This window comes from Massilia timonae, assembly GCF_001866515.1.
GTDB lineage: Bacteria > Pseudomonadota > Gammaproteobacteria > Burkholderiales > Burkholderiaceae_D > Telluria > Telluria timonae.
The window spans coordinates 1967501-2025171 of the sequence record NZ_JRYB01000001.1; the positions used below are offsets into that span (position 1 = coordinate 1967501).

45 protein-coding genes and 2 rRNA genes (2 of these 47 running past the window's edge) are annotated in these 57671 nt (G+C 65.3%); 31 read left to right on the top strand and 16 right to left on the bottom strand.

The genetic code is table 11. From position 1 onward, the window contains the following. The 3 genes from LO55_RS08505 to LO55_RS08515 form a co-directional block, all read left to right on the top strand. Positions 1 to 1735: ribosomal RNA gene (locus LO55_RS08505) — 23S ribosomal RNA — on the top strand; it begins 1139 nt to the left of the window's first position. 153 nt (positions 1736 to 1888) lie between these two features. Beyond that, positions 1889 to 2001, top strand: a 5S ribosomal RNA gene (rrf, locus tag LO55_RS08510). Positions 2002 to 2165: 164 nt separating this feature from the next. Then, positions 2166 to 3215: a retropepsin-like aspartic protease gene (locus LO55_RS08515; RefSeq protein ID WP_083415258.1), complete on the top strand. Its 1050-nt coding sequence runs from the start codon at positions 2166 to 2168 to the stop codon at positions 3213 to 3215. Positions 3216 to 3222: 7 nt separating this feature from the next. Here the strand turns inward: LO55_RS08515 and LO55_RS08520 are convergent, their stop codons facing one another. Next, positions 3223 to 4665: a DHA2 family efflux MFS transporter permease subunit gene (locus LO55_RS08520; RefSeq protein ID WP_071361133.1), complete on the bottom strand. Its 1443-nt coding sequence runs from the start codon at positions 4663 to 4665 to the stop codon at positions 3223 to 3225. A gap of 117 nt (positions 4666 to 4782) precedes the next feature. Next, positions 4783 to 5346, bottom strand: coding sequence for an acyloxyacyl hydrolase (locus LO55_RS08525; RefSeq protein ID WP_005664670.1), 564 nt, complete (start codon positions 5344 to 5346; stop codon positions 4783 to 4785). Between the two features lie 202 nt (positions 5347 to 5548). Between LO55_RS08525 and LO55_RS08530 the strand changes: the two genes are divergently transcribed. Beyond that, positions 5549 to 6205 (top strand): suppressor of fused domain protein, encoded by a 657-nt coding sequence (locus LO55_RS08530; protein WP_071361134.1) that lies wholly within the window; start codon positions 5549 to 5551, stop codon positions 6203 to 6205. Here LO55_RS08530 and LO55_RS08535 read toward each other — a convergent pair. Beyond that, a complete protein-coding gene (locus tag LO55_RS08535) occupies positions 6202 to 7401 on the bottom strand; it encodes a M20 aminoacylase family protein (protein WP_071361135.1) in 1200 nt (399 codons plus the stop codon). The genes LO55_RS08530 and LO55_RS08535 overlap by 4 nt on opposite strands. A gap of 174 nt (positions 7402 to 7575) precedes the next feature. On the opposite strand from LO55_RS08535, the gene LO55_RS08540 reads away from it, so the two are divergent. From LO55_RS08540 to LO55_RS08555, 4 genes are all read left to right on the top strand, one after another. Further along, positions 7576 to 9678 carry a molybdopterin-containing oxidoreductase family protein gene (locus tag LO55_RS08540; protein WP_071361136.1) on the top strand — a complete coding sequence of 701 codons (2103 nt, stop codon included), beginning with the start codon at positions 7576 to 7578 and terminating at the stop codon, positions 9676 to 9678. 25 nt (positions 9679 to 9703) lie between these two features. Beyond that, complete coding sequence (locus LO55_RS08545; protein WP_071361137.1) at positions 9704 to 10780, top strand: aminopeptidase; 1077 nt, start codon at positions 9704 to 9706, stop codon at positions 10778 to 10780. 162 nt (positions 10781 to 10942) lie between these two features. Then, positions 10943 to 12634 (top strand): long-chain-fatty-acid--CoA ligase, encoded by a 1692-nt coding sequence (locus LO55_RS08550; RefSeq protein WP_071361138.1) that lies wholly within the window; start codon positions 10943 to 10945, stop codon positions 12632 to 12634. A gap of 85 nt (positions 12635 to 12719) precedes the next feature. Continuing rightward, on the top strand, positions 12720 to 14402 hold the full coding sequence (locus LO55_RS08555) for a long-chain-fatty-acid--CoA ligase (RefSeq protein ID WP_071361139.1): 1683 nt from the start codon (positions 12720 to 12722) through the stop codon (positions 14400 to 14402). A gap of 34 nt (positions 14403 to 14436) precedes the next feature. Here LO55_RS08555 and LO55_RS08560 read toward each other — a convergent pair whose 3' ends face one another. Beyond that, entirely contained in the window at positions 14437 to 14880 is a 444-nt protein-coding gene (locus LO55_RS08560) for an acyl-CoA thioesterase (RefSeq protein ID WP_071361140.1), read from the bottom strand. Positions 14881 to 14942: 62 nt separating this feature from the next. On the opposite strand from LO55_RS08560, the gene LO55_RS08565 reads away from it, so the two are divergent. After that, positions 14943 to 16820, top strand: coding sequence for an ABCB family ABC transporter ATP-binding protein/permease (locus LO55_RS08565; protein WP_071361141.1), 1878 nt, complete (start codon positions 14943 to 14945; stop codon positions 16818 to 16820). A gap of 4 nt (positions 16821 to 16824) precedes the next feature. On the opposite strand, the gene LO55_RS08570 is transcribed toward LO55_RS08565, so the two are convergent. Together LO55_RS08570 and LO55_RS08575 are read right to left on the bottom strand one after the other, a co-directional pair. Next, entirely contained in the window at positions 16825 to 18108 is a 1284-nt protein-coding gene (locus tag LO55_RS08570) for a metal-dependent hydrolase family protein (RefSeq protein WP_071361142.1), read from the bottom strand. 89 nt (positions 18109 to 18197) lie between these two features. Then, positions 18198 to 19466, bottom strand: coding sequence for a dicarboxylate/amino acid:cation symporter (locus tag LO55_RS08575; RefSeq protein WP_071361143.1), 1269 nt, complete (start codon positions 19464 to 19466; stop codon positions 18198 to 18200). 308 nt (positions 19467 to 19774) lie between these two features. On the opposite strand from LO55_RS08575, the gene pyrC reads away from it, so the two are divergent. From pyrC to LO55_RS08595, 4 genes are read left to right on the top strand one after another with little or no spacing between them, the layout of a single operon-like run. Further along, positions 19775 to 20824 carry a dihydroorotase gene (pyrC, locus tag LO55_RS08580; protein WP_071361144.1) on the top strand — a complete coding sequence of 350 codons (1050 nt, stop codon included), beginning with the start codon at positions 19775 to 19777 and terminating at the stop codon, positions 20822 to 20824. An 8-nt stretch (positions 20825 to 20832) separates the two neighbouring features. Continuing rightward, positions 20833 to 21624 (top strand): DUF3025 domain-containing protein, encoded by a 792-nt coding sequence (locus LO55_RS08585; protein ID WP_071361145.1) that lies wholly within the window; start codon positions 20833 to 20835, stop codon positions 21622 to 21624. A 14-nt stretch (positions 21625 to 21638) separates the two neighbouring features. Further along, on the top strand, positions 21639 to 22628 hold the full coding sequence (locus LO55_RS08590; RefSeq protein ID WP_071361146.1) for a Gfo/Idh/MocA family protein: 990 nt from the start codon (positions 21639 to 21641) through the stop codon (positions 22626 to 22628). A 10-nt stretch (positions 22629 to 22638) separates the two neighbouring features. After that, positions 22639 to 22995 carry a glyoxalase superfamily protein gene (locus LO55_RS08595; RefSeq protein ID WP_071361147.1) on the top strand — a complete coding sequence of 119 codons (357 nt, stop codon included), beginning with the start codon at positions 22639 to 22641 and terminating at the stop codon, positions 22993 to 22995. 12 nt (positions 22996 to 23007) lie between these two features. On the opposite strand, the gene LO55_RS08600 is transcribed toward LO55_RS08595, so the two are convergent. Continuing rightward, positions 23008 to 23754 (bottom strand): tetratricopeptide repeat protein, encoded by a 747-nt coding sequence (locus LO55_RS08600; RefSeq protein ID WP_071361148.1) that lies wholly within the window; start codon positions 23752 to 23754, stop codon positions 23008 to 23010. Positions 23755 to 23936: 182 nt separating this feature from the next. On the opposite strand from LO55_RS08600, the gene LO55_RS08605 reads away from it, so the two are divergent. Next, positions 23937 to 24674 (top strand): NYN domain-containing protein, encoded by a 738-nt coding sequence (locus LO55_RS08605; protein WP_071361149.1) that lies wholly within the window; start codon positions 23937 to 23939, stop codon positions 24672 to 24674. Between the two features lie 15 nt (positions 24675 to 24689). On the opposite strand, the gene LO55_RS08610 is transcribed toward LO55_RS08605, so the two are convergent. Together LO55_RS08610 and recG are read right to left on the bottom strand one after the other, a co-directional pair. Then, the gene (locus LO55_RS08610) at positions 24690 to 25073 is read right to left on the bottom strand and encodes a hypothetical protein (protein ID WP_229410110.1); all 384 of its coding nucleotides are present in this window, start codon (positions 25071 to 25073) and stop codon (positions 24690 to 24692) included. Positions 25074 to 25104: 31 nt separating this feature from the next. Next, positions 25105 to 27165, bottom strand: a complete 2061-nt coding sequence (recG, locus tag LO55_RS08615; RefSeq protein ID WP_005664700.1) for an ATP-dependent DNA helicase RecG — start codon at positions 27163 to 27165, stop codon at positions 25105 to 25107. A gap of 105 nt (positions 27166 to 27270) precedes the next feature. On the opposite strand from recG, the gene queA reads away from it, so the two are divergent. The 5 genes from queA to secF all read left to right on the top strand — a co-directional run bounded on the left by queA (position 27271) and on the right by secF (position 32919). Continuing rightward, complete coding sequence (queA, locus tag LO55_RS08620) at positions 27271 to 28293, top strand: tRNA preQ1(34) S-adenosylmethionine ribosyltransferase-isomerase QueA (RefSeq protein WP_071361151.1); 1023 nt, start codon at positions 27271 to 27273, stop codon at positions 28291 to 28293. 10 nt (positions 28294 to 28303) lie between these two features. Beyond that, the gene (gene tgt / locus LO55_RS08625; RefSeq protein WP_071361152.1) at positions 28304 to 29443 is read left to right on the top strand and encodes a tRNA guanosine(34) transglycosylase Tgt; all 1140 of its coding nucleotides are present in this window, start codon (positions 28304 to 28306) and stop codon (positions 29441 to 29443) included. 178 nt (positions 29444 to 29621) lie between these two features. Continuing rightward, positions 29622 to 29951, top strand: a complete 330-nt coding sequence (gene yajC, locus LO55_RS08630) for a preprotein translocase subunit YajC (RefSeq protein WP_005664704.1) — start codon at positions 29622 to 29624, stop codon at positions 29949 to 29951. A 55-nt stretch (positions 29952 to 30006) separates the two neighbouring features. Then, a complete protein-coding gene (gene secD, locus LO55_RS08635; RefSeq protein WP_071361153.1) occupies positions 30007 to 31881 on the top strand; it encodes a protein translocase subunit SecD in 1875 nt (624 codons plus the stop codon). 15 nt (positions 31882 to 31896) lie between these two features. After that, the gene (secF, locus tag LO55_RS08640; protein ID WP_071361154.1) at positions 31897 to 32919 is read left to right on the top strand and encodes a protein translocase subunit SecF; all 1023 of its coding nucleotides are present in this window, start codon (positions 31897 to 31899) and stop codon (positions 32917 to 32919) included. A 381-nt stretch (positions 32920 to 33300) separates the two neighbouring features. Here the strand turns inward: secF and LO55_RS08645 are convergent, their stop codons facing one another. From LO55_RS08645 to LO55_RS08665, 5 genes are all read right to left on the bottom strand, one after another. Then, positions 33301 to 35121, bottom strand: a complete 1821-nt coding sequence (locus tag LO55_RS08645; RefSeq protein ID WP_071361155.1) for a glycoside hydrolase family 15 protein — start codon at positions 35119 to 35121, stop codon at positions 33301 to 33303. Continuing rightward, a complete protein-coding gene (locus LO55_RS08650) occupies positions 35114 to 35911 on the bottom strand; it encodes a glucose 1-dehydrogenase (protein ID WP_071361156.1) in 798 nt (265 codons plus the stop codon). The genes LO55_RS08645 and LO55_RS08650 overlap by 8 nt, the downstream gene beginning before the upstream one ends. A gap of 264 nt (positions 35912 to 36175) precedes the next feature. After that, on the bottom strand, positions 36176 to 37009 hold the full coding sequence (locus tag LO55_RS08655; protein WP_005664712.1) for an HDOD domain-containing protein: 834 nt from the start codon (positions 37007 to 37009) through the stop codon (positions 36176 to 36178). 88 nt (positions 37010 to 37097) lie between these two features. Then, positions 37098 to 37379 (bottom strand): hypothetical protein, encoded by a 282-nt coding sequence (locus LO55_RS08660; protein ID WP_005664713.1) that lies wholly within the window; start codon positions 37377 to 37379, stop codon positions 37098 to 37100. Beyond that, positions 37376 to 37810 carry a MarR family winged helix-turn-helix transcriptional regulator gene (locus tag LO55_RS08665; RefSeq protein ID WP_229409737.1) on the bottom strand — a complete coding sequence of 145 codons (435 nt, stop codon included), beginning with the start codon at positions 37808 to 37810 and terminating at the stop codon, positions 37376 to 37378. The genes LO55_RS08660 and LO55_RS08665 overlap by 4 nt, the downstream gene beginning before the upstream one ends. Before the next feature lie 218 nt (positions 37811 to 38028). Between LO55_RS08665 and LO55_RS08670 the strand changes: the two genes are divergently transcribed. Beyond that, a complete protein-coding gene (locus LO55_RS08670; protein ID WP_005664717.1) occupies positions 38029 to 38967 on the top strand; it encodes a GlxA family transcriptional regulator in 939 nt (312 codons plus the stop codon). Positions 38968 to 39324: 357 nt separating this feature from the next. On the opposite strand, the gene LO55_RS08675 is transcribed toward LO55_RS08670, so the two are convergent. Next, a complete protein-coding gene (locus tag LO55_RS08675) occupies positions 39325 to 39768 on the bottom strand; it encodes a RidA family protein (RefSeq protein WP_071361157.1) in 444 nt (147 codons plus the stop codon). Between the two features lie 274 nt (positions 39769 to 40042). On the opposite strand from LO55_RS08675, the gene LO55_RS08680 reads away from it, so the two are divergent. The 9 genes from LO55_RS08680 to LO55_RS08720 all read left to right on the top strand — a co-directional run bounded on the left by LO55_RS08680 (position 40043) and on the right by LO55_RS08720 (position 54316). Next, the gene (locus LO55_RS08680; RefSeq protein WP_071361158.1) at positions 40043 to 41284 is read left to right on the top strand and encodes an acetylornithine/succinyldiaminopimelate transaminase; all 1242 of its coding nucleotides are present in this window, start codon (positions 40043 to 40045) and stop codon (positions 41282 to 41284) included. 115 nt (positions 41285 to 41399) lie between these two features. Next, positions 41400 to 42461: an arginine N-succinyltransferase gene (locus LO55_RS08685; RefSeq protein ID WP_071361159.1), complete on the top strand. Its 1062-nt coding sequence runs from the start codon at positions 41400 to 41402 to the stop codon at positions 42459 to 42461. Further along, positions 42452 to 43504, top strand: coding sequence for an arginine N-succinyltransferase (astA, locus tag LO55_RS08690; RefSeq protein WP_071361160.1), 1053 nt, complete (start codon positions 42452 to 42454; stop codon positions 43502 to 43504). Before LO55_RS08685 ends, astA begins: the two co-directional genes overlap by 10 nt. After that, positions 43497 to 44993, top strand: coding sequence for a succinylglutamate-semialdehyde dehydrogenase (gene astD / locus LO55_RS08695; protein ID WP_071361161.1), 1497 nt, complete (start codon positions 43497 to 43499; stop codon positions 44991 to 44993). The genes astA and astD overlap by 8 nt, the downstream gene beginning before the upstream one ends. A gap of 2 nt (positions 44994 to 44995) precedes the next feature. Next, entirely contained in the window at positions 44996 to 46336 is a 1341-nt protein-coding gene (astB, locus tag LO55_RS08700; protein WP_005664725.1) for an N-succinylarginine dihydrolase, read from the top strand. Positions 46337 to 46436: 100 nt separating this feature from the next. Continuing rightward, on the top strand, positions 46437 to 51128 hold the full coding sequence (locus LO55_RS08705; RefSeq protein WP_071361162.1) for an NAD-glutamate dehydrogenase domain-containing protein: 4692 nt from the start codon (positions 46437 to 46439) through the stop codon (positions 51126 to 51128). 3 nt (positions 51129 to 51131) lie between these two features. After that, positions 51132 to 52118 (top strand): succinylglutamate desuccinylase, encoded by a 987-nt coding sequence (locus LO55_RS08710; protein WP_071361163.1) that lies wholly within the window; start codon positions 51132 to 51134, stop codon positions 52116 to 52118. 101 nt (positions 52119 to 52219) lie between these two features. Then, positions 52220 to 53332, top strand: coding sequence for an NADH:flavin oxidoreductase/NADH oxidase (locus LO55_RS08715; protein ID WP_071361164.1), 1113 nt, complete (start codon positions 52220 to 52222; stop codon positions 53330 to 53332). 123 nt (positions 53333 to 53455) lie between these two features. Further along, on the top strand, positions 53456 to 54316 hold the full coding sequence (locus LO55_RS08720) for a head GIN domain-containing protein (RefSeq protein WP_071361165.1): 861 nt from the start codon (positions 53456 to 53458) through the stop codon (positions 54314 to 54316). On the opposite strand, the gene LO55_RS08725 is transcribed toward LO55_RS08720, so the two are convergent. Further along, positions 54317 to 55519, bottom strand: a complete 1203-nt coding sequence (locus LO55_RS08725) for a globin domain-containing protein (protein ID WP_071361166.1) — start codon at positions 55517 to 55519, stop codon at positions 54317 to 54319. Between the two features lie 259 nt (positions 55520 to 55778). Between LO55_RS08725 and LO55_RS08730 the strand changes: the two genes are divergently transcribed. Then, positions 55779 to 57260: an APC family permease gene (locus LO55_RS08730; RefSeq protein ID WP_071361167.1), complete on the top strand. Its 1482-nt coding sequence runs from the start codon at positions 55779 to 55781 to the stop codon at positions 57258 to 57260. Between the two features lies 1 nt (position 57261). Beyond that, positions 57262 to 57671 carry the 5' portion of a CatA-like O-acetyltransferase gene (locus LO55_RS08735; RefSeq protein WP_071361168.1) on the top strand. Its footprint extends 265 nt past the window's final position, so the window shows 410 of its 675 coding nt (coding positions 1-410); it begins with the start codon at positions 57262 to 57264; the stop codon falls past the right edge of the window.

The following is a 57671-nucleotide window of genomic DNA, read 5'->3' on the forward strand; positions in this document are numbered from 1 at the left end:
GTCACCGAAGCTGCGGATATCCGTAAGGATATGGTAGGAGAGCGTTCTGTAAGCCTGCGAAGGTGTCTTGTAAAGGATGCTGGAGGTATCAGAAGTGCGAATGCTGACATGAGTAGCGATAATGCGGGTGAAAAGCCCGCACGCCGTAAGCCCAAGGTTTCCTGTTCAACGTTCATCGGAGCAGGGTGAGTCGGCCCCTAAGGCGAGGCAGAGATGCGTAGCTGATGGGAAGCAGGTTAATATTCCTGCACCGTCGTATGATGCGATGGGGGGACGGATCGCGGAAGGTTGTCTGACTGTTGGAATAGTCAGTTTTTGACTCATAGAAGGTGCTTAGGCAAATCCGGGCACGTAATTCAAGGGGTCGAGACGAGCGCTCATGTAGCGCGAAGCAATCGGAAGTGGTTCCAAGAAAAGCCTCTAAGCTTCAGTCATACGAGACCGTACCGCAAACCGACACAGGTGGGCGAGATGAGTATTCTAAGGCGCTTGAGAGAACTCGGGAGAAGGAACTCGGCAAATTGGTACCGTAACTTCGGGATAAGGTACGCCCTAGTAGTTTGACCACTTTACTGTGGAAGGATGAACGGGTTGCAATAAAATGGTGGCTGCGACTGTTTAATAAAAACACAGCACTCTGCAAACACGAAAGTGGACGTATAGGGTGTGACGCCTGCCCGGTGCTGGAAGATTAAATGATGGGGTGCAAGCTCTTGATTGAAGTCCCAGTAAACGGCGGCCGTAACTATAACGGTCCTAAGGTAGCGAAATTCCTTGTCGGGTAAGTTCCGACCTGCACGAATGGCGTAACGATGGCCACACTGTCTCCTCCCGAGACTCAGCGAAGTTGAAATGTTTGTGATGATGCAATCTACCCGCGGCTAGACGGAAAGACCCCATGAACCTTTACTGTAGCTTTGCATTGGACTTTGAATCAATCTGTGTAGGATAGGTGGGAGGCTTTGAAGCGGGGACGCCAGTTCTCGTGGAGCCATCCTTGAAATACCACCCTGGTTCATTTGAGGTTCTAACCTTGGTCCGTTATCCGGATCGGGGACAGTGCATGGTAGGCAGTTTGACTGGGGCGGTCTCCTCCTAAAGTGTAACGGAGGAGTTCGAAGGTACGCTAGGTACGGTCGGACATCGTGCTAATAGTGCAATGGCATAAGCGTGCTTAACTGCGAGACCGACAAGTCGAGCAGGTACGAAAGTAGGACATAGTGATCCGGTGGTTCTGTATGGAAGGGCCATCGCTCAACGGATAAAAGGTACTCTGGGGATAACAGGCTGATTCCTCCCAAGAGTTCATATCGACGGGGGAGTTTGGCACCTCGATGTCGGCTCATCACATCCTGGGGCTGTAGCCGGTCCCAAGGGTATGGCTGTTCGCCATTTAAAGTGGTACGTGAGCTGGGTTTAAAACGTCGTGAGACAGTTTGGTCCCTATCTGCCGTGGGCGTTGGAAATTTGAAGGGGGCTGCTCCTAGTACGAGAGGACCGGAGTGGACGAACCTCTGGTGTACCGGTTGTCACGCCAGTGGCATTGCCGGGTAGCTAAGTTCGGAAGAGATAACCGCTGAAAGCATCTAAGCGGGAAACTTGCCTTGAGATGAGATTTCCCGGAGCCTTGAGCTCCTTGAAGGGTCGTTCGAGACCAGGACGTTGATAGGCTGGGTGTGGAAGTGCAGTAATGCATTAAGCTAACCAGTACTAATTGCCCGTACGGCTTGTCCCTATAACCTTGGTAGTCCAAGGTCGAGTACAACTGCTCGATACAAAGCTACAACCCAATAATACTTCTTCCAGATTCATGGCCACGCTGAACAAAGCGTAGGGTGGGCGGCTGTGCCGCCCACGCGTAACTCAAGCGTAGCCAGACAAGTCAAAGCCTGATGACCATAGCAAGTCGGTCCCACCCCTTCCCATCCCGAACAGGACCGTGAAACGACTTTGCGCCGATGATAGTGCTGCAACCAGTGTGAAAGTAGGTTATCGTCAGGCTAGTTATAAGAAAAACCCCACCAGGTGATCCTGGTGGGGTTTTTTGCTTTTGCGATCCAATTATCTGGTTTGCATAAAATCAACCCCAATCGGGTAATGTCTTCGCGCCGATCACTTACGTATGTCGGAGTATCTATACTGTGTCTTTCTTAGACTCATTATTGATGACGATGACCCACCTGTTTTCGACTTCGTATGCCCGCCTGGCCGGTCCGCTTTTGCTCGCGGCCCTGATGAGTTCCAGCCCTGCGCTTGCGCAATCGCTCCCTGCCGGCTGCGAGATGGGTGAACTGGCCACGGTGCCGCTCACGTTCACCGACGATCTGCGTCCCGTCATGAAGGCCAGTCTCAATGGCTTCCCCATTTCCGCCGTGGTGAACATCGGCTCGTCACAGCCGATCGTCCTCAACAAGAAGACCCTGGATCGTCTCGACATCAAGGTACGTCATGTCACCAGTACTCAGTTCCAGGAAAGCAGGAGCGGCACAACGGATTTCACCCCGCAAGGTGAAATCATTCCGTCCGGCCAATTCATCGTCAGGGAAGGCGTGACGACATTCGTCGACGACGCCTCTTTCGGTCGGACGAAGCTGATGGACAGCTGGTATCTGGTCGAGGATTTTTGGGACGACACTTTTGGCGCAAGGGTTGGCGCCGGCAATCTCTTGCTCACGGATCTCGAGGTCGCCCTGGATGAAGGCTATCTGAAACACTTCAACCCGCAAGGCTGCTTCAGGGAGCATCTCGCCTACTGGGACCCGGACGCCGTCGCCGTCCCCATCCGGGTAGACCTGTGGAAGCGCGATCCACGTCCGGTGTTCAGCGTGCTCATCAACGGCAAGGAGGTCTCGGCACTATTGTCGACCGCGACGCCGCATTCCTACCTTCCGGCAAGCGCCGCGGAGCGGCTGGGATTGACGCCCGCCGTATCCGGCGCGACCCGTGAGGAACCACTTCCCGGCCACGGCCAGGACAAGCCGGTGTGGAGCGTGCCAGTTGGGCAGATGTCGATCGGCGGACTCGAGGTCAAGGATTTCAATGTGCGCGTGATGGACTTGCCGTATTCAGGCGAGATCCTGATACTGGGCACCGACTTCCTGCACCGCCACCGGACCTATATCGCGATGAGCCAGCGGCAGGTGTACTTCTCCGCCGTCAAGAATCCGATCCTGAAACGCGGCTCGGTCGAAGTGATCTCGCAACCGGTGAAATAAGGCGCCGTCACTGCGCCGTCACCGTCACCGGCTCGGCCGTCGGCGCCACGCTCTGCCCACGGCTGATGCTGTCGCCATCGTTGCGGCGCAGGCGCCAGAACACGGCCGAGGAGAGCAAGGTCAGCACCGCCAGGACGGCGAAGCCATGATGCAGCGCCTGCGTCACCTGGCCCTGGTTGGTCTGCGACACGCCGCCCAGGAACCAGGCGGTGACGATCGACCCTGCAGCTAAGCCAAAGCTCATCGACAATTGCTGGAACGAGCTGGAGATCGTGCTGGCCATGCTGGTATCGGCCGGCTCGACGTCGGCATAGGCCAGTGTGTTCATGCTCGAGAACTGCAGCGAGTTGAAGAAACCCTGCATCAGGCCGATGCCGACGATCACCGCCAGCGGCGTGCCGGCATCCACCAGCGTGAACATCGCAATGGTCACGCCGATCATGATCGTATTCACCAGCAGCACCCGTCGATAGCCGAAGCGCGCCAGCAAGCCGGGCGCGAACACCTTCATGCCCATTGCCGCCAGCGCCGCCGGCATCATCAGCAAGCCCGACTGCCAGGCCGGCAGTCCCAGGCCCAGCTGGTACAGCAGCGGCAGCAGGAAGGGCAAGCCGCCGACGCCCAGACGGGTGACGAAGCCGCCCAGCACCGCGATGCGGAAGGTGCGCACCTTGAGCAAGGTCAGGCGCAGGAGCGGGAATTTGGTGCGGCAGGCATGCCAGGCATAGGCGCCCAGCAGGCCGAGCGCCAGCAGGAACAGCAGGCCGGCCGTCATGCCGTCGAGCGTATGCTCGCCAAACACTTCCAGCACCCACGATAACAGGGCGGTGCCGCTGCTGAACAGGATCAGGCCGAGGACGTCGAGCGGACGCCGCTGTTCGGAGCGGTAGTCAGGCATATGGCGCCAGACAAAATACAGCGCAGCCAGTCCGACCGGGATATTGACGAAGAAGATCACGCGCCACGAGGTCCAGTGCACGATCAGGCCGCCGATCGTCGGCCCCAATAGTGGTCCGATCAGGGCCGGGATGATGACGAAGTTCATCGCCCCCAGCAACTCGTTCTTGGGGAAGGTGCGCACGATCGACAGGCGGCCGATCGGGATCATCATGGCGCCCCCCAATCCTTGCAGCAGCCGGGCGCCGGTCATCATGTGGGCGCTCACTGACAGCCCGCACAGCACCGATGCGAAGGTGAACACGGCAATGGCCGTGAAGAACACGCGCCGGGTGCCGAAGCGGTCGGCCATCCAGCCGCTCAAGGGAATGCCGACCGCAAGGCCGAGGATGTAGCTGGTGACGACAGATTTCAGGCTCAGCGGGGTGACGCCGAGGCTGGCGGCAATGCTGGGAATGGCGGTATTGACAATGGTCGCATCGAGCTGCTCCATGAACAGGGCGGTCGCGACGAGCCAGGGAAGGTAGCGCTTGAGGGTGGGCGAAGGGGTCAATCGGGCCTCGTGAAAACGGCAGGCGGCAGTGGCCGCCAGAGGCACGATTGTGTCACAAACTGCAAGACGACCGCGCCATGGACCGGCCGCTGCCGGCCCATGCGCGCATCATGCACATCAGAAGCGGTAAGCCGCCTTGGCGATGAACCAGTTGGCGCCCGCGTTCGGGCTCTTGATGCTGGCGTTCGAGTAGTGCTGGTACTTCAGGCCGAAGTCCCATTTCTGGGTGGTGTAGCCGATGCCGATGTGGTCGCCGAACTGGAAGGCGGTCGACAGTTCCTTGTCTTCGTTCTTGTACAGGGTCGAGAACAGGTTGACGCCGATACCGATCTCGCCATACAGGCCGAGCTTGTTGTCATTCTGGTAGCGGAACACCGGGGTGAAGCCGATGACGCCGATGTTCTTGTTCTGGCCACGGACGTTCTCGTAGGAATTCAGGCGCCACAGGGCCAGGTTGCCTTCCCAGTAGCCCGACAGGTGACGGCCGTTGCCGGCGAACCAGCGCTTGTCCCAGTCGGACTGGACCGCAATGCGGTACATGCGCTGCTGCGGGTTGGTGCCGACTTCGAACGAGGCGGAATCGATGTAGCCATTGCCGACGGTGGACTGGGCCGAGGCGAACGGAGCGAACAGCGCGGCGCAGAGTGCAGCCAGCGCGCTGATTTTCTTGGTAGTGATCATGGTTATCCTTGGAAGGAAAAAGCGTCATTCTTATTTGATACGCTATTGTACAAGCGAGAACAATAGCGTGCTGGCGGCCACGCAACCATGCGACGAAGGTATCATAGACGCCCGCTGCGACATAACCACATCAACAATAATGGCCGAACCAATCGAACCCACCGAACCTACGATCGCTCCGTTATACCCGCTCGCCGCCCCCATGGCGCGCCAGCCCGAACCAGCGGTGTTGCCGCACGACCCGGTGGGCGAGCACATCGCCGCCCATCTCGGCAAGCCCGCCCTGTACTTCCACGAGACCCAAGCCGACGGCGTCCAGGTCGACATCCACGTGATCGGGCCGACCGACTCCTATCCCTATGTGCGCCTGGTGACGTCGGGCATGAGCAAGCAGCCGATGAACGTGCCGGAAGGCGCGCCGGCGTATGCCGAGCTCATGATGGCCCTGCCGGCGAACTGGCAGCTGGACGAAGCCGCGATGCAGGACGAGCGCTGGTACTGGCCGGTCGCCCTGCTGCGCCACCTGGCGCACTATCCGCACAAGGAGCGCACCTGGATCGGCCTCGGCCACTCTTTGCCGAACGGGAACCCGGCCAAGCCGTATATCGCCGGCATCGGCTTCTGCGGCGCCATCGTGCTGCCGCCCGCATCGAGCCCGGAACCGTTCCACTCGCTCACGGTCGACGGCAAGGACGTCTATTTCCACTGCGTCGTGCCGCTCTACAATGAAGAGCTGAACCTGGCGCGCCGCCGCGGCTTCCCCGAACTGATCGACAAGTTCAATGAGTACGACGTCACCGACGTGGTCGACCCGACGCGCAAGAACACGGCCCGAAAGAAATTCCTCGGGCTGTTCTAAGCTCCGGCCACCGGCAGGCTCATCTCCGCCAGCCGCACCCAGTAGCTGGCGCCGATCGGCAGCAGGTTGTCATTGAAGTCGTAGCTGGCATTGTGCAGCTGGCAAGGGCCGAGCCCATGGCCGCCGGCGCGGTGATCGCCTTCGCCATTGCCGATGAAGACATAGCAGCCCGGCTTGGCCTGCAGCATGAAGGCGAAGTCCTCGGCGCCCATGGTCGGTTCGACGTCGGCATTGACCTGGGCCGGGCCCGCCACCGCGCGCATCGCCTCGATCGCGAACGCGGTCTGTTCCGGATGGTTCACCAGCGGCGGGTAATTGCGCTTGAAACCGAAGTCGATGCTGGCGCCAAAGCCGGCCGCGATGCCATTCGCCATTTCTTGCATGCGGCGCTCGACCAGGTCGAGCACCTCGGTGGTGAAGGTGCGCACCGTGCCGACCAGTTCGGCTTCATCGGGGATGATATTGGTGGCGCTGCCGGCATGGATTTGCGTGATCGACAGCACCGCGGTGTGCAGCGGGTTCTTTTCGCGCGAGACGATGGTCTGCCAGGCTTGCGCGATCTGCACCGCCACCATCACCGGATCGATGCCGCGATGCGGCTGCGCCGCGTGCGCGCCCTTTCCGCGCACGGTCACGCGGAACTCGTTACTCGAGGCCATCATCGGGCCGGAGACCACGCCGAAATGGCCTTCCGGGATGCCTGGCCAATTGTGCATGCCATACACGGCGTCCATCGGGAAGCGCTCGAACAGGCCGTCGTCGATCATGCGCTTGGCGCCGCCGCCGCCTTCCTCGGCCGGCTGGAAGATCAGGTACACGGTGCCGTCGAAGTTGCGGTGCTGCGCCAGGTAGTGGGCGGCGCCGAGCAGCATCGCGGTGTGGCCGTCATGGCCGCAGGCGTGCATCTTGCCCGCGTGGGTCGAGGCATGCGCGAAGCCGTTCAATTCTTGCATGGGCAGCGCGTCCATGTCCGCGCGCAGGCCGATCGCGCGTTGCGAGGCGCCGTTCTTGATGATTCCGACCACGCCGGTCACACCCAGGCCGCGCACCACGGGGATGCCCCATGCGCCCAGGCGTTCGGCGACGATGTCGGCGGTGCGGTGTTCTTCGTAGCACAGCTCAGGGTGGGCATGCAGGTCACGTCGGATGGCCTGGATCTCTGCCTGAGACGCCAGGATAGGTTCCACTAGTTTCATCGTGTTCTCCTCGCTGTTTGCGAATGTGTTACCACGCTGTCCAGCCTTTGCATGGCATCGTTTTAACTATTGTAGCTTGCCTCAAACAGACTTGACAGAGGAGGGCGCGAAGCCCGCCGGAATCGTATAAAGTATTGGATTCACGCAGTTTTTTCACCGAAGTCCGATAAGAAAATGACCATTACCCACGTCCGTGCGACCTGCCCCCACGATTGTCCCGACACCTGCGCCATCCTCGTCAAAGTCGAAGACGGCGTCGCGAAAGAAGTGAAGGGCGATCCGGAGCATCCGACCACGGCCGGGGTGTTGTGCACCAAGGTGTCGCGCTACGTCGAGCGCACCTATCACCCGGACCGCGTGCTGTATCCGATGCGCCGCGTGGGACGCAAGGGAGAAGGAAAATTCGAACGCATCAGCTGGGACGAGGCGCTCGACGAAATCGCCACTCGCCTGAAGCCGATCGCCGCGCGCGACCCGCAAGCCATCCTGCCCTATAGCTATTGCGGCACCATGGGCCTGGTGCAGGGCGAATCGATGTCGCTGCGCTTCTTTAATAAACTGGGCGCCTCGCTGCTCGATCGCACCATCTGCGCCACCGCCGGCGCCACCGGTTACCGCTACACCATCGGCAGTTCGATCGGCACCGACCTGGAGGAATTCCAGGACGCCAAGCTGATCCTGATCTGGGGCGGCAACCCGATCGCATCCAACCTGCATTTCTGGATGCGCGCGCAAGAAGCCAAGCGCCGTGGCGCAACGCTGATCGCGATCGATCCCTATCGTTCCCTGACGGCCGAGAAGTGCCACCAGCACATCGCCCTGTTGCCAGGCACCGACGCGGCGCTGGCGCTGGGCATGATGCACGTCCTGATCACCGAAGACCTGCTCGACCACGACTATATCGAGCAACACACGCTCGGCTTCGAACCCCTGAAGGCGCGCGCCCTGGAGTGGACGCCGGAACGCACCGCCGACACCTGCGGCATCACGGTCGACGAAGTGGTCAACCTGGCGCGCCTGTACGGACAGACCGCGAAGCGCGGCGAAGCGGCGGCGATCCGCATCAACTATGGCATCCAGCGCGTGCGCGGCGGCGGCATGGCGGTGCGCAACATCGCCTGCCTGCCGGCGCTGGTGGGCGCCTGGCGCCTGCCGGCCGGCGGCATCCAGCTGTCGACCTCGGCGTCGTTCCCGACCAACCGCCAGGCCTTGCAGCGCCCGGATCTCTTGGCCGGCCGCACGCCGCGCACGATCAATATGACCACCATCGGCGACGACCTGCTCAGGGAAGCGTCGCCCGAGTTCGGCCCGAAGATCGAGGCCGTCATCGTCTACAACGCCAACCCGCTGGCGATCGCGCCCGATTCGCGCAAGGTGCAGCAGGGCTTCGAACGCGAAGACCTGTTCACCGTGGTGCTGGAACATTTTCATACCGATAGCGCCGACTATGCCGACATCCTGTTGCCGGCCACCACCCAGCTCGAGCACGTCGATGCGCACCTGGCCTATGGCCACCTGTACATGATGGCGAATAACGCCGCCATCGCTCCCGTCGGCGAATCGAAGCCGAACACCGAATTCTTCCGCCTGCTGGCGGCGCGCATGGGCTATGACGACCCGTGCTTCCAGGAGAGCGACGACGAGATCGCGGCCCAGGCCTTCAACAAGAACGATGCGCGCGCGATCCACTTCGACTGGGAGTCCCTCAAGCGCAGCGGCTGGAAGAAGCTGAACATGCCGGCCGCGCCGTTCGCCGAGGGCGGTTTCACGACCCCGTCCGGCAAGTGCGAGTTTTTCTCGGAGAGCATGCTGGCCGATGGGCTCGATCCGGTGCCCACGTATATTCCGCCTTACGAGTCTGTTGCTTCCAACCCTGTATTGGCCGAAAAGTACCCGCTGGCGATGATTTCTCCGCCGGCGCGGAACTTCCTCAACTCGACGTTTGTCAATGTAAAGAGCCTGCGCGCAACTGAGGGCGAACCGCACCTCGACATCCACCCGGACGACGCCGCGGCACGCGGCATCGCCCACGGCGACATGGCGCGCATTTTTAACGACCGCGGTTCGTTCATCGCCCGCGCACGCGTGACCGACAAGGCGCGTGCTGGATTGGTGGTGGGCTTGTCGATCTGGTGGAAGAAGCTCGCCAGCGACGGCAAGAACGCCAATGAAGTCACCAGCCAGCGTTTGACCGACATGGGCCGGGCGCCCACTTTCTACGACACCCTCGTGCAGGTCGAAAGAGCTGCACCCTTGACGCGAGATGAAACCATCTAGATTTTCCCAGGCCTTCAAGCCAGTCATGGTCGCGGCAGCCGCGGCCCTCATGTTGTCAAGCTGCTCATCCCTCTCCTACTACACCCAGGCCGCGCAAGGCCAGCTGCAATTGCTGACCAATGCGCGCCCGATCGACGACTGGATCGCCGATAGCAACACCAACGTCAAGCTGCGCCACCGCCTCGAATCGGCGCGCCAGATCCGCCGCTTCGCCATCCAGGAAATGAAGCTGCCCGACAACGGCAGCTACACCAACTACACCAATCTCGGCCGGCCCTACGTGTTGTGGAACGTGGTCGCCACGCCCGAGCTGTCGCTCAAGCCCATCCAGTGGTGCTTCCCGGTGGCCGGCTGCGTGAGCTATCGCGGCTACTACAGCAAGGCCGAGGCCCAGGCCTATGCCAGGCAATTGCGTGCGCAGGGCAACGACGTCGAGGTCGGGGGCGTGAGCGCCTACTCGACCCTGGGCTGGTTCAGCGATCCCCTGATGTCGACCTTCATCAATTATCCGGACGCCGAGCTGGCGCGCCTGATCTTCCATGAACTGGCGCACCAGGTGGTCTATGTGGCGGGCGATTCGCAGTTCAACGAATCCTTCGCCAGCGCGGTGGAGCAGGCCGGCGTGGAAGCCTGGCTCGAGCGCTTCGGCAATCCCCAGATGAGCGAAGCGTACGAGCGCTATAAAACCCGCAAGAGCGACTTCCTGGCGCTGCTGCTGCGCTATCGCGGCGAGCTGGAGCGTACGTACAAGAGCATGGAGCCCGACGGCGTCAAGCGCGCCGCCAAGGCGCGCCTGTTCCTGGCGCTGCAGGACGACTACCAGGTGCTCAAGGCAAACTGGGGCGGCTACGCCGGCTACGACCGTTTCTTCGCCGAGCCGCTGTCGAACGCCCACCTGGCCTCGGTGGCGACCTATAACGATTTCGTGCCGGCATTTCGCGTTTTGCTGCGCCGCGAGAAGTCGTGGCGCGGCTTCTACAAGACCGTCAACCAGCTGGCCAAGCTCGACAAGGAAGAGCGGCATCGCGTGCTCAAGCGCCTGGGCGCGACGGCCACGCCGGGCACGCTGGTGGTGCAGCGCACCATCGGCGCGTCGCCGTAGAGGACCGGTTCCAATCGCGGTAAAACCGCTTGCGCACAGGGGCGCTGCCCGATAGCATCACCATCAGCGATGGCAAACCTATAAGCCACGTGCGCAGGCGCGCCCGGCAAGCACCTCCGGCCGCCCGACCAGAACGATAAAAAATCGAGACAGAGGTGAGCGATGGACAAAATTTGGCTGCAGTCGTATCCCCCGGGCGTGCCTGCGGAGATTGATCCGGATCAATACCGCTCCTTGGTGCATTTGCTCGAAGAATCCTTCAGCAAATATGCGGACCGCAAAGCCTATGTGTGCATGGACAAGTTCCTCACCTACGGCGAACTCGATGCGTATTCGAAGCGGCTGGCCGCCTGGCTGCAGAGCCGCGGCCTGGCCCCTGGCGCGCGCGTGGCGATCATGATGCCGAACGTGCTGCAGTATCCGATCGCGCTGGCCGCCGTGCTGCGCGCCGGCTACACCGTCGTCAACGTCAACCCGCTGTACACCGCGCGCGAACTGGAGCACCAGATCGGCGACTCGGGCAGCGAAGCGATCATCGTGCTGGAAAACTTCGCCCACACCGTGCAGAAGGTGATGGGCAAGACCCCGCTGCGCCACGTGGTGGTGGCCAGCATGGGCGAGATGCTGGGCGGCGTGAAGGGCATGCTGGTCAACTTCGTGGTCCGCAACGTCAAGAAGATGGTGCCCGAATTCTCGCTGCCGAACATGGTCACCTTCAAGGAAGCGCTGGCCCAGGGCGAGCGCATGCCGTTCAAGCCGGCCGAACTCAGGATCGACGACGTCGCCTTCCTGCAGTACACAGGCGGCACCACCGGCGTCTCGAAAGGCGCCACGCTCACCCACCGCAACGTGATCGCCAACGTGCTGCAGACCGAGGCTTGGGCCGAGCCGTGCATGAAGCAGGCCGCGGGCGAGCAGGTCACGATCGTGTGCGCGCTGCCGCTGTACCACATCTTCGCGCTGACCGCCTGCGCGATGTGGGGCATGCGCATGGGCGCCCTGAACGTCCTGATCGTGAACCCGCGCGACATCCCGGCCTTCGTCAAGGAACTGGCAAAGTACCGCGTCAACATGCTGCCGGCCGTGAACACGCTGTACAACGCGCTGGCCAACAACCCCGACTTCGCCCACCTCGATTTCTCGGCGCTGCGCATGTGCAACGGCGGCGGCATGGCGGTGCAAAAGCCGGTGGCCGACAAGTGGCGCCAGATCACCGGCGTGGCCATCGTCGAAGGCTACGGCTTGTCCGAGACCTCGCCGGTGGCCACCTGCAACCGCGCCGACAGCACCGAATTCACCGGCACCATCGGCCTGCCGGTGCCGTCGACCGATATCGCGATCATCGACGACGAAGGCCGCCACATGGCGCCGGGAGAAATCGGCGAGATCGCCATCCGCGGCCCGCAGGTGATGACCGGCTACTGGAACCGTCCCGACGAAACCGCGAAGGTGATGACCGCCGATGGCTTCTTCCGCTCGGGCGACGTCGGCGTCATGGACGCCGGCGGCTACGTGAAGATCGTCGACCGCAAGAAAGACATGATCCTGGTCTCGGGCTTCAACGTCTATCCGAACGAGCTCGAAGGCGTGATCGCCGGCCATGCGGGCGTGCTCGAATGCGCCGTGGTCGGCGTGCCCGACGACCATTCGGGCGAGGCGGTCAAGGTATTCGTGGTAAAGAAAGACCCTGGCCTCACGGCCGAACAGCTGATGGACTACTGCAAGCAGCAGTTCACCGGCTACAAGCGACCGAAGTACATCGAATTCCGCGACGAGCTGCCGAAGACCAACGTCGGCAAGATCCTGAGGCGCGCGCTGAGGGACGAGAAAAAGCAGCCGGAGACGGTAACGTAAGCATTGTGACGGGACTACCCCGGCGAAAGCCGCCCCGTCGGGCGGCTTTCGCGTTTTATTGGAACCAACAAGGAAGGCAGGACAGATGGACAAATTTTGGCTCTCGTCGTACGAGAACGGCGTGGCGGCTCAGATCGATCCGACCCAGTACCGCTCGCTGACGCATTTGCTGGAGGAGGCGTTTCGCAAGTACGCCGACCGCAAGGCCTATGCCTGCATGGGCAAGTCCATCACGTTCGCGGAACTCGACGCCATGTCGCAACGCATGGCGGCCTGGCTGCAGGCGCGCGGGCTTCAAGCCGGCGCGCGCGTAGCGATCATGCTGCCCAATGTGCTGCAGTATCCGGTGGCGCTGGCCGCCGTGCTGCGCGCCGGCTACGTGGTCGTCAACGTCAACCCGCTGTACACGCCGCGCGAGCTGCAGCACCAACTGGTAGACTCGGGCGCCGAGGCGATCGTGGTGCTCGAGAACTTCGCCCACACGCTGGAGCAGGTGGTGCGCCAGACAGGGGTAAAGCATATCGTGCTGGCCACCATGGGCGACCTCCTGGGCGGCCTGAAAGGCTCGCTGGTCAACCTGGTGGTGCGCAAGGTCAAGAAGATGGTGCCGGCCTATTCGCTGCCGGGCGCGGTCGGTTTCAACAAGGTGCTGGCCGAAGGCGCGCGCGAGACGCTCAAGCCGGTGGCGATCGGCCACGACGACGTCGCCTTCCTGCAGTACACCGGGGGCACCACCGGCGTGTCGAAGGGCGCGGTGCTGCTGCACCGCCACGTGATCGCCAACGTGCTGCAGAACGAAGCCTGGTTCGGGCCGACCCTGGCCAAGCTGAAGGCAGGCGAACAGCCGCAGTTCGCCTGCGCGCTGCCGCTGTACCACATCTATGCGCTCACGGTCTGCGCGCTGCTGGGCCTGCGCATCGGCGGCATGAACCTGTTGATCCCGAACCCGCGCGACATCAAGGGCTTCGTGAAGGAGCTGGGCGGTTATCGCATCAACATCTTCCCGGCCGTGAACACGCTGTACAACGGCCTGCTCAACAACGACGATTTCGCCAAGCTCGATTTCTCGGGCCTGATGGTGTGCCCGGGCGGCGGCATGGCGGTGCAGAAGGCGGTGGCCGACAAGTGGCTCAAGACCACCGGCATCCCGATCGTCGAAGGTTACGGCCTGTCCGAGACCTCGCCGGTGGTGACCGCCAACCGCTGCGACATCACAGACTTCACCGGCACCATCGGCCTGCCACTGCCGTCGACCGAGCTGCGCATCCTGGACGAGGCGGGCAACGAAGTCCCGTTCGGCACCGCCGGCGAGATCGCCGTGCGCGGCCCGCAGGTGATGGCCGGCTACTGGCAGCGCGACGACGAGACGGCCAAGGTCATGACCGCCGACGGCTTCTTCAAGACCGGCGACATCGGCATCATGGACGACAAGGGCTATACCCGCATCGTCGACCGCAAGAAGGACATGATCCTGGTCTCGGGCTTCAACGTCTACCCGAACGAAGTGGAGGGCGTGGTGGCCGCGCACCCGGGCGTGCTGGAAGTGGCCTGCGTGGGCGTGCCGGACCAGAACTCGGGCGAGGCCGTGAAGCTGTACGTGGTGAAGAAGGACGCCGATCTCACCACCGAACAGCTCAAGGAGTTCTGCAAGGAGCAGCTGACCGGCTACAAGCGGCCCAAGTTCATCGAGTTCCGCCAGACCCTGCCTAAGACGAACGTCGGCAAGATCCTGCGGCGCGAACTGCGCGACGAAAAGAAGACCGCCTGATGCCGAAGGCCGCCGATCCGGCGGCCTTTTTTATTTAGCGGTGCGCCACCAGCGATTCGAGCGGCGGCAGCTGGCGCGGCTTGCGGTCCGGGCCGGTGGCGACATAGGTCAGCGTCGCCTCGGTCACCTTGACCACCTCGGCCGCCAGGCGGTTGCGCTCGGCGTACACCTCGACGAAGACGGTGACCGAGGTATTGCCGACCTTGGTGATGTCGGCGTAGAACGACAGCAGGTCGCCCACGAACACCGGGTTCTTGAACAGGAAGGAGTTGACGGCGATGGTCGCCACGCGGCCGTTGGCGCGGCGGGTGGCCGGCAGCGAGCCGGCCAGGTCGACCTGGGCCATGATCCAGCCGCCGAACACGTCGCCATACACATTGGCGTCGGATGGGGCGGGCATGACGCGCAGTTCCGGCATCTTGCCTGCGGGGAGGCGGACCGTGGTGGGCGTGGTGACAGTGTTTTCGGGCGTGGTCATCGTGAATTCTCGGTAAAAGCTACAATCGACCCGAATTGAACCATAAATCCCGAAGCCCCGTCATGCGCCGCAATTCCGCTCCACTCCCGCCCGATACCAAAGCTGGTCCCCGCAACGACTGGGCCACCCTCAAAACGCTGTTCCCCTACCTGTGGGTCTATAAATGGCGGGTGATGGCCGCCATGGCCGCGCTGGTCGGCGCCAAGATGGCCAACGTCGGCGTGCCGCTGGTGCTCAAGAAGATCATCGACGGCCTGGCGATCGACCCGGCCCACCCGCATGCGCTGCTCGTGTTGCCGCTCGGGCTGCTGGTCGGCTACGGCCTGCTGCGCCTGTCGATGACGGTGTTCACCGAGCTGCGCGAATTCCTGTTCGCGCGCGTGACCCAGCGCGCGGTGCGCACGATCGCGCTCAAGGTGTTCCGCCACCTGCACGCGCTGTCGCTGCGCTTCCACCTGAACCGCCAGACCGGCGGCATGACGCGCGACATCGAGCGCGGCACGCGCGGCGTCAATTCACTGATCTCGTATTCGCTGTTTAACATCTTGCCGACCCTGGTCGAGATCACGCTGGTGCTGGTCTACCTGGTGTTCAACTACGATATCTGGTTCACCATCATCACGGCGGTGGCGCTGGCGTCCTACATCACCTTCACGGTGGTCGTGACCGAGTGGCGCACGCACTTCCGGCGCACGATGAACGAGCTCGAATCGAAGGCGTCCACCAAGGCGATCGACTCGCTGCTCAACTACGAGACGGTCAAGTACTTCGGCAACGAGGACTACGAGGCGCGGCGTTACGACGAAGGCCTCAAGAACTACGAGAACGCCGGGGTGCGCTCGCAGACTTCGCTGTCCTTCCTGAACACCGGACAGTCGCTGATCATCGCAACCGCCGTCACGCTGATCCTGTGGCGCGCGACCGAGGGCGTCATTGCCGGCACCATGAGCCTGGGCGACCTGGTGCTGGTCAATACCTTCATGATCCAGCTCTACCTGCCGCTCAACTTCCTGGGCGTGATCTACCGCGAGATCAAGCAAAGCCTGGCCGACATGGAACGCCTGTTCGGCCTGCTGGACCAGAACCGCGAAGTGGCCGACAGTCCCAAGGCCCAGCCATTGGTGACGAAGGGCGCCGAGGTCGCGTTCTCGCACGTCGAGTTCAGCTACGAGAGCAAACGGCAGATCCTGTTCGACGTCGACTTCACGATTCCCGCCGGGACCACGACCGCGGTGGTGGGCCATAGCGGCTCGGGCAAGTCGACCCTGTCGCGGCTGCTGTTTCGCTTCTACGACGTGAACGGCGGCGCGATCCGCATCGACGGCCAGGACCTGCGCGACATCACCCAGGAATCGCTGCGCGCCGCGATCGGCATCGTGCCGCAGGACACGGTGCTGTTCAACGACACGATCGAATACAACATCGCCTACGGCCGGCCCGGCGCCAGCCGCGAGGACATCGTGGCGGCCGCGCGCGCGGCCTCGATCCACGACTTCATCGAGAGCCTGCCGGACGGCTACGGGAGCATGGTGGGCGAGCGCGGCCTGAAACTGTCGGGCGGCGAAAAGCAGCGGGTGGCGATCGCGCGCACCTTGCTCAAGGACCCGGCGATCCTGATCTTCGACGAGGCCACGTCGGCGCTCGATTCACGCTCGGAGCAGGCGATCCAGGCGCAGCTGAAGGAGATCGCGAAGAACCGCACGACCCTGGTGATCGCGCACCGCCTGTCGACGATCGCCGATGCGCAGCAGATCATCGTGCTCGACCACGGCAGGATCGTCGAGCGCGGCACGCATTATTCACTGCTGGCGGAGCAGGGCCTGTATGCGCAGATGTGGGAGCGGCAGCTGGCGCGGCCCGACGAGGACGTGGCCTCGCCGCCGCTGGAAATGGCGGAAGGCATGGACGGCGCGCCATCCATGCCGAAGGCGCGTTCCTGACGGCTCAGGGCTGCTTGTACACCACGCCGTCCTTCATCACAAATTTGACCTGCTCGAGCACCTTCACGTCCTTGAGCGGGTCGCCCTCGACCGCGATGATGTCGGCCGCGAAGCCCGCGTCGACCGCGCCCAGGCGCTTCGGCTGGTCGAGCAGGGTGGCCGCGTTCACGGTGGCCGAGCGGATCGCGTCGATCGGCGTCATGCCCGCTTCGACCATGTAGCCGAACTCCCTGGCGTTCTCGCCGTGCGGGAACACGCCGGCATCGGTGCCGAAGGCAATCTTCACGCCGGCCTTGTAGGCACGGCCGAAGGTGGCTTGCAGCTGCGGGCCGATCGCGGCCGCCTTCGGGCGCACCAGCGCCGAATAGTAATTCGGATCCTTGGCCTTGTCGGCCACGTAGCGGCCGGCCGAGATGGTCGGCACGTACCAGCCGCCGCCCTTCTTGAACAGGGCGATGACCTCGTCGTCCATCAGGGTGCCGTGCTCGATCGAGTCGACGCCGACGCGCAGCGCGCGCTTCATGCCTTCGGCGCCGTGGGCGTGGGCCGCGACGCGGAATCCGTAGTCCTTCGCGGTGCTCACCACGGCGCGCAGCTCGTCCTCGGTGTACTGCGAGTTGTGGCCGCTGGCGGCCTGGCTCAGCACGCCGCCGGTGGCGGTCACCTTGATCAGGTCGGCGCCGTCCTTGTAGCGGGTGCGCACCGCCTGGCGCGCTTCCTCGGGGCTGTTCAATACACCTTCGACCGGGCCGGGCGTGCCGATCTTCTCGGACAGGAAATGCGACAGATTGTTGGTCGGGTCGGCGTGGCCGCCGGTGGTGGCCAGCGATTTACCGGCGGTGAACATGCGCGGGCCCGGCACTTCGCCGGCGGCGATGGCGCGCTTGAGCGAGATGTTCAGGTTGTCGGCGGCGCCCAGGTCGCGCACCGTGGTGAAGCCGGCCATCAGGGTGCGCTCGGCGTACTTCACCGAACGATAGGCCATGTCGGCCGGATTGGCGGCCAGGCGGTCGCGGTAGGCGTCGACCGCGGGCTGGGTTTCGCTGGTCAGGTGCACGTGCATGTCGATCAGGCCCGGCAGGCAGCTGTGGCGCGACAGGTCGATATTGCCCGCAGCCTGCGTCATCGGCCCCACCGACACGATGCTGCCGTTCTCGATCACGATGCTGACGCGCTCGCGCCAGGCGCCTTTCTGGACGTCCAGCAGCCGGCCGCAGTCGACCGTCTGGGTGGCGGCGTGCGCGCTGTTCAGGGCCAGCAGCATGCCGGCGGCAACCATCTGTTTCATCTCTCGCTCCCTCTTTTCATTATTGACGCATAAAAAAAGGCCCTCCATCGCTGGAAGGCCCTGGTGCTACAAGCAGCCGTTCGCCACGCTTATCGCAGCGGTGAGACGGCCGGTTCCTTGTTCGGTTCTCCCAGGTCGCCCTCCCACTTGGCGACGACGGCGGTGGCGATGCCGTTGCCGATCACGTTGGTGGCCGAGCGCGCCATGTCCAGGAAGTGGTCGATCGCCAGCAGCAGCAAGAGGCCCGCTTCCGGGATGTCGAACTGGTTCAGGGTGGCCGCGATCACGACCAGCGAGGCGCGCGGCACGCCGGCCATGCCCTTCGAGGTCAGCATCAGCACCAGCATCATGGTGATCTGGGTGCCCAGCGACAGCTCGATGCCGTAGGCCTGGGCGATGAAGACGGCGGCGAAGGTGCAGTACATCATCGAGCCATCCAGGTTGAACGAATAGCCGATCGGCAGCACGAACGAGGCCAGGCGGTTCTTGACGCCGAAGCGCTCCAGGCTTTCCAGGGTGCGCGGGAAGGCGGCTTCGGACGATGCGGTCGAGAAGGCCAGCACGGTCGGGCCGCGCAGCTCCGAGATCAGGCGCAGGATGCGCGGGCCGATCACGGCCATGCCGATGCCGATCAGGACGATCCACAGCAGCGCGATGCCGAAGTAGAACTGGGCCATGAAGATGCCATAGGTCGACAGCACGCCCAGGCCGCTCTTGGCGATGATGCCGGCCACCGCCGCGAACACCGCGATCGGGGCGAAGTTCATCACGTAGCCGGTCAGCTTGAGCATCACGTGGGCGACGCCGTCGATGGCGTCGATCAGCGGCGTGGCGCGCGCGCCGACGGCGGCGGCGGCGGTGCCGAAGAACAGCGAGAACACCACGATCTGCAGGATCTCGTTCTTGGCCATGCCGTCGACGATCGAGGTCGGGATCAGGTGGGTGATGAAGTCCTTCATCGTCAGGCTGCCGCTGGTGATGCCCGACGTGGCGTCGACCGGCGGCATCATGCCCGCCGCGTGCAGCGCGTCGCCCGGACGGAAGATGTTCACCAGGATCAGACCGAGCGACAGCGAGATGACCGAGGCGATCATGAACCAGCCCAGCGCCTTGACGCCGATGCGGCCGACTTCCTTGGCGTCGCCCATCTTGGCGATGCCGACCACCAGGGTCGCGAACACCAGCGGCGCGATGATCATCTTGATCAGGCGGAGGAACATCGTGGTAATCAGCGACATCGTGTCGGAGAAGCTCGTCGCGCCCGCCGTATCCGTGTTGGCGTTGACCAGGTAGCCGACCACGATGCCGACCACCAGGGCGATCATGATGAAGGTAGTCAGGCGGTTTCGATTGTTCATAAAGCTTCCTGTCGTGTGGACCTGTGCAGGGCCGGCAACGGCGGATGGCTGTCGCTGGCGGATTGTTCGGGCAGTGACCGGTTTTCGAGGACCGAAGGCCGGGTGATTCTGAAGATTATGGCAAGTTCCGCAGTATCCTAGGCACTGTTAGTGCTGTCAAGCATGCTTACAAGGTTGACGCAACGGCACTCCGGCTACCCCGCCGGCATGCCTGGCCGGTCAATACAGGCGCCGTTCCGAGGTGCGTTAAACGCACCTTCGAGGCTGCCGCGCGGGTAAAATACGGCATTCGTTTTTCGAGAGCCGCCATGTCCACCATCGAGACCCCAGACACCATTACCATCACCCGTCCAGACGACTGGCACCTGCACCTGCGCGACGGCGCGGCGATGGCCAGCGTGCTGCCGCACAGCGCGCGCCAGTTCGGCCGCGCGATCGTGATGCCGAATCTGCGCCCGCCTGTGACCACGGCCGCCGCCGCCCTCGAGTACCGCGCGCGCATCCTGGCCGCGCTGCCGGAGGGCATGCGCTTCGAGCCCTTGATGACGCTGTACCTCACCGACAACACCAATCCGGACGAGATCCGCCGCGCCCAGGACACCGGTTTCATCCATGCGGTCAAGCTGTATCCGGCCGGCGCCACCACCAACTCGGACGCCGGCGTCACCGACCTGAAAAAGTGCTACAAGACGCTGGAAGTGATGCAGGAAGTCGGCATGCCGCTGCTGGTGCATGGCGAAGTCACCGACAACGAGATCGACCTGTTCGACCGCGAAGCCGTGTTCATCGAGCGCGTGATGCGCCCGCTGCGCAAGGACATGCCGGCCCTGAACGTGGTGTTCGAACACATCACCACCAAGGACGCGGCCCAGTACGTGGCCGAAGCCGAGGGCCCGATCGCGGCCACCATCACCGCCCACCACCTGCTGTACAACCGCAACGAGATCTTCCGCGGCGGCATCCGCCCGCACTTCTACTGCCTGCCGGTGCTCAAGCGCGAAGAACACCGCCTGGCGCTGGTGACCGCCGCCACCAGCGGCGACGAGCGCTTCTTCCTGGGCACCGACTCGGCCCCGCACGCGGTGCACACCAAGTACGCCGCCTGCGGCTGCGCCGGCTGCTACACCGCGCTGCACGCGATGGAGATGTACACCGAAGCCTTCGCCCAGGCCGGCGCGCTCGACAAGCTGGAAGCCTTCGCCAGCTTCAACGGCCCGGCCTTCTACAACCTGCCGCGCAACGAGGGCACGATCACGCTCAAGCGCGAAAGCTGGACCCTGCCTGAGTCGGTGCCGATGGGCGAACACCAGCTGGTGCCGCTGAACGCGGGCGAGAGCATCAACTGGAAGATGGTATAAGCACTACCGTGCTGCCACCGATCGACTGGGCGCAGCCGTGGTACGACACGGTGCGCCCGGCATTCGAGCGCGCCGCGCCGCCGCTTGACGGCTTCATCGACGCCTTCAACGTGGCGGCGCGCGAACTCGACCTGCGTAATGGCGCCGGCATGCCCTTGTGCTTCGTGCCGCAAGCCGCGCTGCCGGAAGGGATGGCGTATGAAGAATTCATCGGCGCCACCGGCCAGGTGCCGACCCGCGACAACCTGCACGATTTCTTCAATGCGCTGGTATGGCAGGCCTTCCCGGATATCAAGCGCGCGCTGAACGCGTTGCAGGCGGCGCAGATCGCGCAGGCCGGCGTCGGCAAGTCGCGCGGGCCGGCGCGCGACGCCGCCACCATCTTCGACGAGAACGCGGCCTTGCTGGTGGTGCGCGACAATGACGCCGGGCGGGCGCTGGTCAATGACTTGCGTGCGCACCGCTGGCTGGAGGCCCTGTACGATAAGCGTGACTTGTTCGGCAGGGACGCCGAGGTCTGGCTGTTCGGCCACGCGCTGATGGAAAAGCTGGTGGCGCCGCGCAAGGCGATCACCGCGCACACGCGGGTGGTGTACGCCGGCGACGACTACTTTGCGCTGGCGGCGGATGCGCGCCGCGCCTGGCTCGACCGCGAGGTGGCGGCCAGCCTGGCGGGCGAGGCCCTGGCGCCGGGCGGCTTCACGCCCCTGCAGGTGCTGGGCATTCCAGGCTGGTGGCCCGGACAAGACCCTGACTTTTATCTGGATACGACTGTGTTCCGTCCAAAGCGGACGGCTTGAATTGGGAGAAGCCGATGGCTGAAACGGTACGCTGGGGAATTCTCGGCACGGGCAAGATTTCGCGCGCCTTTGCCAATGCACTGAAGGACGTGCCGGGCGCCGTGCTGGCCGCCGTGGGCTCGCGCAGCCCGGACAAGGCCGCGGCCTTCGCCGAGGAATTCGGCGCGCTGGCCAGCTACGGCTCGTGCGAGCTGCTGGCCCAGGCCGAGGGCGTCGACCTGATCTACATCGGCACGCCGCATCCGGAACATGCCGGCAACGCCTTGATGGCGCTGCGCGCCGGCAAGGGCGTGCTGTGCGAAAAGCCGTTCACGATGAACCTGCGCGAGGCCGAGCAGGTGGTGACCCTGGCGCGCTCGAAGCGCCTGTTCCTGATGGAGGCGATGTGGACGCGCTACCTGCCGGCCTACCTGGAAGTGAAGCGCATCCTGGCCTCGGGCGAGATCGGCACTCCGCGCCAGGTCGTCGCCGACTTCGGCTTCGCCGCCGCCTTCGGTCCCGAGCACCGCGTCTTCAATCCCGATCTCGGCGGCGGCGCGCTGCTCGACCTGGGGATCTATCCGCTGTCGGTCGCGGCCGGCCTCTTGGGTCCCGTGCTCGAAGTGCGCGCGCAAGCCCAGATGGGGCCGACCGGCGTCGACGTGCAGACCGGCTTCACGCTCAAGCATGAAGGCGGCGCCATGTCGGTGTGCAGCTGCTCGTTCCTGGCGCGCTCGCCGGCCGAGCTGACCGTGTCGGGCGAGCGCGGCCAGGTGCGGATGAACACCATGTTCCACCGCGCGACCTCGGTCACCGTCAAGCTGGAGGACGGCAGCGAGCGCACGATCGAGACCCCGTATCTCGGCAACGGCTACGTGCACGAGGCGATCGAGGCCCAGCGCTGCTGGCGGCAGGGGCTGCTGGAAAGCCCGTCGATGACGCAGGACGAGACGCTGGCGCTGATGGGCGTGATGGACGAGATCCGGCGCCAGATCGGCCTGCGTTACGCGGCCGACCGCGCCTGAGGCGGATGCCATGAAGCTCGGGAGCGTTACGCCGATCCTGCGCATCTTCGACGAAGCCAAGGCGCGCGAGTTCTATGTCGACTACCTCGGCTTCACGGTCGACTGGGACCACCGTTTCGGCCCCGGCATGCCGCTCTACCTGCAGGTCTCGCGCGGCGACTGCGTGCTGCACCTGAGCGAGCATCACGGCGATTGCTGCCCTGGCGCGGCGCTGCGCATCGAGGTCGACGACATCGATGGCCTGCATGCCGAGCTGGTCGCCAAACAATATGGTTATGCGCGGCCCGGGATCGAAGACACACCGTGGGAAACGCGCGAGCTGAGCGTCAAGGATCCGTTCGGGAACCGGCTGACCTTTGCCGGCTAGCGGGCCGGGAGCCTACTTTGGCGCGGTGGCGGCATCCAGCCGTTTGAACAGCTCCCGGTGCAGTTCCCGCGTATGCTTTTCCATGTGCGTGCGCGCATGCTTGACCTCCTTCAGCTCGCGCTGCGCCACCGCCTCCTTGCCGTTGGCAAGCGCCCATAGCGCCAGTTCGACGCGCGCCTCGATGCTGCCGAAGCGTTCGACCACGGCCTCGAATTCGGCGCCCGCGTCGTCCTGCCGACCGGCAGCGGCATAGGCGCGGCCCAGCGCCAGCCCGACTTCATCGGCGCGAAAATCCGGACGCTTCGACTGCAGCGGCGCCAGCAGCGCAATCGCCGCCGCCGGCTGCCCGTGCGCCGCATTGGCGCGCGCGGCGCCCAGGATGACCTCGGGATCGCCCGCGAACGGTCCGTTCAGGCAGGCGTCGTAATGGCGCACCGCTTCCTCCGATTCGCCGGCTTCCAGCAGCGCAGCGGCCAGGCGCATCTGGTTGTGGGCGGTCGGCGTCAGGTCGAACGCGCTCCGTGCCTCGCGCACGTCGCGGCCAGGATCGAGACTCTTCTGGAGCGCCCGCCCGGCGATGCGGCCGCGGCGCTCGAGGCGCGAGGCCGGGAGGTATTCCACGACGAAGTAAGCGAGGCTGCCGAGCAGCGGGAAGGAGAACAGGATCAGCAGCCAGTACAGCTGGCGACCGTTGCGCACGGCATGGATCGCGAAGAAGAGGGCGATGAGGAAGTGCAGTCCAAGTCCGATGAGTGGCATTGCAGGTTCCGGGTTCTGTGTTGGTCGCGAAGACAACAAAGATAGCCGACCGCGCAGCCTGGATGTCTCACCGATTCTCACAGTGCGTTCCTCGCAACATTGTTAGCGGACCGTGAGGCAGGGCGTGTTTATCCGGCCGAGATCCTGCTAGAGTGAAACACAATTGCCCAAAAGGAACTCATATGACCCCGGACCAGAATGTCGCCGTCCTCGTGGACTGCGAGAATGCGCAGCCGACCGTGATCGGCGAGGCGATGCAGCTGGCATCGACCCTCGGACGGGTGGCCTTGCGGCGGGGTTACGGCAATCACACGGCCCTGGCGAGCAAATGGCAGGACGCGCTGGTGCGCCATGGGTTCGCCCCCTGCATGCAATTCCAATATGTGGCCGGCAAGAATACGGCGGACATCGCGCTGGCGCTGGATGCGCTGGAGATGCTGCTTGACCGGCGCGCCGACCGTTTCGTCATCGTCACCAGCGATTCCGATTTCGTCGGCCTGTGCCGCAAGCTGCAGGAGCGCGGCGCCAGCGTGCATGTCTTCGGTGAGGCGAAAACACCGGCCGCCTTGCGCCACGCCTGCGACAGGTTCCATGAATCGGCCCCGCCGGCGCCGCCGGAGGCCGCGCCGGCACCTGCAGCGTCAGTGGCGGCCGTCAAGCGCAGGCCGAGGTTCGTGGTCGAGGCGGTACGCTCGCTGGCGCTGTCATCGCCCGATGGCCGGGTCGATCTCGGCGCGCTGGGCAACCATTTGAGGGCGGCTCACGCCGGCTTTTCCCACGCGGCCTATGGGCACAAGAACCTGCGCACGATGCTCGAGGCGTATGATCTGTTGCGGATGCACCAGACCGAAGGAGGCCACTGCCGTGTGGGCCTGGCGTCGGAAGGTTTGCCGCAGCCAGCCATCCTGCGCGCGGTGTAGCCCCCGGCGCGGAACTCAATTCGGGACCGGCACATCCACGATATGCCGCACGTCGAGCGCGCGAATGCGCGGCTCGACGTAGTAGCCGCCCGCTTCGACATAGCTGAGGCAGTAGCGCAGGCACACGCTGCATTGCTGGACCGCGCAGCGGTTGTATGGGAAATAGTGGAGGGCGATCGGCGCGTCCGGCGACCAGTAATTGGTCCCGTGCGGATGGTATTCGGCGAACGTCGGATCAAGGTAGGGATCGCCGGCCAGCGTGCCGGCCGGGCGCATCTGCGCTTGCGGGAACGATACCGGCGTGCGCGTCCACCCAGGGTAGCTCGCGATCTCGCATGCGCAGCTGTCCAGCGCTGGCGCCGAGGCCGAGGCCAGGGCGCGCAGTTCATCGATTCTCAATGGTTGTTCCGGCTTCATCGTCTTCTTTCGATCAGACCTTCAGGAATTCCTCGCGCCCACCCAGCCAGCGCGCCAGGTGCGCATCGACCACCGCGATCTTCTCGGGCTTTTCGCCGTCGAGCAGATACTGCGCCACGTCGCGCGCCCGGTCGACCAGCCAGCCATCGAGCTCCAGGTCGGCGAAGCGCAGCATCGCCTGGCCCGACTGGCGCGCGCCCAGGAATTCGCCCGGGCCGCGGATCTCCAGGTCGCGCCGCGCGATCTCGAAGCCGTCGGTGGTCTCGCGCATCGTCATCAGGCGCTGCTTGGCCACTTGGCCCAGCGGCGATTGGTACAGCAGCAGGCACACCGAGGCCGCCGAGCCGCGACCCACGCGCCCGCGCAGCTGGTGCAGCTGCGACAGGCCGAAGCGCTCGGCATGCTCGATCACCATCAGGGACGCATTCGGCACGTCGACCCCGACCTCGATCACGGTGGTCGCCACCAGCACGTGCACCTGGCCGGCCGTGAACGCATCCATCACTTCCTGCTTTTCGAGCGGCTTCATGCGGCCATGCACCAGCCCCACCTGCAGCTCGGGCAGCGATTCGGCCAGGGTCTCGTAGGTCTCGGTCGCGGTCTGCAATTGCAGGGCTTCGGATTCCTCGATCAGCGGACAGACCCAGTACACTTGCCGGCCTTCGAGCGCCGCCGCGTACACGCGCTCGATCACTTCGTCGCGCCGCATCTGGTCGATCGCGCGCGTGACGATCGGGCTGCGGCCCGGCGGCAGCTCGTCGATCACCGATACTTCGAGGTCGGCGTAATACGTCATCGCCAGCGTGCGCGGGATCGGGGTGGCCGACATCATCAACTGGTGCGGCACCAGGCCGTCGCTGCCCTTGTTGCGCAGGGTGAGGCGCTGGCCGACGCCGAAGCGGTGCTGCTCGTCGACGATCACCAGGCCCAGTTTTGCGAACTGCACCGTGTCCTGGATCAGCGCGTGGGTGCCGATCACCAGGTTCGCCTCGCCCGACTCGATCAACTCGTTGGACGCGGCCTTCTCTTTTTTCTTGAGGCTGCCGGTGAGCCAGGCGACTTTCACGCCGAGCGGCTCCATCCAGGCCGCGATCTTGCGGAAATGCTGCTCGGCCAGGATCTCGGTCGGCGCCATCAGCGCGGCCTGGTAGCCGCTGTCGATCGCCTGCGCGGCGGCCAGCGCCGAGACCACGGTCTTGCCGCTGCCGACGTCGCCCTGCAGCAGGCGCTGCATCGGATAGCCTTCTGCTAGGTCCGTGCGGATCTCTTCGACCACGCGCTGCTGGGCGCCGGTGAGCTTGAACGGCAGCGCCGCAAGGAAGGCTTCCGACAACTTGCCCACTGCACGTAGATGCGGCGCGCCTTTTTCGCGCCGCGCGCGCTGCGCCCGTTTCAGCGACAGCTGCTGCGCCAGCAGCTCGTCGAACTTCATGCGTTCCCAGGCCGGATGCGACTTCTCTCCCAGCGCATGTTCGTCGACGTCGGCCGGCGGATAGTGCAGCAGCTTCACGGCCGGCTCGAAGTCGATCAGTCCCATTTTGGCGCGGATGCCGGCGGGGACGGTATCGCTCCAGTCGATCCGCTTCATCGCATCGGCGATCGCGCGCCGCAGCACGGTCTGCGACAGGCCTTCGCCGGCGGGGTACACGGGCGTGAGCGAATTCGGCAGCGGCGCGCCCTCGTTGACCACCTTATAAGCGGGATGCACCATCTCGGCCCCGAAGAAGCCGTGTTTCAGTTCGCCGCGCGCCCGGATGCGCACGCCTTCCGCCATCTGCTTGACCTGGCTGCCGTAGAAGTTCATGAAGCGCAGCAGCAGGTCGCCCGATTCGTCGGCGATGGTCACCAGCAGCTGGCGCCGCGGCTTGAACGAGATTTCGTTCTTGGTCACGACGCCTTCGACCTGCGACACGTGGCCGCCGCGCAGGCAGGCTTCGCGGATGGACACGATCTGGGTCTCGTCCTCGTAGCGCATCGGCAGGTGCAATACCAGGTCCATGTCGCTGCGCAGTCCGAGGCGGGCGAGCTTGCTTTCGAGGGTCTTGGGTGGATTTGTGGTCTTGGAGGCGGGCATATCGCGGCAAAATGGCGCTCGCTGGCGTAAAATAGAAGGTTCGCCATCAGCGCTGGAGCCTGTATTGTAAAGCTGGCAGCGCTTATTTTCCCAGAATTGAGAATAATGTACTCGCTTTCCGATTTCGACTTCGAGCTGCCCCCCGAGCGCATCGCGCAGCTGCCGCTGCCCGATCGCAGCGCCTCGCGTTTGCTGCAGCTCGACGGTGATCAGATCCTTGATCGCCACTTCTCCGACATCGTCGACCAGCTCCAGCCGGGCGACCTCTTGGTGATGAACAATACCCGCGTGCTCAAGGCGCGCTTCTTCGGCGTCAAGGAAACCGGCGGCCAGGTCGAGGTGCTGGTCGAGCGCGTGCTCGACGACCGCACCGTGCTGGCCCAGGTGCGCGCCTCGAAGTCGCCCAAGCCGGGCAACCGCATCCGCCTGGCCGACGCCTTCGACGTGACGACCGGCGAACGCGCCGGCGAATTCTTTACGCTCCACTTCGAGGGCGACGTGTTCGAGCTGATCGAAGCCCATGGCCGCCTGCCGCTGCCGCCGTATATCGAGCACAGCGCCGACGAATTCGACGAGCAGCGCTACCAGACCGTGTATTCGAAAGAACCGGGCGCCGTCGCCGCCCCGACGGCCGGCCTGCACTTCGACCAGCCGCTGCTCGACAAGTTGGCGCAAAAAGGCGTCAAGTTCGCCTACGTTACCCTGCACGTCGGCGCCGGCACTTTCCAGCCGGTGCGGGTCGAGGATTTGAGCGAGCACAAGATGCACACCGAGTGGTACACCATTTCGCAAGAGACGGTGGACGCGGTGCGCGCCGCGAAAGCGGCGGGCCGCGACGTGGTCGCCGTCGGCACCACCAGCCTGCGCGCGCTGGAATCGGCCTCGCAAAGCGGCGAGCTGGTCGCCGGCAGCGCCGACACCGCGCTGTTCATCACGCCCGGCTACACCTTCAAGACTGTTTCGCGCCTGGTCACCAACTTCCACCTGCCCAAGTCGACCCTGCTGATGCTGGTGTCGGCCTTCGCCGGCTTTGAACCGATCCGCAAGGCCTATGCCCATGCGATCGCCAATGAATACCGCTTCTTCAGCTATGGCGACGCCATGCTGCTGACGACCACTTCACGTTGATAGAAAAACGATGCTCGAATTTACCCTGCTTAAGAAAGACACCAGCGGCCTGTCGCACGCCCGCCGCGGCCGCCTGAAGCTGAACCACGGCACCATCGAAACCCCGATCTTCATGCCGGTCGGCACCTACGGTTCGGTCAAGGCGATGTCGCCGGTCGAACTCAAGGAAGTCGGCTCGCAGATCATCCTCGGCAATACCTTCCACCTGTGGCTGCGCCCCGGCGTGGACGTGATGAACAAGTTCGGCGGCCTGCATCAATTCATGGGCTGGGACAAGCCGATCCTGACCGACTCGGGCGGCTTCCAGGTGTTTTCGCTCGGCGCCATGCGCAAGATCACGGAAGAGGGCGTCAAGTTCGCCTCGCCGATCGACGGCTCGCGCCAGTTCCTGTCGCCCGAGATCTCGATGCAGATCCAGCGCGCGCTGAACTCGGACATCGTGATGCAGTTCGACGAATGCACGCCTTATGAAATCGACGGCCGTCCGGCCACCGCCGAAGAAGCGGCCAAGTCGATGCGCATGTCGCTGCGCTGGGCCCAGCGCTCGATGAACGAGTTCACCGGCGGCGGCAACCCGAACGCGCTGTTCGGCATCGTCCAGGGCGGCATGTACGAGCACCTGCGCGACGAATCGCTGGCCGGCCTCGAGGATATTAATTTCCCGGGCCTGGCGATCGGCGGCCTGTCGGTGGGCGAGCCGAAGGAAGACATGAAGCGCATCCTGGCCCACGTCGGCCCGCGCCTGCCCGAGAACAAGCCGCACTACCTGATGGGCGTCGGCACGCCGGAAGACCTGGTCGACGGCGTGGCGAACGGCGTCGACATGTTCGACTGCGTGATGCCGACCCGTAACGCGCGCAATGGCTGGCTGTTCACCCGCTTCGGCGACGTCAAGATCAAGAATGCGCGCTACAAGGACGACCAGGCGCCGCTGGACGAGAGCTGCGATTGCTATTGCTGCAAGAATTTCTCGCGCGCCTACCTGCACCATTTGCACCGCTCGAACGAAATCCTGGGCGCGCGCTTGAACACCATTCACAACCTGCATTACTACCTGAAGCTGATGCAGGAAATGCGCGACGCCATCGATGCCGACCGCTTCAACGAGTTCCGTATCGCGTTCAATGCGGGCCGTGCACGCGGCGTGTAAGCACTTGCTCACTCGCTGAGCCGGGCGCTGCCGTATTGACGGCGGCGCCGGAATTTAATTTCTAGCAAGCTCTTGCAATACCGAAAAGCAAGATCACCTACCTCCAGATTTGGTTTTCGGCGACTGGCCGATGCTAGAATACACCGCTTATTTTTTTAACTTCACAATCGGAGTTCTTGTGTTCATTTCCAACGCTTACGCGCAAACCGCCGCCGCTGACCCAGGCATCATGGGCAGCCTGACGACCTTCCTGCCGCTGATCCTGATGTTCGTGGTCATGTACTTCCTGATGATCCGTCCTCAGCAGAAACGCCAGCGCGAGCTGAAAGCGATGATGGATGCACTGACCAAGGGCGATGAAGTCGTGACCGCCGGCGGCATCGTGGGCCGCGTCTCGAAAGTGACCGATGCTTACGTGACCCTGGAAATCGCGACCGGCACCGAAATCACCGTGCAGAAGAACGCAGTGACCACCCTGCTGCCGAAGGGCACCCTGAAAGCCCTGTAAGAGCAAGCCCGTGCGGCCCGCAGGCCGCACTGCCCAACCTGAACGCCGGAACACTATGAATCGCTATCCCGTCTGGAAATACCTAATGATCGTCATCGCGCTGCTGCTCGGCGCGTTGTACACGGCGCCTAACTACTTCGGCGAAACGCCGGCGTTGCAGGTGACATCGGGCCGTTCGACCCTGAACATCACCAGCGCCTCCACCACCCTGGTCGAGGATGCGCTCAAGCGTGCCGGCATTGCCCATACCGGACTCTCCCTCGAAGGCAGCGGTCACACGACGTCGGTGCGTGTGCGTTTCGCCGGCACTGAACAACAATTCAAGGCCAAGCTGGCCCTGGAACGCGAACTGAACCGCGACCCGGCCAATCCCGATTACATCGTCACCGTCAACCTGGTCACCAATACCCCGGCCTGGATGGAAAAAATCGGCGCCGGTCCGATGAGCCTCGGCCTCGACTTGCGCGGCGGTGTGCACTTCCTGCTGCAGGTCGATACCCGTGCGGTGATCGACAACAAGGTCAAGGCGCTGCAGGCCAGCGTGCGCAGCAACCTGCGCGACGAAAACGTGCGCCACGCCGGCATCGAGCGCGTGGGCGACACCATCGAAGTGCGCTTCCGCGACGCCGCGACCCGCTCCACCGCGCGCAATGTGCTGACCTCGCGCTCGAACGAGCTGAACTTTGCCGACGCCGCCGACGGCGCCGACCAGAAGCTGGTCGTCAGCCTCAAGCCGGACGCGATCAAGCGCAGCGTCGAAGACGGCGTCAAGCAGAACATCGTGACCTTGTCCAAGCGTATCAATGAGCTGGGCACCACCGAACCGATCATCCAGCAGCAGGGCGCCGACCGCATCGTGGTCCAGCTGCCGGGCGTGCAGGACGTGGCGCGCGCCAAGGACATCATCGGCCGCACCGCGACCCTCGAGCTGCGCATGGTCGACCAGACCGTGACCCCGGGCACCGAGCTGTCGGCCGCGATCCCGCTCAATTCCGAACTGTTCACCGAAGGCCGCGGCGCCCCGGTCGTGCTGTCGCGCGACATCATCCTGACCGGCGAGTACATCTCGAGCGCCACCGCCAGCTTCGACCAGAACCAGCAGCCGGCCGTCTCGATCGACCTGAACGGCGACGGCGGCCGCCGCATCCGCCAGGCCACCCGCGACAACGTCGGCAAGCGCATGGCGATCCTGCTCAAAGAGAAGGGCGTGTACAACGTCCTGTCGGCCCCGACCATCCAGAGCGAACTGGGTTCGACCTTCCAGATCACCAATATGGGCACCTCGCAGGACGCCAACGAGCTGGCCCTGCTGCTGCGCTCCGGCGCGCTGTCGGCGCCGATGGAATTCGTCGAGGAACGCGTGATCGGCCCGCAGCTGGGCGCCGAGAACATCGAGCGCGGCCTGCACTCGACCATCTGGGGCTTCGTAGCGATCGCGGTCTTCATGGTCATCTACTACCACCTGTTCGGCGTGTTCTCGGCGCTGGCGCTGGCGGCCAACGTGCTGTTCCTGCTGGCCCTGCTGTCGATCCTGGGTATTACGCTTACCCTGCCGGGCATCGCCGCGATCGCGCTGGCGCTGGGCGTGGCGATCGACTCCAACGTGCTGGTCAACGAGCGCATCCGCGAAGAGTTGCGTGCCGGCGCCCCTCCGCAGGCGGCGATCGCGGCCGGTTCCAAGCACGCCTGGGACACCATCGTCGACTCCAACGTGACCACCCTGATCGTCGGCCTGGCGCTCTTGATCTTCGGTTCCGGTCCGGTGCGCGGCTTCGCCGTGGTGCACTGCCTGGGCATCCTGACCTCGATGTTCTCGGCGGTCGTCGTGGCCCGCGGCTTTGCCAACCTGTGGTACGGCCGCAAGAAGAAGCTGACCAAGATTTCAATCGGCACGGTCTGGCAGCCGGGCATGTCGCCCACCAAGAAGTAAGGACTCGAGACTGACATGGAATTTTTCAAGATCAAACGGGACATCCCGTTCATGCGCCACGCCCTGATCCTCAATGCGATCTCGGTGCTGACCTTTGTCGCCGCGGTGTTCTTCCTGTTCAGCAAAGGGCTGAACTTCTCGGTGGAATTCACTGGCGGCACCGTGATGGAGCTGCGCTATCCACATGCGGCCAACCAGGAAAAGATCCGCGACACGCTGCGCGGCATGGGCTATTCGCACCCTGAGGTGGCCAGCTTCGGCACCGCCCAGGACATCATGCTGCGCCTGCCGATCCTGGAAGGCACGGAAGCGGCCGGCACCTCGGCGCGCGTCTTCAACGCCATCTGCGCCGCCGAGGGCGGTGCGCCGAAGCAGAGCCAGATCACGACCGACAAAGGTGAAGTCGTCAACCACACCAGCTGCGCCAGCGCGTCCGGTGAAGAACTGATCAGCCTGCAGCGCGTGGAATTCGTCGGCCCGTCGGTCGGCGAAGAGCTGGCCCAGAACGGCCTGAACGCGCTGATCATGGTCGTCGTCGGCATCATGATCTACCTGGCAATCCGCTTCGAGTGGAAATTCGCCGTCGCCGCCGTGGTCGCCAACCTGCACGACGTGGTCATCATCCTGGGCTTCTTCGCCTTCTTCCAGTGGGAATTCTCGCTGACGGTGCTGGCGGCAACCCTGGCGGTGCTGGGCTACTCGGTCAATGAATCGGTGGTCATCTTCGACCGGATCCGCGAGATGTTCCGCAAGCAGCGCAAGATGTCGACGCCGGAAGTGATCGACCACGCGATCACCAGCACCATCTCGCGCACCATCATCACCCACGGCTCGACCCTGATGATGGTGCTGTCGATGCTGTTCTTCGGCGGCTACGCGCTGCATTACTTCGCGATCGCGCTGGCCATCGGCATCTGCTTCGGCATCTATTCGTCGGTGTTCGTGGCGGCGGCCGTGGCCATGTGGCTGGGCGTCAAGCGCGAAGACCTGATCAAGCCGATCAAGGAAAAAGACGAGACCGACGGCGCGGTGGTCTAAGCTACCCGCTCCGCATGAAAAATGCCGCCCCGGCCATGCCGCGGCGGCATTTTGTTTGATGTGAATCCGTTGCGCGACGAATTCGACAGTGTTGTGTGTGGCAGCGCACGGATTACCCCCTTTCGCACGCCTATAGTGGACCTGTCTCTTTCAGGACATCCCTAGTTTTGGACTTCACCCGCTTCCGCAACGAGGCGGGTTTTTTTTGTCCGGCATTTCCGGCCCTCGAATCGGGAATGTAAAAAAGACATGTTAAATGTGAAATGGCGCACCGAGGGGGGGGCGCCGCTCGCATAAGATGGACTCGTCTCTTTCAGGACATCCCTAGTTTTGGACTTTACCCGCCCCGGCAACGGCGCGGGTTTTTTTTGTCCGCAGTATCTATAACTGCCAGGGATGCTCGATCTTGCCGTCGAGCGCCGCATCGAGATAGGTCGCGGCGCTGATCAGGGCCAGGTGAGTAAAAGCTTGCGGGAAGTTGCCGAGCAGCTCGGCCTGATTGGTGAATTCCTCCGCATACAGGTGCACGTGGTTGCCGTAGGCGAGCAGCTTTTCCATATTGTTGCGGGCCTGGTCGATGCGGCCGGCGCGCGCCAGGCATTCGACGTACCAGAAGGAGCAGGCCGCGAACGCGCCTTCCTGGCCCTCGAGGCCGTCGTCGCGGTCGTAGCGCAGCACCAGCGCATCGTCGCCGAGCTGCTCCCCGATCGCATCCAGGGTGGCCAGCCACTGCGGGTCGGTCGAGCCGACGAAGCGCACCAGCGGCATCATCAGGAGCGCGCCGTCGAGGTCGCGCGAACCCTTGCTGCGCACGAAGTGCCCAAGCTCCTCGTTCCAGAAGGTGTCCCAGATGTAGCGCGAAATCTCGTTGCGCGCCGCGATCCAGCGCTCGAACGGCGCCCGCAGCGAGCGCTTGCTGGCCAGGCGCACCGCGCGGTCGACCGCCACCCAGCACATGAGCTGGGAATGCAGGTGCTCGCGTGGCGGCTCGCGCCCTTCCCAGATGCCGGCGTCGGGGCGCTGCCAGTTCTCGCAGACGAAATTGACGACCTCGCAGACGCCTACCCAGTCGGCATGGGAGATCGCCTCGCCATATTTATTGCTGAGATAGATCGAATCGAGCAGGGCGCCGAAGATGTCGAGCTGCAGCTGGGTGGCGGCGGCATTGCCGATGCGCACGGGCTTGGAGCCGGCGTACCCCGCCAGGTGGTCGAGTTCGATTTCTTCCCCTACCGGGCTGCCGTCCAGCGCATACATGATGCGCAGGTGGGCGTCGGTCGAATCGTGCTTCGGCCGCTCGGCCGACCAGCGCGTGAACGCCTTGGCTTCGTCGACGTAGCCGAGCCGCATCAGCGCGTACACGGTGAACGAGGCGTCGCGGATCCAGGTGGCGCGGTAGTCCCAGTTGCGCGAACCGCCCAGCACCTCGGGCAGGCCGAAGGTCGCGGCCGCGACCATCGAGCCGTGGCGGCACGAGGTCATCAGCTTGAGCACCAGCGCCGAGCGGTTGACCGCCTCGCGCCAGCGGCCTTTATAGGTCGAGCGCCGGGTCCAGTCCTGCCAGCGCCGCACGACCTCGGCCAGCAGGGCGTCGCGCGCGCCGGCATCGAGCGCCGAGTCGCCATCCTCGTCGAGCACGAAATCCATGATGTCGCCGTCGCGCAGCACCATGGAGGCGCCGGCGCCGCCGTCGGTCGCGGTGAATTCGACCGGCGCCGACAGGCGCAGGCGCGGCGCGCCGCTGGCCGCGAACAGCACGTGGTCTTGCCCCACCGTGACTTCGGGCCGCTGGCGCGCGTAGTCGAAGCGTGGCTGGCAATCGACCCGGATGCGGGCTTCGCCGCTGCTGACCCGCACCCGGCGCACCAGGCGCGCCGCGCCATGGCCGAGCTCCTCGGGACCGACCATGAAATCGATGAGCTCGACGTTGCACGTCTCGCCCAGCCACTGGGTCAGCAGCACATTGGTGTCGGGCACATAGGTCTGCACCACGCGCATGTCATCGATCTCGGGCGCGATGGTGAAGTGACCGCCCTGTTCGGGGTCGAGCAGGGCGGCGAAGATGCTGGGGCTGTCGAAGTCGGGCCAGCACAGGAAGTCGACCGTGCCATCGAGCGCCACCAGCGCGATCGTGGCCATATTGCCGATGGCGCCATGCTCGCCGATCGGGCGTGGCGGGCGCGTTGCGTTGGGTTCAGCCATTGTCTTCGAACCCCGGATAGAGCGCCATGCCGCCATCCACATAGACCGTGGCGCCGGTCATGTAGTCGGCCAGGTCGGAGGCCATGAACAGCGCCAGGCTGGCCACGTCGTCGACCTCGCCGATGCGTCCATACGGTATCAGCTCGAGCAGCTTCTTGCCCGCCTCGCCTTCGGTGGCGTCTTCGTTGATCGGGGTGCGGATGGCGCCGGGCGCGATGCCGTTGACGCGAATGCGTTCCTGCGCCACTTCCTGGGCCAGCGAGCGCATGAACATGCCGATGCCGCCCTTGGACGCGGCATAGTTGACGTGGCCGGCCCAGGGAATCGTCTCGTGGACCGAGCTCATGCACAGGATGACGCCGTTGGCGCGCATGCGGCCACGGTTGCCCTGCCGGCGAAAGCGTTTCACCGCGGCGCGGGCGCACAGGAACTGGCCGGTCAGGTTGACGTCGAGCACGGCTTTCCACTCGTCCAGCGACATGTCGGCGATGCGCGCATCCTTCTGCATGCCGGCGTTGGCGACCAGGATGTCGAGGCCGCCGAAGGCCTGCTCGGTCTGCGCGAACAGGCGCTCGACGTCGTCCTCGCTGGACACATTGCACTGCACCGCCAGCGCCTGGCCGCCGGCTTCCTTGATCTGACGTACGACTTCGTCGGCCTTGTCCTGGCTGCTGTTGTAGTTGACCACCACCTTGGCGCCGGCCGCGGCGTAGGCGATGCAGATGGCGCGGCCGATGCCGGAGTCGCCACCGGTCACGAGCGCCACCTGGTCGTTCAGGCTGATTTGCATGGGATGTCCTCCAGAGCGTGATTGCGCCGGACGCGCTCTGCGGTCGCGTCCTGGCTGGACGACCTTAGCAGAAAGCAGGGATGGAACATGCACGCCTGGACTGGCGTCTGGTGCAAGGCAAACGGAATGCGGCGCTTGTTCGATAGTGTGCGTGAACGTACGGAGTGCGCCACGCCGCAAGCATAAGATGGACCTGTCTCTTTCAGGACATCCCTAGTTTTGGACTTGGCCCGCTCCTCACCGAGCGGGCGTTTTTTTGCTCGCTTACAGCAGCGCCGACGTCAGGCTCTTCACTTCCTCGCCCGACTCTTCCAGCACGCCCTTGAGCGTGCCTTCGCCGAACACGAAGTCGATGGTCGCGGCCGCGGCATGGGTGGTGGCGCCGGGCGGCGCGAACAGCGGAGACGGCAGCGGCGACAGGTCGTTGGCCAGCAACAGGGTGTCGCCCAGGGTTTCCGGCGGCAGCGCGCGCATGCCGTCCCACAGCGCTTCGATCGCGCTCATGACCGGCGCCGGGACGCCCAGCTTGTGCAGCACGCCGCGGCCGATGGCCGCTTCGCCATGGTCGAGCCAGGCGTCGAGGTTGTCGTCCAGCAGGCCGGGCAGGGCTTCGGCGCGCGACAGCAGATAAAAGCCGCCGACCTCGTGCACGATGCCGGCGAACAGCGCCGTTTCGGGATCGACGAAGGACACGCGGCGCGCGATCACCTGGCTGAGGGCCGCCACGTGGGCCGAGTGGGCCCACAATTGGTCGGCCTTGTGGCGCAGGCCGGGATCGCGGATCTCGCTGGCCAGCTGGCGCACGATCACCGAGGCCGCCAGGGCGCCCAGCGTGCGAAAGCCCACGCGCTGGACCGCCGCGCGCACATTGGTGACGTCGTTGCCGCTGCGGTTATAGGCCACCGAGTTGGCGATCGCGACCGTGCGCGCCGCCAGCAGCGGCTCGGCCTGCACCAGGCGGGCGGCGGCATCGATATGGCAGTCGGGTTCGCCCAGCGCCCGCTGCAGGGTCAGCGTGGCGTTGACGCTGGTGGGGAAAGCAAGTTCGCCGCGGCTGGCTTCGGCGGCGATGCTGTCGAGTGCGGAGACTTGGTCCATGAAAAAATTATACCCCTAACACAACACCTTGCTTGCAAAAATATTGCCCTACGGTATCGATTTCAATGGGGCCGTGGCACCCAGGTGCTTACTCTTCGCCGAAAATGGCGTCGCACCCTTCCTTCTGTTCTTCGAGGTTTTCCAGTTCGTCGACCAGGCCGAGGTCGAGCAGTTCCTCGACCGCGTTCATGTAGCTGTTGAGTTTGGTTGCGCCGATGAGGCGATAGATCTCGCCGGCTTCGTTGCGCACGCCGATCAGCATCGGTTCCTCGCGCACTTCGTCCAGTGGGGCGACGTCGAGCAGGATGTTGCCGATGATGTGCTTGTCGAAATGGGCTGGCTTCTTGCCGTCGATGAGAGAGGTTTTCAAGGCGTTTCCTTCAGGTGGAATGGGGAGGGAGTGGGGCTGTCGCCATCGTCGTTGCCGCGGATGCGCGCACGCAGCAGGCCGAGCGCGTCTTCGAGCGCGGCGAAGTCGGCATCGCTGTAGGCGGTGAATAATTCTTTTCCACGTGCAATCACTTTCGGGAACACATCGCAGAACACCTGGTCGCCAGCAGGCGTCAGGCGCACGAAGAACGATCGCTTGTCGTCGCAGCTGCGCTCGCGCAGCACCAGGCCTTTTTGCTCCAGGCGTTCGATGACGCCGGTCAGGGTGCCCTTGGTGATCAGGGTGCGTTCGCCCAGTTCCTTGTAGCTCATGCCGGTCGTATTGCCCAGCGTGGCGATGATATCGAACTGCGCATGCGTCAACCCGTTCTGGCGCACCGCGTCGCCCGAGACCCGCTCGAAGCCTTGCATGCACTCGGCCAGCAGCCGGACGCTTTTTAGATATCGTTCCCCCATGGGCCGGGATTATAGCCGTCCGCCGCGCCTTCCGTTGCCCGCTACGCAAGATTCTGCAGGAGGCATAGCCGGCTCGAAACGTGCTGGTTGTTCTCCGGTATGATAGACGACCATGTTCTTTCATCACGCCCGCCGCGCATCCACCGCTCCCATGGCATCCGACACCCGCCGCGATGCAGCCTGACCTGTCCCTGCTGGCGCAGGAGCGGCCGCTGCGCATCCTGCTGGTGAACGCCGGCGAGCCCGATGCGCTGACCTGGTCCGGGCTGTACCAGCCGCTGCGGCTGGCGGCCAAGGTGCTGGGGCCGGAGCGCCTGCACGTCGACGTGCGCGGTCCCGATAAATTCATGGGCGATGCCGGGCGCCACTGGCACCTGGTGCTGCTGGTGGCCGACGAGTCCGAGGCGGCCCTGCGCCCGGCCAACCTGCGCGCGCTGATCGAGCGCTGCCGCGCCGCGCCATACTGGGGCGGCGTCGGCGCCGGCGTGCTGTGGCTGGCCGACGCCGGCGTCCTGCATGGCGCCCGCACCGCCTTGCCCTGGGCCCTGTATCCGGACGTGAACGCCCAGGCCGAGCAGGCCCTGCTCACGCCCCACCTGTACGAGTTCGACGCCAACCGCCTCACCTGCTGCGGCGGCGCGGCCAGCATCGACTTCGCCCTGACCCTGGTCGAGCTGCTGTTCGGCGCCACGGCCCAGGCGCAAGTAAAGGAAACCCTGTGCATCGACCGGGTGCGCGGCCCGGACGAACGCCAGCGGGTGGCGCTGCAGGCCCGCTTCGGCGCCCTGCAGCCGAAGCTGTCCGAGGCGGTGGCGCTGATGGAAGCGAACATCGAAGAGCCGCTCTCGACCGACGAGATCGCCCAGCTGGCCGGCATTTCGCGGCGCCAGCTGGAGCGCCTGTTCAAGCAGTACCTGGGCAGCCTGCCGTCGCGCTACTACCTCGAACTGCGCCTGCGCCGCGCGCGCCAGCTGCTGCTCGACACCAATCACTCGATCGTGCAGGTCGGGCTGATGTGCGGCTTTTCCTCCGGATCGCATTTCTCGACGGCATTCGGGGCCTTGTTCGGCAATACGCCGAGGGAAGAGCGGCAGCGAAAGCTGGCGCAGTAAGCCTGGGCAGCCAACGCGACAGACCGCCGCTGCTGCGCTGTCCCGGCGGCGAACGGTCACTGTCGGGCGCCAGCGCGGACCAGCATATGGTCATGGGCAAGCGCGCACCCGCTCAACACGGCCAGGCCGGCGCGGATGGCGCGCGGTCAAGGTCAGCAGCGAGCGCAGGATCTCCACGTAACGCATCGGTACCGTGTTGCGCGAACGAGTCAGCGTACGCCACAGCATGAAGGCCAGTACGACCATGCATGGCGCCGCCGCCGGGTAGGGCGACCGCCATCAACAGCAACATCGGCGTTGCGAGCGCTGCCGGCGCGGCAGCCGGCGGCGTGCCGGCGCGATACGCTGCGCCGGTCGTCACGTCAGGCTCGTTGGCAGCGTGGACACGGCCATGGCGTCGATCTCGAACAGCATGCCGTCGAGGGCCAGCCGGGCAACTGGTATCAGGGTGCAGGCCGGCGGTGGATGAACACCCCAGGCGGCGCCGAGTGCGCGGCCGAAGATGGCGAGCCGGTCGGCGTCGTGATCGACGATCAACACCGTGATCTTGACGACCTCGGAAAAGGTGGCGTCGGCGGCGGCCAGCGCCGCGCCGAGGTTGGTCAGCGCCTGCCTTACCTGCGTCTCGAAGTCAGCGGCCAACCGACCGGCATCGTCTTCTCCTCCCTGTCCTGCGACATGGACGATGCGTGCAGGTGTGCTGGCTACCACAACATGGGTATAAGCGTTGGGGCGCGGATCGTACAGCTGCGCCGGGTTGATGAATGAATGCCTTGCGTGTGTGGAGTTGACGGAATGCATGGGTGTCCCTGGGAAAAGCTGCAACGGCAGCGATCGGGTCACTATAAAATCTCAACTTAACTTGAGGTCAAGCGGTGTGGGTCGTCTGCGGGCACACGAGGACAGTGTGCGGTACTGTTGCTATCGAGCCAACGACAGCGCGCGTCAGTTCTCCGTCCAAAAATGAAAATGCCTGTCGCACTTCTAAAAGATGTTGTCAGTCAGCGTTCCTATAATGGCCCGACAATGCGGGTATCATCCGCGGTTCATTCACCATTGCAAGAGGAAGAAGCCAATGAACGCTCAGCTTGATTCGGGTATCGCCACGCTGCCGGTTAGCCGTCAGACCTTCGACGAGGTCCTGGTCCCCACCTACGCCCCGGCCGCGATGGTGCCGGTGCGCGCGTCGGGCCTGGACCTGTGGGACCAGGAAGGCAAGCATTACCTCGACTTCACCTCGGGCATCGCCGTCACCGCCCTGGGCCACGCCAATCCGGAAGTGAACGAAGCGCTGACCAAGCAATTGAACACCCTGTGGCATATCGGCAATGGCTATACCAACGAGCCGGTGCTGCGCCTGGCCTCGGCCTTGATCGACGCCACCTTCGCTGAACGCGCCTTCTTCTGCAACTCGGGCGCCGAAGCCAACGAAGCGGCCCTGAAACTGGCGCGCAAGTACGCGCACGGCAAGTTCGGCCCGCACAAGTCGCGCATCGTGTCCTGCCTGTCGTCGTTCCACGGCCGCACCCTGTTCACCGTCTCGGTCGGCGGCCAGCCGAAGTACACCGAAGGCTTCGAACCGCTGCCGCAAGACCTCTCCCACATCCCGTACAACGACATCGAGGCGGCGCGCGCCGCCATCACCGACGACGTCGCCGCCGTGATCGTCGAACCGATCCAGGGCGAGGGCGGCGTCATCCCGGGCAACCCGGACTACCTGAAGGCGCTGCGCGAGTTCTGCGACAAGACCGGCGCGCTGCTGGTGTTCGACGAAGTGCAGTCGGGCATGGGCCGCACCGGTTCGCTGTTCGCCTACGAACAGATGGGCGTGGTGCCGGACGTGCTGACCTCGGCCAAGGCGCTGGGCAACGGCTATCCGATCGGCGCCATGCTGACCACCACCGAGATCGGCCAGTACCTGGCGGTCGGCACCCACGGCACCACCTATGGCGGCAACCCGCTGGCGTCGAGCGTCGGCCTCAAGGTCCTCGAGCTGATCAACCGGCCGGCCTTCCTGGGCCGCGTCAAGGAAGCCAGCGCCAAGGTCATGGCCAATCTGCAGCAGCTGGCGGCGGATTATCCGAACGTGTTCGGCCAGCCGCGCGGCATGGGCCTGCTCATCGGCCTGCCGATGGCCGAAGGCTTCAAGGGCCGCTCGAAGGACTACACCAAGCTGTGCGAGAAGCTGGGCCTGATGCTGCTGATCGCAGGTCCCGACGTCGTGCGCCTGGCGCCGGCGCTGGTGGTGTCGGACGAACAGATCGTCGAAGCCGACCGCCTGATGCGCGCGGCGGTGGCGGAATTCGCCGGCGCTTGATCGCCACACCCCGGTCGCGGCCGGCCCGCCCGGGAGGGCGGGGCCGGCCGCGGGCATTGTCCTCACTGATTGTCTCTACTGATTGTCTCCACTTACGTATCACCAGGGAGTACACATGTATGTTGTCCGTCCGGTAGATCGCGCCGACATCGGCGCGCTGGAAGCGATGGCGGCTATCTCGATGCCGGGCGTGCACACGCTCCCGCGCACGCGTGAAGGCATAGTCGCGGCGGTCGAGCGCTCGATCGCCTCGTTCGCGGCCCAGGTCGATATCCCGAGCGAAGAGTCGTACCTGTTCGTGCTGGAAGACCTGCGCTCGCGCGAAGTGGTCGGCACCGCCATCATCCACGCCTCGGCCGGCTCGAACGGCACCTATTTCGCGTTCCGCAACGACGTGATCCAGCAGGTCTCGCGCGACCTGAACATCAGCCACAGCGTGCACGCGCTGACCCTGTGCTCCGAGCTGACCGCCTATTCGCAGCTGTCCGGTTTCTTCTTGCGCCACCGCGACAGCGCCGGCGTCGAGGCCGCGCTGCTGTCGCGCGCGCGCCTGCTGTATGCGATGCTGGCGCCGCACCGCTTCGGCGACCGCTTCTTCGTGCCGCTGGCCGGGCGCCTCGATGCCGACGGCCAGTCGCCGTTCTGGAATGCGCTGGGCCGCAAGTTCTTCAAGATGGATTTCCTCGAGGCCGAGCGCCTGATCGAGGGCGCCCGCAACCGCACCCTGATCGTCGAGCTGATGCCGCACTATCCGGTCTACGTGCCGCTGCTGCCGGGCGACGCCCAGGCCGCGCTGGGCCAGATCCATCCCGGCGGCCAGATGGCCTTCGACCTGCTGGCGCAAGAAGGCTTCGAAGCCGACGAATACATCGACATCTTCGACGGTGGCCCGATCCTGCAGGCGCACAAGAACGCGCTGCGCTCGTTCTGCGCCTCGCACAAGCTGCGCGTGGGCGCGGGGCCTGCTCACGGGCATGAACCTGCTCCCGATGTGGCGCCTGTCGACTACGCCGTCGCCACCGTCGACAACGGTTTCCGCGCCGTGACCGTGCGCACGGCGCCGATCGAACATGCGCACACCATCGCGCTGCCGCGTGACGTCCAGCAGGCGCTGGGCGTGGCGCCGGGCGACGAAGTGGTGTGCGTGCGCATCCAGGGAGAACCCGCATGCTCGTGATCCGTTCCGCCAAGACCTCCGACCTGGACGCCCTGATCGAGATGGCGCGCCAGGCCGGCAGCGGCATGACGACGCTGAAGCCCGATCCCGAGATGCTGGGCCAGCGCCTGGCCACCTCCGAGGCCTCGTTCGCCGAAACCATCCCGCCCGAGCAGCGCGACTACATGTTCGTGCTCGAGCACACCCAGGACCGCAGCATCGCCGGCGTGTGCGCGATCAAGGGCGCGGTCGGCCTGACCGAGCCGTTCTACAACTACCGCATCGGCACCCTGGTGCACTGCAGCCGCGAGCTGAACGTGTTCACCCGGATGGAGACGCTGTACCTGTCGAACGACCTCACCGGCTCGACCGAACTGTGCTCGCTGTTCCTGCTGCCGCAGTACCGCGCCGGCTTCAACGGCAAGTGGCTGTCCAAGAGCCGCTTCCTGTTCATCGCCCAGTTCCAGCACCTGTTCACCGAAAAGATCATCGCCGAGATGCGCGGTTACCAGGACGAGGCGGGCGACTCGCCGTTCTACGAAGGCCTGGGCCGCCACTTCTTCAAGATGGACTTCAACCACGTCGATGGCCTGACCGCGATCGGCAAGAAGTCCTTCATCGCCGAGCTGATGCCGCGCCAGCCGCTGTACGTCGACTACCTGCCGCAATCGGCGATCGACGTGATCGGCAAGGTGCACACCTCGACCCAGCCGGCGCGCCGCCTGCTGGAGCAGGAAGGCATGCATTACGAGGGCTACGTCGACATCTTCGACGCCGGTCCGGTGCTGCAGGGCCGCGTGTCCGAACTGCGCGCGGTGCGCGACAGCGTGCTGGCGGTGGCGGCCGAAGGGCTGCCGGTCGAAGACCATGACGCTGCCCCGGACACCGAGCACATGCTGGTGTCGAACACCCGCCTCGGCGATTTCCGGATGATCCTGACCCGCGCCGTGCCGGGCGCCACCAGCGTGGTCCTCAAGCCCGAGGAACTGGCCCAGTTGGGCTGCAGCGCGGGCGACAACGTGCGCACCCTGACACTCAATACCAGGAAGACTTCCCATGGCTAATCTCTCGAACTACATCAACGGCGAGTGGCTCGCCGGCAGCGGTCGCGAACTGGCCACCGTCGATCCGTCGACCGGCCGCCAGACCTGGACCAGCAGCGAATCGACCCAGGAAGACGTGGCGCGCGCGGCCCAGGCGGCGCGCGACAGCTTCGAAGCCTGGGCCTTGCGCCCGCTCGAAGAACGCATCGCCGTCGCCATCCGTTTTCGCGACCTGCTGAAGGAAAACGCCGAGGAGCTGGCGGCGACCATCGCCGAGGAAGTCGGCAAACCGCTGTGGGAAGCGCGCACCGAGGTTGCGACCATGGCCAACAAGATCGACATTTCTGTCCTTTCTTACAGCGCGCGCACCGGCGAAAGCCAGGCCAAGGTCGCGGACGGCAATGCCGTGCTGCGCCACCGTCCGCACGGCGTGTTCGCCGTGTATGGCCCGTACAACTTCCCCGGCCACCTGCCGAACGGCCACATCGTGCCGGCCCTGATCGCCGGGAATACCGTCGTGTTCAAGCCGAGCGAGTATGCGCCGCGCACGGCGGTGAAGACCGTCGCACTGTGGGAAAAGGCCGGCCTGCCGAAGGGCGTGCTGAACCTGGTCAACGGCGGCCGCGAGACCGGCATCGCGCTGGGCCAGGAATCGCTGGTCGACGGCGTGCTGTTCACCGGCAGCAGCCAGACCGGCGCCGCCTTGCATAAACAGTTCGGTGGCCAGCCGGGCAAGATGCTGGCGCTGGAAATGGGCGGCAACAATCCGCTGGTGGTCTGGGATCTCAGTGACAACCCCGTGGATATCGACGCCGCCGTTCACCATACCGTGATGTCGGCCTTCATCTCGGCCGGCCAGCGCTGCACCTGCGCGCGCCGCCTGGTCATCCAGGACAACGAAGCGGGCCAGGCTTTCCTGAAGCGCCTGGTCGAAGTGGCAGCGCAGCTGCAGGTCGGTCCGTCGAACGCCGAGCCGCAGCCGTTCATGGGACCGGTGGTCTCGAGCGCTGTCGCGGCGCGCCTGGTGCAGGCGCAGGCCGACATGGCGACCAAGGGCGGCGCCATCCTGCTGCAGATGCGCCAGCTCGATACCAATGCCGGCTTCGTCACCGCCGGCATCGTCGACACCACCGATGCACAAGGCATCCCCGACGAAGAATGGTTCGGCCCGCTGCTGCAGGTGATCCGCGTGAACGACTTCGACGCGGCCCTGCGCGTGGCCAACGCCACCGAATTCGGACTGGCTGCCGCGTTGCTGTCGCCGTCGGAAGAGTTGTGGAAGCGGTTTGCCGTGCGCGCCAGGGCCGGCATCGTCAACTGGAACCGTCCGACCACGGGCGCGGCCAGCTCGGCGCCGTTCGGCGGCGTCGGCAAGTCGGGCAACCATCGCCCTAGCGCGTATTACGCGGCCGACTACTGCGCCTACCCGGTGGCCTCGATCGAGACCGCCGAACTGGAAATGCCGGCCAAGCTGTCGCCCGGCCTGACCTTCCCGGCGCCAGGAGCCTGAGCATGCGTGACGCCCGTGAATTCAACTTCGACGGCCTGGTCGGCCCGTCGCACAACTACGCCGGCCTCTCGTTCGGCAACGTCGCTTCGTTCAACAACGTGCGCTCGGCCTCGAACCCGCGCCAGGCCGCGCTGCAGGGCCTGGCCAAGATGCGCGAACTGGCCGCGCGCGGCTTCGCCCAGGCGGTGATGCCGCCGCAGGGCCGTCCGAACTTCCGCTTGCTGCGCAGCCTGGGTTTCTCCGGCACCGACGCCGACGTCCTGGCGCGCGCCTACCGCGAAGCGCCCGTGATCCTGGCCTGCGCCTGGTCGGCCGCGCCGATGTGGACCGCGAACGCCGGCACCGTCAGCCCGTCGGCCGACTCGCTCGACGGCCGCGTGCACTTTACCGCAGCGAACCTGAACAACAAGCTGCACCGCTCCGAAGAGCACCTGCAGGCGACCCGCACGCTGCGCGCGATCTTCGCCGACAGCAATCGTTTCGTGGTGCACGACACCCTGCCGTCGGTGCCGGCCTTCGCCGACGAGGGCGCCGCCAACCACACGCGCTTCGCCGCCAGCCATGGCGCCGCCGGCGTCGAATTCTTCGTCTATGGCCGCGTGGAGTTCGACCCGTCGGCCCCGGCCCCCAGGAAATACCCGGCGCGCCAGACGCTCGAAGCGTCGCAAGCGATCGCGCGCCTGCACGGCCTGGACCCGGCGCGCACCGTGTTCGCCGCCCAGAATCCGGACGTGATCGACCAGGGCGTGTTCCACAACGACGTGATTTCGGTCGGCAACGGCAACGTGCTGTTCTATCACGAGCAGGCGTTTGCCGACGAAGAGGGCGCCCTGGACGCGCTGCGCCGCGCCCTGGCCGGCGTCGATACCGAGCTGCAGGCGGTGCGCGTGGCGAGCGGCCAGGTGCCGGTGGCCGATGCCGTGGCCAGCTACCTGTTCAACAGCCAGCTGCTGTCCAAGCCGGACGGCCGCATGGCGCTGGTGGTGCCGCACGAGTGCCGCGAGAACCCGGCCGTGGCCAACTACCTGGCCGGCCTGGTCGCCAGCGGCGGCCCGATCGACGAGCTGGTCGAATTCGACCTGCGCCAGAGCATGCGCAATGGCGGCGGACCGGCCTGCCTGCGCCTGCGCGTGGTGCTGACCGACGAAGAAGCCGCCGCCATGCACCAGGGCGTGATCATGACCGAGGCGCTGTATGCGCGGCTGGTGGCCTGGGTCGAGCAACATTACCGCGACCGCATCGAGCCGAAGGACCTGGCCGATCCGCAGCTGGCCATCGAATGCGCGACGGCGCTGGAAGAACTTACCCGCATCCTTGGATTGCCGGGGCTGTACGATTGGTAACGATGTAGTATTCGGGCGGGAGATCCCTGCCCTAGATAAGCAGGGCAGCGCTGGGCCACGAGCTTGCGGCGCACCAGGCACACAACTTTGGAGAAGCAAGATGAAAGACATGCCCAACGATCTGCGCAACCAGACGCTCGCGCTGGTCAACGCCAACCAGTCCGCCGACAGCGCCCAGGTCAATGCCCTGACCGCCGCCTGGATCGGATCGCTCGACGACGAAGACCTGGCCGGCACCGCGCCGCAAAGCCTAGCGCCGGTGCTGGTGGAAGGGTTCTCGCAACTGGCCCAGCGCAGCGGCCCCGGCGCCCAGATCGCCACCATGCGCTACTCGGACGGCCGCGGCGGCATCGCCACCGCACTCTTGATTCTGAACGACGACCGCCCCTACCTGGTCGACTCCTTCGTGATGGCCCTGCGCCGCGAACGCCTGACCGCCGCCGGCGTGATGAACGCCGTGCTGCCGGTGCGGCGCGACGGGCAGGGCGTGGTGGTCGCGGTCGGCGAAGCCGGCAGCCCGCTGGAATCGATCGTCCTGTGCCTGCTGAACGATGAACTGCAGTTCGAAGAACTGGACAAGCTGACCGCGCGCCTGCGCATGGTCGCCAACGACGCCGCCACCGTGCAGCGCGACGCCGTCGCCATGGGCGACCGCATGACCGCCGTGGCCGCCGCCGCCGCCGCCGCCGGCACCCCGGAAGGCCAGGAAGTCGCGGCCTTCCTCGAGTGGGCCAAGAACGAAGGCTACGAGCCGTTCGGCTACGCCTACTACGTCGTCAAGCCGGGCGCGCGCGAACTCGAACGCGACATCCCGAGCCGTATCGGCGTGCTGAAGGATACCGCGCACCCGGTCTATGGCACCTGCCTGGCCAGCATTCCGGGCGACTTCGAAACCCTGTCGCTGCGCGCCGAGAACCTGTCGATCGTCAAGGCCGACGTGGCCGGCACCCTGCACCGCGACGCGCCGCTGGACTTCATCGGCGTGCGCGACCTGGATGCGCAAGGCAAGATCCTGGGCGAGCACTGCTTCATCGGCCTGTTCACCCGCGCCGCCACCTCGACCCCGCTGGCGCGCCTGCCGTTCGCGCGCGGCCGCGTGGCGCGCGTGCTGTCGATCGCCGGCGTGCGCCAGGAGGGCTTCCGCGCCGAGAAATTCATCGAGATCCTCGAATCGCTGCCGCGCACCGAAGCGCTGGAAGCCGAGCCGGAATGGCTGGCCGAAGTCTGCAGCGCCGTGGTCTCGCTGTACAAGCAGCCGCGCGCGAAGGTGTTCGCGCGCCGCGACGTCTACCAGCGCCACCTGAACGTGCTGGTCTACCTGCCGCGCGAGCGCTTTTCCGCCGCGGTGGCCGCCAGCCTGGCCGGCGCCCTGAAGGAAAGCTCGGGCGCGCGCGACGTCGACGTCCAGACCCTGGTGGCCGACGGTCCGCTGGCGCGCGTCTACCTGATCGCGCACGCCGCGCGCTATCCGCTCGACCTGGAAAGCGACATCCAGCGTCCGCTGCTGGGCGTGCTCGATGGCTGGCACGACCGCTTCGCCGAGTTGATCAACTCGGTCGACGAAAGCCGCCAGCGCAGCCTGATGCGCAAGATCGTGCCGACCCTGCCGGTCAACTTCGTCACCGCGACCGCGCCCGAAACCGCGTTCCGCGACGTGCACGCGCTGCTCACCAAATGCCGTCCGGACCGCGTGACCGCGCGCATCGAGAACGATGACGCCGCCGGCGCCTCGATCCGCCTGTATTCGAGCGAGACCGTGCCGTCGCTGTCGCGCATCCTGCCGGCGCTGCAGAACGCCGGCATCGCGGTCGACCGCGAGCAGACCTACCGCCACACCGGCCTGGACGGCGTGCGCCGCTACGTGACCGCGCTGACGGTCGACGCCGAGAGCGCGGCCAAGCTGGCCAAGCCGGGCATCGCCCACGTGGCCGAAGAACTGTTCAGTGCCCTGTTCAACGACGAGGCCGAAGACGGCCGCATGAACGGCCTGACCATCGAAGGCGGCCTGGCGCTGCGCGAAGTGCAGCTGGTGCGCGCCTACATCAGCTACTGGCGCCAGCTGGGCTCGAAATTCTCGGTGCGCTACATGGCCGAGACCCTGCGCACCCAGCCGGCCCTGGTGAAGGAATTCGTCGCCGGCTTCATCCAGCGCTTCGACCCGGCCCTGAGCATTGAAGAGCGCAACGAAGGCAGCAGCAAGCTGACCACCCTCAAGACCGGCCTGCCGAGCGTGAATCACGCCGACACCGAAGAGATCATGGGGGCGCTGGTCGACCTGGCCCTGGCCACCGTGCGCACCAACTACTTCCAGAACAGCGGCGAGAAGATCATCTTCAAGGTCGACACCAGCAACCTGGCGCTGGCGCCGGAGCCGCGTCCCTACCGCGAGATCTACGTGTTCTCGCGCCGATTCGAAGGCGTGCACCTGCGCGGCGGCCCGGTCGCCCGCGGCGGCCTGCGCTGGTCGGACCGCATGGAAGACTACCGCACCGAGGTGCTGGGCCTGGTCAAGGCGCAGATGGTCAAGAACGCCGTCATCGTGCCGGCCGGCTCGAAGGGCGGCTTCGTGTGCAAGCAGATGCCGGCCGGCGCCCCGCGCGACGTGGTGGCGGCCGAGGGCGAGGCAGTCTATCGCCTGTTCATCGCCAGCCTGCTGGAAGTGACCGACAACCGCGTGCAGGGCGAGATCGTTCCGCCTGCTGCGACCGCGCGCCATGACGGCGACGATCCTTACCTGGTGGTGGCGGCCGACAAGGGCACCGCGACCTTCTCCGACATCGCCAACAGCATCGCGGTGGAACGCGGCTTCTGGCTGGGCGACGCCTTCGCATCGGGCGGCTCGAACGGCTACGACCACAAGAAGATGGGCATCACCGCCAAGGGCGCGTTCGAAGCGGTCAAGCGCCACTTCTACGAACTGGGCCACGACCTGGCCAACAACCCGATCACCGTGACCGGCGTCGGCGACATGTCGGGCGACGTGTTCGGCAACGGCGTGCTGCTGTCGCGCCAGCTGAAACTGGTGGCGGCCTTCGACCATCGCCACATCTTCCTCGATCCGACCCCGGACGTGGCGGTGTCGTTCAAGGAGCGCGAGCGCATGTTCGCGCTGCCGCGCTCGTCGTGGGAAGACTACGACAAGAACCTGATCTCGGCTGGCGGCGGCGTGTACCCGCGCAATGCCCGCTCGATCGAGCTGTCGCCGCAGATCCGCGAAGTGCTGGGCATCGAGGAGACCTCGCTGCCGCCTCAGGAACTGATGCACCGCATCGTCAAGGCGCCGGTCGACCTGTTCTACAACGGCGGCATCGGCACCTACATCAAGGCCTCGACCGAGACCCACGCGCAAGTCAAGGATCGCGCCAACGATCAGATCCGCGTCAACGGCAATGAACTGCGCTGCAAGGTGGTGGCCGAGGGCGGCAACCTGGGCGCGACCCAGGCCGGCCGCATCGAGTTCGCGCTCGCCGGTGGCCGCATCTTCACCGATGCGATCGACAACTCGGCCGGCGTGGATTGCTCGGACCACGAAGTCAACGTCAAGATCTGGCTCGACACCGAAGTCAACGCCGGCAAGCTGCCGGAAAGCGACCGTAACCGCATCCTGAACGAGATGACGGGCGAGATCGAGCGCCTGGTCTTGCGCGACAATACGCTGCAGACCCATTTGCTGACGCGCGAAGTGCAGGCGCAGGCCAATAGCGCGGTGGTCGACGGCTACATGGCCCTGATCGGCAACCTGGAAGCCGAAGGCGCGGTCTCGCGCGAGCTGGAGCAGTTGCCGCTTGATGCCGAACTGCAGCGCCGCAAGTCGCTGGGCCTGGGCCTGACGGCGCCGGAGCTGGCGGTCGTGATCGCCAACGTCAAGAACCGCTTCAAGCGCACACTGGCGGCGCTGCCGCTGACCGACGAGGTGTGGGCCGACTCGCTGCTGCGTCCTTACTTCCCGGCCCAGCTGGTGGCGACCCGCGATCCGCTGGACCATCCGCTGGCCAACACCATCCTGGCCACCGTGCTGGCCAACGAGGCGGTCAACCGCTGCGGCCCGCTGATGCTGCGCGACCTGGCGCTGGAACACCGCATCGACGAGACCGAAGTGGTCAAGGCCTGGGCGCGCGCCTGGGCGGCGCTGCACCTGGCCCCGGTATTCGAGGCGCTCGACCATGACGCCCTGGTGGTGCCGCGCGACGTCTCGGTCGCGGTCGACAACCGCAGCCGCGCCATGCTGCGCGCCGTGGTCGAAGGCGTGCTGTCGCTGCCGGCCAATTCGGAAGGCCTGAAGGAACTGTCGACCCTGTTCGCCGAGGCCGATGGGAGCCAGGCGCCGCAGATCCGTTCGGAGGCCGACGGCCATACCGGCCTGCCGGTGCCGTTCGCGGCGGCCTGGAAGGCGGTCGAGATCATCGAATCGCAGGCCTCGTTCCTGTTCGCCGCCGTGTCGGTGCAGCGCCCTGGCGGCATGACCCTGTTGCAGTTCCTGCAGATCGGCACCGTGCTGCGCCAGAAGGTCGGCATCGATACGCTGGAACTGGGCCTGAAGCTGCCGGCGCAGAGCAAGTCGCAGGAACAGCTGCGCAACTATGCGCTGCAATCGCTGCGCCGCGCCCAGCAGCGCCTGCTGCTGCAGGTGATCGAGCGTGCGGGCCAGGATGGCAATATGGAAGCGGCGGTCGAGGAAGTGATGGCCGCGCGCGGCCTGACCGGCTTCGCCCAGCCGGCCGACCTGGAGCAGGCGATGCTGGACGTGTGGGCCTTGTCCGAAGGCCTGAGCCCGGAACGTCTGGCGGCCTGAATCGTGAGCGCATTGCCTGAAGCAGTGCGCGCGCTGGCCGAGGCGGATTTCGCCTCGGTCGCGCAGCGCTTCGAGCGCGCCGGCTTTGCGGTCGCGCAGCCGGCGTCCGGCGTGCTGACCGTCAAGGCGGCGACGCCGGATGCCGGCCGTCCCAGCGTGCTGGTGTCGGTGGGCGTGCATGGCGACGAGACCGGGCCGATCGAGATGGTCGCCTGGCTGGTCGAGGCGCTGTCGCGCACGCCGGAAGCGCTGGCGGTGGACCTGATGCTGTGCGTCGGGAACATCGACGCCATCCGTCTTGGCAAGCGCTTCGTCGATGCGGACCTGAACCGCATGTTCCGTGCCGAGCGCGGTTCGCTGGCCGGGACCTTCGAGGCCGGCCGCGCCGACGTGCTGATCGATGTCACGCGCGCCTTCTTCGAAGGCAGCGGGCCGCAGCGCTGGCACCTCGACCTGCACACGGCGATCCGGCCTTCGCACTACCCGATGTTCGCGATCGTGCCGGAGCTGATCGAGGACCGGGCCCGTGCAAGCCTGATCGCGTGGATGGGCGAGGCCGGGATCCAGGCCATCATCATGAATCCGGCATCGGCCGGCACCTACAGCTACTTCACGTCCGAGCACCTCGGCGCGGCCGGCACCACGGTCGAGCTGGGACGGGTCGGCACGCTGGGGCAGAACGACCTGTCGCAGTTCGCCGATGCGGCCAGGGCGCTGGAGCGCCTGCTGCGCGGGCAGCCTGCCGGTGAAGCCAAGGCGGCGCCGCACGTGTTCGCGACGGCGCGCTCGATCATGAAGCTGTCCGACGCGTTCAGCATGCGCGTGGGCCGCGAGACCTGGAACTTCACGCCGATGAAACGGGGGGAGGTGATCGCGCTGGATGGCGACACGGTCTATACGGTCGAGCATGACGAGGAACTGGTCGTGTTCCCCAACCCCGACGTGCGAGTAGGACTGCGCGCCGGGATCATGGTGGTGCGCATTCTCTGAAGCGCAGTGCACAGAAGAGCGGGCCGCGGCTCGCTCTCTTGCCTTCTGCACGAATCCTTCCGGCGGGCTAGACTGGACCTCCTTGAAAAGCAGGAGGCACCATGAGCAAGCTGTTCTCTCCCTATTCCCTGGGCACTCTCGAGCTGTCCAACCGCATCGCCATCGCCCCGATGTGCCAGTACTCGGCCGTCGACGGCCTGCCCACCGACTGGCACATGATCCACCTCGGCAACCTGGCCCTGTCCGGCGCCGCGCTCCTGATCATCGAAGCCACCGCCGTCACCCCCGAAGGCCGCATCTCGCCGGACGACCTGGGCCTGTGGTCCGATGACCACGCCACCGCGTTGGCGCCGGTGATCGCCGCGATCCGCCGCCATTCCCCGATCAAGGTCGCGGTCCAGCTGGCCCACGCCGGGCGCAAGGCGTCGAGCGAAGTGCCGTGGGAAGGCGGCGCCAACATCCCGCCCGACCAGCCGCGCGGCTGGCAGACCGAGGCCCCGTCCGCGGCGCCGCATGCCGACGGCGAGACCGTGCCGCTGGCGCTGGACGCCGACGGCCTGGTGCGGGTGAAGGACGCCTTCGTGGCCGCCGCCCGCCGCGCCCAGGCGCTGGGCCTGGACGCGATCGAGCTGCACGGCGCCCACGGCTATCTGCTGCACCAGTTCCTGTCGCCGCTGGCCAACCACCGTGACGACGCGTATGGCGGTTCGCTGGAGAACCGCATGCGCTACCCGCTCGAGGTGCTGGCCGCCGTGCGCGCGGCGGCGCCGGGGATGACGGTGGGGATGCGCATCTCGGCCACCGACTGGGTCGAGGGCGGCTGGGACCTGGAGCAGAGCGTGCGCCTGGCCCAGGCATTGAAGGCCCAGGGCTGCGACTTCATCCACGTCTCGACCGGCGGCGTCTCGCCCCTGCAGCAGATCCCGCTGGGGCCGGGCTACCAGATCGAATTCGCCGAGCGCATCAAGCGCGAGACCGGCTTGCCGACCATCGGCGTGGGCCTGATCACCGAGGCGCGCCAGGCCGAGGACATGCTGCAGCGCGACCAGGCCGACGTCATCGGCCTGGCGCGCGCCATGCTGTACGACCCGCGCTGGCCGTGGCATGCGGCGGCCGAGCTGGGCGACCAGGTGTTCGCGCCGCCGCAGTACTGGCGTTCGCAGCCGCGCGAGCACAAGGAACTGTTCGGCGATACGCGGCTGCGCCAGCGCTGATCCGTTCGCGCCATTTTTTTGCAGTCCAGCGCGGCTTTATCGCAGTTCGTCGCATGCAGATGGCGACGGGGCAGGGGGCTTGCTAGAGTGCCATCACTCGAACAACAACCTGATTGGACTGCCATGCGTACCATTGTCGCCCTTGCCTCCCTTGCAGCGCTCACCGGCTGCGCCATCATTGTCGCCCCAGGCGATGGCGACACCCGCGTGCATACCGCGTGGAGCAGCGATGCGAAGGAAGGCAACGGCGTCGCCGCGCGCGACCAGCGCGCGATTGGCGCACTGCCGGCCATCAGCGTGAGCGGCTCGCTGCCGGTCGAGGTACGTGTCGGCCCGGCGCCGTCGCTGGTGGTCGAGGCGGATAGCAACCTGCTGCCGCTGATCCGCACCGAGACCGAGGGCGACACCCTGCGCATCTATTCCGAAAAAAGCCTGCGCAGCAAGACTCCGTTGCGCATCGTGTACACCGTGCCGCGCCTTTCCGAGGTGCGCGCTTCCGGCGCGACCCGCGTCGAAGTGAGCGATCTGGCTGGAACGCCGCTCGACGTACGCAAGAGCGGTTCGTCCGAAGTGCGCCTGAGCGGCAAGGTCGGCAACCTGAATGCGCGCTCCAGCGGCTCGGGCCTGCTCGACGCGAGCCGGCTGCAGAGCGACGGCATCGACGCGACCCTGTCGGGATCGAGCCGCATGCGCCTGGGGCAGGTGAAGGGGGATCATGCGCGCCTGGATCTGAGCGGATCGAGCTCGCTTGACGCCAGCGGCGCGGTGCGCTCGCTGAGCGCCCGCGTGAGCGGCTCGGCCAGCGTCGACCTGGCCGACCTGAAAACCGAGGACGCCGACCTCGGCGCCAGCGGTTCGGGTGGCATCCGCGCCACGGTGAAGCAGTCGCTGTTCGCCCGCACCTCGGGCTCGGGCGGCATCCGCGTGTATGGCCACCCGGCCCAGCGCAGCATCACCGGCGACCGGGTGCACCTGCTGGATTGATCAGATCAGGTTGTCCAGCAGGTCCGGACCGAACACTTCGCGGTGCAGGCGTTCGGCCGGGGCGCCGTCTTCCAGCAGCGCATTCCACTGCGCCTGCATGAACGGCAGCGGGCCGCACATGTAGACATTGGTCTCGCCGCGCGGCCACTTCGGCAGGCGCGCCAAGTCCATGAAGCCGGGCAGGGTGCCCGCATTGTTACCGGACTCGTTGCCCTGTTCGAGGAAGGTCACCACTTCCAGGTGCGGCATGCGCGCCCGGGCCGCCGCGATGTCCGCCTGGTGCGGATGGTGTGCGGCGCAGCGCGCGGCGTGCGCGAAGATCACGCGGCGCTGCGGATTGACCAGGGCGATGCGATTCAGCGCGCCGATCATCGGCGTGATGCCCACGCCGGCCGACAGCAGCACCACCGGCTCGTCGGACTCGGTATCCGGCAAGAAGTCGCCGAAGGGATGGCTCACCTGCAGGATGTCGCCCACTTTCACCTTACTGTGCAGCCAGTTCGACACGGCGCCGGCCGGGATGTCGGCCTTGCCTTCCTCGCGCTTGACCGAGATGCGCATCGAATCAAGACCCTGCGCATCCGACAGGCTGTACTGGCGCAGCTGCCTGAACCCGTCGTCGAAGATCGCTTCCACGCTCACGTACTGGCCGGCCTTGAACGGCGGCAGCGGCCCGCCATCCTGCGGCACGAAGCGGATCGACAGCACGTTCTCGCTTTCGCGTACCACTTCCGTCACGCGCATCGGACGCAGATGGCCAGGCTCGATGCCGGCGTCGGCATACATTCTGGCTTCGGCGTCGATGAAGACCTTGGCCAGCGAGCCATAGGCTTCTTCCCAGGCTTTCATCAACGGTTCGACGGCGGCGTCGCCCAGGGTCGACTTGATCGCGCCCAGCAGATGGAAACCGACGATCGGGTACTTGTCGGCGGTCAGGCCGACCGAGACGTGCTTGTGCACGATGCGGCTGACCACCGGACCGAGGGCGGCGGCGTTGTCGATGTTGGCGGCATAGGCGAACAGCGCCGAGGCGAGCGACTGCTGCTGCACGCCGCTGGCCTGGTTACCCATATTGAACAGCTTGCGCAGCTCCGGGTGGGCCTTGAACATATTGGCGTAGAAGGTCGTCGTGATGGCAGGACCGTGCTGGCGCAGGACGGGAACCGAAGCGTCGATATAGGGGCGGGAAGCGGCGGAAATCATGGAAGTTCCTTGATAGATGCAATTTAAAAGCATGTTTGAAGGCTGAAAAAAGCCCGCCTGTGGGTCTTCGTGTGCGGGCAACGGCAAGTCGACGGAAGAAATTCTATCAAAGATGCTCTGCAAATGCAGCTTATTTAAACTCCTTGTTTAAACTAATTATTGCGAGGGAGGCGGACTCACCTATAATCGCAACTTCGTTTTTGAGACTGTTGAGCTGCGGCCGTCGCCGCGATCACTACCGCGCATCGAAGGACTCGCCGTGAACCAGACCCTGGGCCAGAAGCTGTTACGTACCAAATCGGCAGCACGCCATCACGAGGAAACCGCCAGCGTCGGCGTCGCCGGCGCCGTGCCCGGCCTGCATCGTTCGCTCGGCCTGTTCCCCCTGACCATGATCGGCGTCGGCGCCACGATCGGCACCGGCATCTTCTTCACGATGGTCGAAGCGGTGCCGAAGGCCGGCCCTGCGGTCGTGCTGTCGTTCCTGCTGGCGGCGCTGACCGCCGGCCTGACCGCGCTGTGCTACGCCGAACTGGCCGGCCGCGTGCCGGCCTCGGGCTCCTCGTATTCCTTCGCCTACGCCACCGTCGGCGAATTCGCGGCCTTCATCGTCGCCGCCTGCCTGCTGCTCGAATACGGGCTGGCGGCCAGCGCGACCTCGATCGGCTGGTCCGACTACCTGAACAACTTCTTGATGAACGCGTTCGGCTGGCAGATACCGGAGCAACTGCGCTCGCCGATGTTCGTCTCGGACCACCATAACGTGACCTTCCATCCGGGGAACATCAACCTGCCGCCGATCCTCCTGGTGATCATGTGCGGCTTCCTGCTGGTGCGCGGCGCCAAGGAGTCGGCCACCACCAACGCCATCATGGTGATCATCAAGCTGGCGATCCTGGTGTTCTTCGCCGCGATCGCCTTCACCGGATTCGACGCCAACAACTTCCAGCCCTTCTTCAATATGAACGAGGCCTCGGGCTATGCCGGCATGGCCGGCGTGACCGCCGCCGCCGGCACCGTGTTCTTCTCCTTCATCGGCCTGGACACCATCGCCACCGCCGGCGAAGAAGTGAAGGACCCGCGCCGCAACGTGCCGATCGGGATCCTGGCCGCGCTGATCATCGTGACCGTGTTCTACATGCTGGTCGCGGTGGCCGCCATGGGCGCCCAGCCGGCCCATATGTTCGAAGGCCAGCAGGCCGGCCTGTCGGTGATCCTGCAGAACGTGACCGGCCAGGCCTGGCCGGCGCTGGTGCTGTCGGCCGGCGCCGTGGTCTCGGTGTTCTCGGTGACCCTGGTGACGATCTACGGCCAGACCCGCATCCTGTACGCGATCAGCCGCGACGGCCTGATCCCGCAAGTGTTCCAGAAGGTGAGCGCGCGCACCCAGGCGCCGGTGAAGAACACCATCATCGTGTGCGTGGTGGTGGGCCTGGTGGCCGGCAGCGTCGACTCCACCTTCCTGTGGGATATGGTGAGCATGGGCACCCTGACCGCCTTCATGGTGGTCTCGATCGCGGTGCCGGTGATCCGCAAGCGCCAGGGGCTTGATGCGCCGCCGGGCTTCCGCGTGCCGTTCGGCCCCTACGTGATCCCGGGCCTGTCGGTGCTGGCCTGCCTGTACATCATGAAAGACCTGTCGCCGGCGACCTTCCGGGTGTTCTTCATCTGGATGGCGGTGGCGGTCGTCGCCTATTTCGGATACGGCATGCGTAACAGCCGCCTGAACAAGGCAAAGTAGGATGGACAAGTTCGAACGACGGCGCGACCGTTTCGCGCTGTTCGACGGCATGGACAGCCCGTCGGTCAACCTGTGTTTTCCGCTCGAGCTGCCGGACTTTCGCCCGTGGTGCAAGCAGCAGGACCTGGCGCCATTCCACGTGCTGCTGTGCGCGGTGCTGCGCTCGGTCCTGAAGATCGAGAACTTCCGTTATCGCATCCACGACGACGAAGTGATCCGCATCGAGCGCCTGATCCCGTCGTTCACCGTCAAGAACCTCGACGACGACCTCAATTTCGCGACCTTCGACTGGTCGGATGACCTGCGCGAATTCGTCGCGCGCGGCCGTGCGGCCGGCGTCGAAGCGGCGAACATGACAGGACTGAACCAGCGCTACGCCACGCTGTCGCCGCGCGACGCCAAGGACCAGGT

What these genes read in the sequence shown, in the direction of transcription:
- LO55_RS08515 (WP_083415258.1), top strand. Translation starts at nt 2,166, where the DNA reads ATGACGATGACCCACCTGTTTTCGACTTCGTATGCCCGCCTGGCCGGT.
- LO55_RS08525 (WP_005664670.1), bottom strand. Translation starts at nt 5,346, where the DNA reads ATGATCACTACCAAGAAAATCAGCGCGCTGGCTGCACTCTGCGCCGCG.
- LO55_RS08530 (WP_071361134.1), top strand. Translation starts at nt 5,549, where the DNA reads ATGGCGCGCCAGCCCGAACCAGCGGTGTTGCCGCACGACCCGGTGGGC.
- LO55_RS08535 (WP_071361135.1), bottom strand. Translation starts at nt 7,401, where the DNA reads ATGAAACTAGTGGAACCTATCCTGGCGTCTCAGGCAGAGATCCAGGCC.
- LO55_RS08540 (WP_071361136.1), top strand. Translation starts at nt 7,576, where the DNA reads ATGACCATTACCCACGTCCGTGCGACCTGCCCCCACGATTGTCCCGAC.
- LO55_RS08545 (WP_071361137.1), top strand. Translation starts at nt 9,704, where the DNA reads ATGGTCGCGGCAGCCGCGGCCCTCATGTTGTCAAGCTGCTCATCCCTC.
- LO55_RS08550 (WP_071361138.1), top strand. Translation starts at nt 10,943, where the DNA reads ATGGACAAAATTTGGCTGCAGTCGTATCCCCCGGGCGTGCCTGCGGAG.
- LO55_RS08555 (WP_071361139.1), top strand. Translation starts at nt 12,720, where the DNA reads ATGGACAAATTTTGGCTCTCGTCGTACGAGAACGGCGTGGCGGCTCAG.
- LO55_RS08560 (WP_071361140.1), bottom strand. Translation starts at nt 14,880, where the DNA reads ATGACCACGCCCGAAAACACTGTCACCACGCCCACCACGGTCCGCCTC.
- LO55_RS08565 (WP_071361141.1), top strand. Translation starts at nt 14,943, where the DNA reads ATGCGCCGCAATTCCGCTCCACTCCCGCCCGATACCAAAGCTGGTCCC.
- LO55_RS08570 (WP_071361142.1), bottom strand. Translation starts at nt 18,108, where the DNA reads ATGAAACAGATGGTTGCCGCCGGCATGCTGCTGGCCCTGAACAGCGCG.
- LO55_RS08575 (WP_071361143.1), bottom strand. Translation starts at nt 19,466, where the DNA reads ATGAACAATCGAAACCGCCTGACTACCTTCATCATGATCGCCCTGGTG.
- pyrC (WP_071361144.1), top strand. Translation starts at nt 19,775, where the DNA reads ATGTCCACCATCGAGACCCCAGACACCATTACCATCACCCGTCCAGAC.
- LO55_RS08590 (WP_071361146.1), top strand. Translation starts at nt 21,639, where the DNA reads ATGGCTGAAACGGTACGCTGGGGAATTCTCGGCACGGGCAAGATTTCG.
- LO55_RS08595 (WP_071361147.1), top strand. Translation starts at nt 22,639, where the DNA reads ATGAAGCTCGGGAGCGTTACGCCGATCCTGCGCATCTTCGACGAAGCC.
- LO55_RS08600 (WP_071361148.1), bottom strand. Translation starts at nt 23,754, where the DNA reads ATGCCACTCATCGGACTTGGACTGCACTTCCTCATCGCCCTCTTCTTC.
- LO55_RS08605 (WP_071361149.1), top strand. Translation starts at nt 23,937, where the DNA reads ATGACCCCGGACCAGAATGTCGCCGTCCTCGTGGACTGCGAGAATGCG.
- recG (WP_005664700.1), bottom strand. Translation starts at nt 27,165, where the DNA reads ATGCCCGCCTCCAAGACCACAAATCCACCCAAGACCCTCGAAAGCAAG.
- queA (WP_071361151.1), top strand. Translation starts at nt 27,271, where the DNA reads ATGTACTCGCTTTCCGATTTCGACTTCGAGCTGCCCCCCGAGCGCATC.
- tgt (WP_071361152.1), top strand. Translation starts at nt 28,304, where the DNA reads ATGCTCGAATTTACCCTGCTTAAGAAAGACACCAGCGGCCTGTCGCAC.
- secD (WP_071361153.1), top strand. Translation starts at nt 30,007, where the DNA reads ATGAATCGCTATCCCGTCTGGAAATACCTAATGATCGTCATCGCGCTG.
- secF (WP_071361154.1), top strand. Translation starts at nt 31,897, where the DNA reads ATGGAATTTTTCAAGATCAAACGGGACATCCCGTTCATGCGCCACGCC.
- LO55_RS08645 (WP_071361155.1), bottom strand. Translation starts at nt 35,121, where the DNA reads ATGGCTGAACCCAACGCAACGCGCCCGCCACGCCCGATCGGCGAGCAT.
- LO55_RS08650 (WP_071361156.1), bottom strand. Translation starts at nt 35,911, where the DNA reads ATGCAAATCAGCCTGAACGACCAGGTGGCGCTCGTGACCGGTGGCGAC.
- LO55_RS08655 (WP_005664712.1), bottom strand. Translation starts at nt 37,009, where the DNA reads ATGGACCAAGTCTCCGCACTCGACAGCATCGCCGCCGAAGCCAGCCGC.
- LO55_RS08665 (WP_229409737.1), bottom strand. Translation starts at nt 37,810, where the DNA reads ATGCAAGGCTTCGAGCGGGTCTCGGGCGACGCGGTGCGCCAGAACGGG.
- LO55_RS08670 (WP_005664717.1), top strand. Translation starts at nt 38,029, where the DNA reads ATGCAGCCTGACCTGTCCCTGCTGGCGCAGGAGCGGCCGCTGCGCATC.
- LO55_RS08675 (WP_071361157.1), bottom strand. Translation starts at nt 39,768, where the DNA reads ATGCATTCCGTCAACTCCACACACGCAAGGCATTCATTCATCAACCCG.
- LO55_RS08680 (WP_071361158.1), top strand. Translation starts at nt 40,043, where the DNA reads ATGAACGCTCAGCTTGATTCGGGTATCGCCACGCTGCCGGTTAGCCGT.
- LO55_RS08685 (WP_071361159.1), top strand. Translation starts at nt 41,400, where the DNA reads ATGTATGTTGTCCGTCCGGTAGATCGCGCCGACATCGGCGCGCTGGAA.
- astA (WP_071361160.1), top strand. Translation starts at nt 42,452, where the DNA reads ATGCTCGTGATCCGTTCCGCCAAGACCTCCGACCTGGACGCCCTGATC.
- astD (WP_071361161.1), top strand. Translation starts at nt 43,497, where the DNA reads ATGGCTAATCTCTCGAACTACATCAACGGCGAGTGGCTCGCCGGCAGC.
- astB (WP_005664725.1), top strand. Translation starts at nt 44,996, where the DNA reads ATGCGTGACGCCCGTGAATTCAACTTCGACGGCCTGGTCGGCCCGTCG.
- LO55_RS08705 (WP_071361162.1), top strand. Translation starts at nt 46,437, where the DNA reads ATGAAAGACATGCCCAACGATCTGCGCAACCAGACGCTCGCGCTGGTC.
- LO55_RS08715 (WP_071361164.1), top strand. Translation starts at nt 52,220, where the DNA reads ATGAGCAAGCTGTTCTCTCCCTATTCCCTGGGCACTCTCGAGCTGTCC.
- LO55_RS08720 (WP_071361165.1), top strand. Translation starts at nt 53,456, where the DNA reads ATGCGTACCATTGTCGCCCTTGCCTCCCTTGCAGCGCTCACCGGCTGC.
- LO55_RS08725 (WP_071361166.1), bottom strand. Translation starts at nt 55,519, where the DNA reads ATGATTTCCGCCGCTTCCCGCCCCTATATCGACGCTTCGGTTCCCGTC.